At 44.7% G+C, this 57,671-nt stretch carries 55 protein-coding genes (1 of these 55 running past the window's edge); 46 read left to right on the top strand and 9 right to left on the bottom strand.

All coding sequences use genetic code 11. The features are described from left to right. Positions 1–1,863 carry the beginning of an acyl-CoA dehydratase activase-related protein gene (locus ACZM6M_RS06945; RefSeq protein WP_489490014.1) on the bottom strand. The gene continues 2,412 nt to the left of window position 1, outside the view, so 1,863 of the gene's 4,275 nt are visible here — the first part of the coding sequence; it begins with the start codon at positions 1,861–1,863; its stop codon lies off the left edge, out of view. Between the two features lie 343 nt (positions 1,864–2,206). On the opposite strand from ACZM6M_RS06945, the gene ACZM6M_RS06940 reads away from it, so the two are divergent. The 7 genes from ACZM6M_RS06940 (at position 2,207) to ACZM6M_RS06910 (ending at position 9,198) form a co-directional block, all read left to right on the top strand. Further along, positions 2,207–3,148 (top strand): magnesium transporter CorA family protein, encoded by a 942-nt coding sequence (locus tag ACZM6M_RS06940; RefSeq protein ID WP_066544511.1) that lies wholly within the window; start codon positions 2,207–2,209, stop codon positions 3,146–3,148. A 16-nt stretch (positions 3,149–3,164) separates the two neighbouring features. Beyond that, positions 3,165–4,019, top strand: coding sequence for a hypothetical protein (locus ACZM6M_RS06935; protein ID WP_337434307.1), 855 nt, complete (start codon positions 3,165–3,167; stop codon positions 4,017–4,019). Between the two features lie 106 nt (positions 4,020–4,125). Beyond that, entirely contained in the window at positions 4,126–5,562 is a 1,437-nt protein-coding gene (gene pyk, locus ACZM6M_RS06930) for a pyruvate kinase (protein ID WP_066544509.1), read from the top strand. 115 nt (positions 5,563–5,677) lie between these two features. Next, complete coding sequence (locus ACZM6M_RS06925) at positions 5,678–6,946, top strand: diaminopimelate decarboxylase (protein WP_337434306.1); 1,269 nt, start codon at positions 5,678–5,680, stop codon at positions 6,944–6,946. 12 nt (positions 6,947–6,958) lie between these two features. Continuing rightward, on the top strand, positions 6,959–7,756 hold the full coding sequence (proC, locus tag ACZM6M_RS06920) for a pyrroline-5-carboxylate reductase (protein WP_337434305.1): 798 nt from the start codon (positions 6,959–6,961) through the stop codon (positions 7,754–7,756). 13 nt (positions 7,757–7,769) lie between these two features. Further along, the gene (locus tag ACZM6M_RS06915; RefSeq protein WP_066544507.1) at positions 7,770–8,351 is read left to right on the top strand and encodes an NUDIX hydrolase; all 582 of its coding nucleotides are present in this window, start codon (positions 7,770–7,772) and stop codon (positions 8,349–8,351) included. Between the two features lie 235 nt (positions 8,352–8,586). After that, on the top strand, positions 8,587–9,198 hold the full coding sequence (locus ACZM6M_RS06910; protein WP_337434304.1) for a hypothetical protein: 612 nt from the start codon (positions 8,587–8,589) through the stop codon (positions 9,196–9,198). An 11-nt stretch (positions 9,199–9,209) separates the two neighbouring features. On the opposite strand, the gene ACZM6M_RS06905 is transcribed toward ACZM6M_RS06910, so the two are convergent. Next, positions 9,210–10,307, bottom strand: coding sequence for a ribonuclease H-like domain-containing protein (locus tag ACZM6M_RS06905; RefSeq protein WP_337933615.1), 1,098 nt, complete (start codon positions 10,305–10,307; stop codon positions 9,210–9,212). Positions 10,308–10,508: 201 nt separating this feature from the next. Here ACZM6M_RS06905 and ruvA point away from each other — a divergent pair, with 201 nt between their 5' ends. The 9 genes from ruvA (at position 10,509) to ACZM6M_RS06860 (ending at position 21,887) form a co-directional block, all read left to right on the top strand. Continuing rightward, the gene (gene ruvA / locus ACZM6M_RS06900) at positions 10,509–11,132 is read left to right on the top strand and encodes a Holliday junction branch migration protein RuvA (RefSeq protein ID WP_337434327.1); all 624 of its coding nucleotides are present in this window, start codon (positions 10,509–10,511) and stop codon (positions 11,130–11,132) included. 43 nt (positions 11,133–11,175) lie between these two features. Beyond that, complete coding sequence (ruvB, locus tag ACZM6M_RS06895) at positions 11,176–12,171, top strand: Holliday junction branch migration DNA helicase RuvB (RefSeq protein WP_337434302.1); 996 nt, start codon at positions 11,176–11,178, stop codon at positions 12,169–12,171. Between the two features lie 67 nt (positions 12,172–12,238). Then, on the top strand, positions 12,239–13,003 hold the full coding sequence (locus ACZM6M_RS06890) for a cell division protein ZapA (protein WP_489490008.1): 765 nt from the start codon (positions 12,239–12,241) through the stop codon (positions 13,001–13,003). 132 nt (positions 13,004–13,135) lie between these two features. Next, positions 13,136–15,394: a U32 family peptidase gene (locus tag ACZM6M_RS06885; RefSeq protein ID WP_337434300.1), complete on the top strand. Its 2,259-nt coding sequence runs from the start codon at positions 13,136–13,138 to the stop codon at positions 15,392–15,394. A 3-nt stretch (positions 15,395–15,397) separates the two neighbouring features. Next, on the top strand, positions 15,398–16,756 hold the full coding sequence (locus ACZM6M_RS06880; protein ID WP_337434299.1) for an FtsW/RodA/SpoVE family cell cycle protein: 1,359 nt from the start codon (positions 15,398–15,400) through the stop codon (positions 16,754–16,756). Then, positions 16,756–18,201 (top strand): peptidoglycan D,D-transpeptidase FtsI family protein, encoded by a 1,446-nt coding sequence (locus ACZM6M_RS06875; RefSeq protein ID WP_296036068.1) that lies wholly within the window; start codon positions 16,756–16,758, stop codon positions 18,199–18,201. The genes ACZM6M_RS06880 and ACZM6M_RS06875 overlap by 1 nt, the downstream gene beginning before the upstream one ends. Before the next feature lie 94 nt (positions 18,202–18,295). Next, positions 18,296–19,087, top strand: a complete 792-nt coding sequence (locus ACZM6M_RS06870; protein ID WP_337434298.1) for an FAD binding domain-containing protein — start codon at positions 18,296–18,298, stop codon at positions 19,085–19,087. Next, positions 19,087–19,554, top strand: coding sequence for a (2Fe-2S)-binding protein (locus ACZM6M_RS06865; RefSeq protein ID WP_407407664.1), 468 nt, complete (start codon positions 19,087–19,089; stop codon positions 19,552–19,554). The genes ACZM6M_RS06870 and ACZM6M_RS06865 overlap by 1 nt, the downstream gene beginning before the upstream one ends. Further along, positions 19,554–21,887, top strand: coding sequence for a xanthine dehydrogenase family protein molybdopterin-binding subunit (locus ACZM6M_RS06860; protein WP_296036059.1), 2,334 nt, complete (start codon positions 19,554–19,556; stop codon positions 21,885–21,887). Before ACZM6M_RS06865 ends, ACZM6M_RS06860 begins: the two co-directional genes overlap by 1 nt. A gap of 5 nt (positions 21,888–21,892) precedes the next feature. Here the strand turns inward: ACZM6M_RS06860 and ACZM6M_RS06855 are convergent, their stop codons facing one another. The 3 genes from ACZM6M_RS06855 to ACZM6M_RS06845 are packed head-to-tail and all read right to left on the bottom strand — an operon-like array spanning position 21,893 to position 26,019. Then, positions 21,893–23,701, bottom strand: coding sequence for an ABC transporter ATP-binding protein (locus ACZM6M_RS06855; RefSeq protein ID WP_418763242.1), 1,809 nt, complete (start codon positions 23,699–23,701; stop codon positions 21,893–21,895). Positions 23,702–23,735: 34 nt separating this feature from the next. Then, positions 23,736–25,508, bottom strand: coding sequence for an ABC transporter ATP-binding protein (locus tag ACZM6M_RS06850; protein WP_489490006.1), 1,773 nt, complete (start codon positions 25,506–25,508; stop codon positions 23,736–23,738). 16 nt (positions 25,509–25,524) lie between these two features. Next, positions 25,525–26,019 carry a MarR family winged helix-turn-helix transcriptional regulator gene (locus tag ACZM6M_RS06845; RefSeq protein ID WP_418762266.1) on the bottom strand — a complete coding sequence of 165 codons (495 nt, stop codon included), beginning with the start codon at positions 26,017–26,019 and terminating at the stop codon, positions 25,525–25,527. 181 nt (positions 26,020–26,200) lie between these two features. Between ACZM6M_RS06845 and ACZM6M_RS06840 the strand changes: the two genes are divergently transcribed. From ACZM6M_RS06840 to ACZM6M_RS06830, 3 genes are all read left to right on the top strand, one after another. After that, a complete protein-coding gene (locus ACZM6M_RS06840; RefSeq protein WP_418762265.1) occupies positions 26,201–26,458 on the top strand; it encodes a glutaredoxin in 258 nt (85 codons plus the stop codon). A gap of 106 nt (positions 26,459–26,564) precedes the next feature. Beyond that, complete coding sequence (locus ACZM6M_RS06835) at positions 26,565–27,017, top strand: NUDIX hydrolase (protein ID WP_066544480.1); 453 nt, start codon at positions 26,565–26,567, stop codon at positions 27,015–27,017. A gap of 88 nt (positions 27,018–27,105) precedes the next feature. Continuing rightward, positions 27,106–28,773, top strand: coding sequence for an AAA family ATPase (locus ACZM6M_RS06830; RefSeq protein ID WP_418763241.1), 1,668 nt, complete (start codon positions 27,106–27,108; stop codon positions 28,771–28,773). Here the strand turns inward: ACZM6M_RS06830 and ACZM6M_RS06825 are convergent. Both ACZM6M_RS06825 and ACZM6M_RS06820 read right to left on the bottom strand, forming a co-directional pair. After that, positions 28,760–29,260, bottom strand: a complete 501-nt coding sequence (locus ACZM6M_RS06825) for a superoxide dismutase family protein (protein ID WP_418762263.1) — start codon at positions 29,258–29,260, stop codon at positions 28,760–28,762. The genes ACZM6M_RS06830 and ACZM6M_RS06825 overlap by 14 nt on opposite strands. A 22-nt stretch (positions 29,261–29,282) precedes the next feature. Continuing rightward, entirely contained in the window at positions 29,283–30,206 is a 924-nt protein-coding gene (locus ACZM6M_RS06820) for a LysR family transcriptional regulator (RefSeq protein WP_317439713.1), read from the bottom strand. 146 nt (positions 30,207–30,352) lie between these two features. Between ACZM6M_RS06820 and ACZM6M_RS06815 the strand changes: the two genes are divergently transcribed. The 19 genes from ACZM6M_RS06815 (at position 30,353) to ACZM6M_RS06725 (ending at position 47,526) form a co-directional block, all read left to right on the top strand. Then, complete coding sequence (locus ACZM6M_RS06815; protein WP_337434290.1) at positions 30,353–31,747, top strand: alanine/glycine:cation symporter family protein; 1,395 nt, start codon at positions 30,353–30,355, stop codon at positions 31,745–31,747. A gap of 242 nt (positions 31,748–31,989) precedes the next feature. Next, entirely contained in the window at positions 31,990–32,505 is a 516-nt protein-coding gene (locus ACZM6M_RS06810) for a dihydrofolate reductase (protein ID WP_337434289.1), read from the top strand. Positions 32,506–32,508: 3 nt separating this feature from the next. Further along, a complete protein-coding gene (locus ACZM6M_RS06805) occupies positions 32,509–33,006 on the top strand; it encodes a dihydrofolate reductase (protein ID WP_296036040.1) in 498 nt (165 codons plus the stop codon). 116 nt (positions 33,007–33,122) lie between these two features. After that, on the top strand, positions 33,123–34,034 hold the full coding sequence (locus ACZM6M_RS06800; protein WP_418763240.1) for an aldose 1-epimerase family protein: 912 nt from the start codon (positions 33,123–33,125) through the stop codon (positions 34,032–34,034). Positions 34,035–34,121: 87 nt separating this feature from the next. Beyond that, positions 34,122–35,012, top strand: a complete 891-nt coding sequence (locus ACZM6M_RS06795; RefSeq protein WP_489490003.1) for a sulfide/dihydroorotate dehydrogenase-like FAD/NAD-binding protein — start codon at positions 34,122–34,124, stop codon at positions 35,010–35,012. After that, complete coding sequence (gene gltA, locus ACZM6M_RS06790) at positions 35,012–36,403, top strand: NADPH-dependent glutamate synthase (protein WP_337933641.1); 1,392 nt, start codon at positions 35,012–35,014, stop codon at positions 36,401–36,403. The genes ACZM6M_RS06795 and gltA overlap by 1 nt, the downstream gene beginning before the upstream one ends. A 115-nt stretch (positions 36,404–36,518) precedes the next feature. Beyond that, a complete protein-coding gene (locus ACZM6M_RS06785) occupies positions 36,519–36,722 on the top strand; it encodes a hypothetical protein (RefSeq protein ID WP_489490002.1) in 204 nt (67 codons plus the stop codon). Positions 36,723–36,964: 242 nt separating this feature from the next. Continuing rightward, on the top strand, positions 36,965–37,489 hold the full coding sequence (locus ACZM6M_RS06780) for an AfsR/SARP family transcriptional regulator (RefSeq protein ID WP_418763315.1): 525 nt from the start codon (positions 36,965–36,967) through the stop codon (positions 37,487–37,489). After that, positions 37,486–38,208: a CpsB/CapC family capsule biosynthesis tyrosine phosphatase gene (locus tag ACZM6M_RS06775; protein ID WP_418763314.1), complete on the top strand. Its 723-nt coding sequence runs from the start codon at positions 37,486–37,488 to the stop codon at positions 38,206–38,208. The genes ACZM6M_RS06780 and ACZM6M_RS06775 overlap by 4 nt, the downstream gene beginning before the upstream one ends. A gap of 36 nt (positions 38,209–38,244) precedes the next feature. Next, the gene (locus tag ACZM6M_RS06770; protein WP_178274988.1) at positions 38,245–38,991 is read left to right on the top strand and encodes a Wzz/FepE/Etk N-terminal domain-containing protein; all 747 of its coding nucleotides are present in this window, start codon (positions 38,245–38,247) and stop codon (positions 38,989–38,991) included. A 3-nt stretch (positions 38,992–38,994) separates the two neighbouring features. After that, a complete protein-coding gene (locus ACZM6M_RS06765; RefSeq protein ID WP_340274755.1) occupies positions 38,995–39,756 on the top strand; it encodes a CpsD/CapB family tyrosine-protein kinase in 762 nt (253 codons plus the stop codon). After that, positions 39,740–40,789, top strand: a complete 1,050-nt coding sequence (locus tag ACZM6M_RS06760; RefSeq protein ID WP_489490001.1) for an LCP family protein — start codon at positions 39,740–39,742, stop codon at positions 40,787–40,789. The genes ACZM6M_RS06765 and ACZM6M_RS06760 overlap by 17 nt, the downstream gene beginning before the upstream one ends. A gap of 34 nt (positions 40,790–40,823) precedes the next feature. After that, a complete protein-coding gene (locus tag ACZM6M_RS06755) occupies positions 40,824–41,504 on the top strand; it encodes a hypothetical protein (RefSeq protein WP_178274990.1) in 681 nt (226 codons plus the stop codon). Positions 41,505–41,607: 103 nt separating this feature from the next. After that, positions 41,608–41,835, top strand: a complete 228-nt coding sequence (locus tag ACZM6M_RS06750) for a hypothetical protein (protein ID WP_178274991.1) — start codon at positions 41,608–41,610, stop codon at positions 41,833–41,835. 6 nt (positions 41,836–41,841) lie between these two features. Further along, a complete protein-coding gene (locus ACZM6M_RS06745) occupies positions 41,842–43,260 on the top strand; it encodes a sugar transferase (RefSeq protein WP_489490000.1) in 1,419 nt (472 codons plus the stop codon). 19 nt (positions 43,261–43,279) lie between these two features. Then, positions 43,280–44,419 carry a glycosyltransferase family 4 protein gene (locus ACZM6M_RS06740; RefSeq protein WP_489489998.1) on the top strand — a complete coding sequence of 380 codons (1,140 nt, stop codon included), beginning with the start codon at positions 43,280–43,282 and terminating at the stop codon, positions 44,417–44,419. Further along, a complete protein-coding gene (locus ACZM6M_RS06735) occupies positions 44,416–45,507 on the top strand; it encodes a glycosyltransferase family 1 protein (protein WP_418762261.1) in 1,092 nt (363 codons plus the stop codon). Before ACZM6M_RS06740 ends, ACZM6M_RS06735 begins: the two co-directional genes overlap by 4 nt. Positions 45,508–45,510: 3 nt before the next feature. Beyond that, positions 45,511–46,524, top strand: coding sequence for a capsular polysaccharide synthesis protein (locus tag ACZM6M_RS06730; RefSeq protein WP_418762260.1), 1,014 nt, complete (start codon positions 45,511–45,513; stop codon positions 46,522–46,524). An 18-nt stretch (positions 46,525–46,542) separates the two neighbouring features. Continuing rightward, positions 46,543–47,526: a glycosyltransferase family 2 protein gene (locus tag ACZM6M_RS06725; protein WP_418762259.1), complete on the top strand. Its 984-nt coding sequence runs from the start codon at positions 46,543–46,545 to the stop codon at positions 47,524–47,526. A 177-nt stretch (positions 47,527–47,703) separates the two neighbouring features. On the opposite strand, the gene ACZM6M_RS06720 is transcribed toward ACZM6M_RS06725, so the two are convergent. Then, the gene (locus ACZM6M_RS06720) at positions 47,704–48,837 is read right to left on the bottom strand and encodes an IS110 family RNA-guided transposase (RefSeq protein WP_489489997.1); all 1,134 of its coding nucleotides are present in this window, start codon (positions 48,835–48,837) and stop codon (positions 47,704–47,706) included. Positions 48,838–49,126: 289 nt separating this feature from the next. Between ACZM6M_RS06720 and ACZM6M_RS06715 the strand changes: the two genes are divergently transcribed. The 8 genes from ACZM6M_RS06715 to ACZM6M_RS06680 all read left to right on the top strand — a co-directional run bounded on the left by ACZM6M_RS06715 (position 49,127) and on the right by ACZM6M_RS06680 (position 57,296). Further along, entirely contained in the window at positions 49,127–50,218 is a 1,092-nt protein-coding gene (locus tag ACZM6M_RS06715) for a polysaccharide pyruvyl transferase family protein (RefSeq protein ID WP_418762257.1), read from the top strand. Beyond that, positions 50,196–51,470, top strand: coding sequence for an O-antigen ligase family protein (locus tag ACZM6M_RS06710; protein ID WP_418496990.1), 1,275 nt, complete (start codon positions 50,196–50,198; stop codon positions 51,468–51,470). The genes ACZM6M_RS06715 and ACZM6M_RS06710 overlap by 23 nt, the downstream gene beginning before the upstream one ends. Beyond that, positions 51,452–52,423: a glycosyltransferase family A protein gene (locus tag ACZM6M_RS06705; RefSeq protein WP_418762256.1), complete on the top strand. Its 972-nt coding sequence runs from the start codon at positions 51,452–51,454 to the stop codon at positions 52,421–52,423. The genes ACZM6M_RS06710 and ACZM6M_RS06705 overlap by 19 nt, the downstream gene beginning before the upstream one ends. Before the next feature lie 3 nt (positions 52,424–52,426). Beyond that, complete coding sequence (locus tag ACZM6M_RS06700) at positions 52,427–53,938, top strand: lipopolysaccharide biosynthesis protein (RefSeq protein WP_418762255.1); 1,512 nt, start codon at positions 52,427–52,429, stop codon at positions 53,936–53,938. Between the two features lies 1 nt (position 53,939). Then, on the top strand, positions 53,940–55,085 hold the full coding sequence (locus tag ACZM6M_RS06695) for a Coenzyme F420 hydrogenase/dehydrogenase, beta subunit C-terminal domain (RefSeq protein ID WP_418762254.1): 1,146 nt from the start codon (positions 53,940–53,942) through the stop codon (positions 55,083–55,085). Between the two features lie 25 nt (positions 55,086–55,110). Beyond that, entirely contained in the window at positions 55,111–55,701 is a 591-nt protein-coding gene (locus tag ACZM6M_RS06690) for a serine O-acetyltransferase (RefSeq protein ID WP_489489996.1), read from the top strand. A gap of 97 nt (positions 55,702–55,798) precedes the next feature. Beyond that, complete coding sequence (locus tag ACZM6M_RS06685; protein ID WP_418762252.1) at positions 55,799–56,389, top strand: VanZ family protein; 591 nt, start codon at positions 55,799–55,801, stop codon at positions 56,387–56,389. 4 nt (positions 56,390–56,393) lie between these two features. After that, positions 56,394–57,296 carry a sugar phosphate nucleotidyltransferase gene (locus ACZM6M_RS06680; protein ID WP_418497002.1) on the top strand — a complete coding sequence of 301 codons (903 nt, stop codon included), beginning with the start codon at positions 56,394–56,396 and terminating at the stop codon, positions 57,294–57,296. Positions 57,297–57,488: 192 nt separating this feature from the next. Here the strand turns inward: ACZM6M_RS06680 and ACZM6M_RS06675 are convergent. Then, positions 57,489–57,671: transposase domain-containing protein (locus ACZM6M_RS06675; protein WP_271383362.1), on the bottom strand; the 183-nt coding region annotated here is incomplete at its 5' end.

Genomic DNA, 57,671 nt, shown 5'->3' with positions numbered 1-57,671 from the left:
AGTCAGGACACAGTGGTTATTGCATCCCTTGCACCGGGCCATGGAGGTGGTATATTTTAAGGAAATGATCTTGTCTAAAGCCATAGTAGAGGTTTCTTTTTCACCGCCCAGGTGGTAGCGCTCTCTGGCGATCAGGGCTGCTCCGAAGGCGCCCATGATGCCTGCGATATCAGGACGGACAGCCCGGCAGCCGGAGATCCGCTCAAAGCTGCGGAGCACGGCGTCATTGTAGAAGGTTCCGCCCTGCACCACTACATGGCTTCCAAGATCAGAGGCATTTGTGATTTTGATTACCTTAAATAAAGCGTTTTTAATCACAGAGTAGGCCAGTCCGGCAGAGATATCTGCTACGGTCGCTCCCTCCTTCTGGGCCTGCTTTACATTGGAATTCATAAATACGGTGCAGCGTGTGCCAAGATCGATGGGATTTTTGGCAAAAAGTGCTTCCTTTGCAAAATCCGCTACACTGTAATTTAAGCTTTTGGCAAAGGTTTCGATGAAGGAACCGCAGCCGGAGGAGCAGGCCTCGTTTAGCTGTACGCTGTCTACGGTGCCGTCCTTGATGCGGATACACTTCATATCCTGGCCTCCGATATCCAGGATGCAGTCTACCTCAGGATCAAAGAAGGCGGCCGCATAGTAATGGGAAATGGTTTCCACTTCTCCCTCGTCCAGCAAAAAAGCGGCTTTTAACAGGGCTTCTCCATATCCCGTGGAGCAGGACCATGCGATTTTTGCCTTGTCTGTCATCTGCTCGTTTATCTCTCTGGCCGCCTGGATGGCTGCTGCAAGAGGGTTTCCGTTGTTATTTTCATAAAAACGGTATAAAAGGGAGCCGTCCTCGCCTACAAGGGCCACTTTTGTAGTGGTAGAGCCGGCATCAATACCCAGATAACAAAGCCCTTCATAGGAAGAAAGATCCGAGGATCTTACATGATTGTGAGCATGGTCTGCAAGAAAAGCATCATACTCTTCCTGGTTTTTAAAAAGAGGTTCCATGCGCTTTACCTCAAAATCCATCTGCACCCCGGAGGAAAGGGTTTTGATCAGATCCGCTATGGAAAGGGGCGTCTGATCTTCTTTAGGGTTCATAGCGGCGCCCACCGCAGCAAACAGGTGGGAGTGCTCCGGGGCAATGGTCTGCTCCGGCGTCAGGTGAAGGGTACGGACAAATGCCTTTCTCAGCTCCGGAAGGAAGTGGAGGGGACCGCCTAAAAATGCCACGTTTCCCCGGATAGGCTTGCCACAGGCCAGGCCGCTGATGGTCTGGTTTACCACTGCCTGGAAAATAGAAGCCGCCAGATCCTCATGGGTAGCGCCGTCATTGATCAGGGGCTGGATATCCGATTTGGCAAATACACCGCAGCGGGCTGCAATGGGGTAGATCGCCTGATAATTTTTGGCATATTCATTTAAGCCGGAGGCGTCCGTCTGAAGCAGGGAGGCCATCTGGTCGATGAAGGAGCCGGTGCCTCCCGCACAGATGCCATTCATGCGCTGATCGATTCCGCCGGTAAAATAAATGATCTTTGCGTCCTCACCGCCCAGCTCAATGGCTACGTCAGTCTGGGGCGCATAATCCTGAAGAGAGGAGGCAACGGCTACGACCTCCTGTACAAAGGGGATATGAAGATGGGAGGAGAGTGTCAGGCCGCCGGAGCCGGTGATCACAGGAATAACAAGAATATCTCCGGTCTGTGATACCGCTTTTTTTAAAAGCTTTGCCAGAGTTTCCTGAATATTGGCATAATGGCGTTCATAGTCGGAAAAAAGGATACGGTTTTCCTGATCCAGCACAGCCACCTTTACGGTGGTGGAGCCGATATCGACACCTAAACGGTAAGTTGTACTCATCTGATTCATAGATACGGGTTTTGACCCTGCCCTCCTTTGTAGTCTGATCCAGGACTCTTCTGTATGAAAGAGGCAGCCCCAAATAACATGGGCTGCACTGGTTTGGCGTATATTTTATAATAAAATTCGTATAAAAACTGTGACAAAAGCAACAGACAAAAATGTTCACGCTAAAGTGTAGCACAAATCCAAGGCAAATACAATCAGGGAAGAACGTTAAAAAAACGTTAATAAATTGTAGGATGTTTGTAAAAATTGCGTTTTATGTAAAATGGAGTTCTAATCCATTTGACAAAATCGTAGGCAGTCACTATAATTAGGGGGTAAAATTTCAGAATGGGGGAGAGTTCGCATGATACGGATTTTTAAAACCGAAGATGGTACGATTCATGAAAAGCAAGAGATGCAGCCCGGAAGCTGGATCGCTCTTACGAACCCTACCGCTTCTGAAATCATAGATGTAGCGGATGCCTGCCGCATTGATCCGGATCATTTAAAAGCGCCTCTGGATGAAGAAGAGCGTTCACGTATTGAGGCAGAGGATGAATACACTCTGATCCTGGTGGATATACCATCTATAGAGGAGCGAAACGGGAAAGACTGGTTTGTTACGATCCCTATGGCGATCATTACTACCAGGGATGTGCTGATCACGGTCTGCCTGGAGGAAACGCCCATTTTAAGCGCTTTTATGGACGGCAGGGTGAGAGATTTCCATACATTTATGAAAACCAGATTTATCCTGCAGATTCTTTATAAAAATGCCACTCAGTATCTGCAGTATTTGAGGATCATTGACAAGAAGAGCGAAGTGATCGAAAACAAACTTCATCAGGCTCAGAAAAATGAAGAGCTGATCGAGCTTTTGGAGCTGCAGAAATCGCTGGTATACTTTACCACGTCTCTCCGTTCCAATGAAGTGGTGCTGGAGCGTCTGTTAAAGCTTGACAAGATCAAGAAATATCCGGAGGATACAGATCTTTTGGAGGACGTTATCATTGAGAACAAGCAGGCCATGGAGATGACGAGTATTTATAATGGAATTTTAAGCGGTACTATGGATACCTTTGCTTCCGTTATTTCCAACAACCTGAATATTGTTATGAAGTTTTTGGCCACAGTGACCATTGTCCTGTCCATCCCGACTATGGTGGCGAGCTTTTACGGCATGAATGTGCTGCCAAAGGGGATGCCCTTTGCAGACAGCCCCTATGGATTCTGGATCGTCCTGGGATTTGCAGTGGCCCTGTCCTTAATTGTGGCGTATATTTTTAATAAGAAGGATCTGTTTTGAAATGAGGGGATTTTAAATGAATCATTTTGTAAATAATGCAAAGCGCAGTCTGAGGCGTATGATGGGAGGCAGTATCATTGACATCGTATGCGGCCTGCAGATCCTGGGCGTTGTGACCTATCTGCTTTCTCCGGAGCTTTTTGGCTATCTGATCCTGAATCCTGCGCTGGTTGTCCGGGGACAGATCTGGAGAATTGTAACGTTTCTTGCATATCCGCCGGCAGTTACGGGCGGAGATGCGATCAGCTTTGTTATTTTCAATGCCATTGGCATTTACTGTGTCCGGCTTTTTGGATTGCTGGTAGAGCAGGTCTGGGGACGGTTTAAGTTTAACTGTTATATTATATCCGGCGTACTGCTTCATGCGGCTGTTTCCGTGCTGATCTACCTGATCACAGGTATGCCTCTGCCGCTGTTCCCAAATTATCTGGTGTACTCATTCTTCTTTGTGTTCGCACTGATGTTTCCGGATATGCAGGTGCTTTTTATGATGCTTATTCCCTTAAAGTCCAGCTGGATTGCCGTATTTGAAGGGGTAATGTATATCTATTCTTTTGTGAGAGGCAGCCTGATCGACCGGATAGAGATTCTGTTAAGCATCGCTCTTATGGGTATCTTTTTTGGATGGCTTACCTTTGGAAAAAAAGGCCCGGTTTATCAGAAAAAGCGTTCCAGAGAGTTCCAGAAAAAGACGGAGAAGATCCGGGTGGTGAAAAATACCCACCGCTGTGCAGTCTGCGGACGCACCTCAGAGGACAGCCCTGGGATGGAATTCCGCTACTGTTCCAAATGCGAAGGCAGTTATGAGTACTGCATGGATCATTTATACACGCACAAACATGTCAAAAAAGGAGAAAAACCTGAGGAATAGTCCGGGTTTTGCTTCTTTCCATAAATTCCCGGAAGCAGCTTCCCCACATATTAAAGCCTGCGCCGGATCGCTTTACACAACTTACGTTTAATAATGGAGGATTAAAATGAAAAAGACAAAGATCATCTGTACCATGGGTCCCAATACCAATGACAAGAATGTTATGCTGGGGCTGGCAAAGAATGGCATGGACGTTGCCCGCTTTAACTTTTCTCATGGTGATTATGCAGAGCATCTGGGACGTCTGGAAATCTTAAAGGAAGTGCGCAAGGAACTGGATATTCCGGTTGCAGCCCTTCTGGATACAAAGGGACCGGAGATCCGTACCGGCATTTTAAAGGACGGAAAGAAGGTCACTTTAAAAGAGGGACAGATCTATACGCTGACTACCAGAGAAATCGTTGGCGATGATACCATCGGCCATATCAATTACAGCGGCTTAAATGAGGACGTTTCTGCAGGAAACACCATTCTGATCGATGACGGCCTGATCGAGTTAAAGGTAAATGAGGTAAATGATACAGATATCGTATGTACCGTTGTAAACGGCGGCGAGCTTGGCGAGAGAAAGGGCGTAAATGTTCCTAACGTAAGCATCAAGCTTCCGGCTCTGACTGAGAAGGATAAGGAAGATATCCGTTTCGGCATCAAGCAGGGCTTTGATTTTATTGCAGCTTCCTTTGTCCGCACGGCAGACTGCATCCGGGAGATCAAGGCTATGCTGGATGAGGCAGGCTCTTCCATAAAGGTAATTGCAAAGATTGAGAATGCAGAGGGAATTGAGAATCTGGATGAGATTATCGCTGAGGCTGACGGCATCATGGTTGCCCGCGGCGACATGGGTGTTGAGATCCCGGCTCAGAAGGTTCCAAATATTCAGAAGATGATCATCCGCAAGTGTAATGTGGCCTGCAAGACTGTTATTACTGCAACCCAGATGCTGGATTCCATGATCCGTAACCCAAGACCGACCCGTGCAGAGGTAACAGACGTTGCAAACGCTGTGTATGACGGTACAGACGCCGTGATGCTTTCCGGCGAGACTGCCATGGGTAAGTATCCGGTTGAGGCGTTAAAGATGATGAGTTCCATTGTTGAGGAGACAGAAAGCTATCTGGATTACACTGCATACCGCCAGCGTAAGGTAAGCGCAGAGAACATGAAGAACGTTTCTAACGCTGTATGCTGCGCTTCTGTTTCCACTGCCCATGATATCGGCGCTGATTATATCATTGTTCCAAGTATTACAGGCTTTACCTCTATGATGCTCTCCAAGTGGAAGCCGGCTGCCCGTATCCTGGGAATGTCCCCAAGTATGTCTACTGTACGTCAGATGCAGCTTCAGTGGGGCGTAACTCCCGTATGGTCCCGCCGCGCAGATTCTACCGATGAGCTGATCGAAAATTCCATTGAGGAGCTTAAGGAAAAGAATTTCGTGGAAAGCGGAAAGCTGGCTGTACTGACTGCCGGTGTGGTAAGCTATGCGAGACGCCATGAGGAGGCTGCCCAGACCAACATCATGCGTGTGGTAGAAATTAACTAAAAATTGAACTGGACAAAGAAGTCTGCCCGGGAGTACAATGTTTGGCAAGGACATTGTGCTTTCAGACAGACTTTTTACAGTTTTGGAGCAAAGCGGACGAAGGAGGAAATTTGCTGTGGAGAAGAAACCATTTGTTACAAAAGAGCAGTTGGAGGAGATTACAAAGACGTATCCAACGCCGTTTCACCTGTATGATGAAAAAGGGATCAGGGAAAATGCCAGACAGTTAAAGGAGGCATTTTCATGGAATAAGGGATATAAGGAATACTTTGCGGTAAAGGCTACGCCTAATCCCTTTATTTTAAATATTTTAAAGGAGTATGGCTGCGGTACGGACTGCTCCTCCATGACAGAGCTTATGATGTCAAAGGCCTGCGGTTTTTCCGGAAACGACATCATGTTTTCTTCCAATGATACGCCTCTGGAGGAATTTGCCTATGCTGCAAAGCTGGGGGCGATCATCAATCTGGATGATATTACCCATATTGAGTGTGTGGAGCAGACGCTGGGGTATATTCCTGAGACCATCAGCTGCCGCTTTAATCCCGGCGGTGTTTTTAAGATCAGCAATGATATTATGGATAATCCTGGCGATTCCAAGTACGGTATGACAACGGAACAGATATTTGAGGCATTTAAGATCTTAAAGGCCAAGGGAGCAAAGAATTTCGGCATTCATGCCTTTTTGGCAAGCAACACGGTGACAAATGAGTATTACCCCATGCTGGCAAAGATCCTGTTTGAGCTAGCAGTCCGCCTCCATGAGGAAACGGGGGCTCATATTTCCTTTATCAATCTTTCCGGAGGTATCGGCATCCCTTACCGTCCGGATCAGGAGCCTAATGATATCCGCGCCATCGGCGAAGGGGTGCGGCAGGTCTATGAGGAGGTTTTGGTGCCTGCGGGTATGGGTGATGTAGCGCTGTGCACAGAGCTGGGCCGTTTTATGCTGGGCCCCTATGGCTGTCTGGTTACAAAGGCCATCCATGAGAAGCATACCCATAAAGAGTATGTGGGTGTAGACGCCTGTGCGGTAAACCTGATGCGTCCCGCCATGTACGGCGCCTACCATCATATTACGGTGATGGGAAAGGAAAATGCACCCTGTGACCATATGTATGATATAGTGGGTTCCCTGTGCGAAAATAATGATAAATTTGCCATTGACCGGATGCTGCCTGAGATTGAAAAGGGTGATCTGCTGGTGATCCATGATACTGGAGCCCACGGTTTTGCCATGGGATATAATTACAATGGAAAATTAAGATCATCAGAGCTTCTTTTAAAAGAAGACGGCTCGGCAGAAATGATCAGGAGGGCAGAGACGCCAAAGGATTACTTCGCTACCTTTGATTTTTGTAACATACTAAAGGATGCAGAATAAGGAGGTCTTAAAATGGCTGAGATCGGTTTTATCGGAATGGGAAATATGGGCCTGGCGATCCTGCACGGTCTTTTAAAGACCTGTGAGCCGGGAAGATTTATTTTTACGGCAGCTCATGCAGAAAAGATGGCTGCGGTTACAGAAGCTACCGGCGTGCCTCATGCAGAGTCCAACCGGGCCTGCGCGCAGAGCTGCAAATATCTGATCCTTGCGGTTAAGCCCCAGTATTTTGATGTAGTATTTGATGAGATCCGCGAGGTATTAGAGGAGAATCAGGTGGTGATCTCCTTGGCTCCGGGACAGACCATTTCCAGTTTAAAGGAGCGGCTGGGAGATGAGATCCGTGTGGTGCGGGCCATGCCAAATACTCCGGCTATGCTGGGAGCGGGAATGACGGGGATCGCCTTTGGCACTGATCCATTTACAGAGGAGGAAAAGGAGCAGATCTGCGCGGTCTTTAAAAGCTGTGGCGGCGTGGAGCTGATAGAGGAGAGCCAGATGGAGGCTGTGGGCTGCGTCAGCGGCTGCTCTCCGGCCTTTGTATACATGTTTATCGAGGCACTGGCAGACAGCGGCGTGAAATATGGGCTTCCCCGTAAAACAGCCTGTGAAATGGCAGCCCAGACCGTTCTTGGAAGCGCGAAAATGGTACTGGAAACGGGAAAGCATCCGGGGCAGTTAAAGGATGAGGTCTGCTCTCCGGGCGGAACCACCATTGCGGGAGTATCTGCTCTGGAAGAATTTGGATTTCGCAATGCAGTGATCAAAGCGGCAGACGCCTGCTATGAAAAAAGCCAGAAAATGAAATAGGGGAGGAAAAAACATGGCACAGAAACCAGAAAATGAAGGAATGCCGGTGATCCGTCTGGATCGGCAGCTAAAATATCAGGGAAATATTTTAAAGATTTACGAGGATACGGTTCTTGCCAACGGCCATGAGGCCCATTGGGACTATATCCACCATGACGGAGCTGCGGCAGTGCTGCCGGTAACGGATGAAGGAAAAATCCTCATGGTGCGCCAGTACAGAAACGCACTGGATCGTTTTACTCTGGAGATCCCGGCAGGAAAGCTGGATGATCCCAAAGAACCCAAAATTGAGTGTGCGTACCGGGAACTGGAGGAGGAAACGGGCTTTAAGACAGAAAAACTGGAATATCTGATCAGTGTTAATACTACGGTAGCCTTCTGCGATGAGGCCATTGATATTTTTGTTGCCCACAATCTGGTGCCAAGCCATCAGCATCTGGATGAGGATGAGGTCATAGAAGTAGAGGCCTGGGAGCTTAAGGATTTAGAGGAGCTGATCTTTACGGGAAAAATCACAGACGGAAAGACCATTGCCGCCATTATGGCTTACGGACGTAAGTACCGGAGTGTGGATAAGAAGGACGAGTTTGTATAAAACAGAAGGGTGAGCAGGATGGAAGAACGTGCGCCGGGAATTTATGAAGTGAAACTGTACAGCACGGGAGCCGGTGTGGATGAAATTCGTATTTTCCTGTCTGGAATACCTCTATGATGAGGACTTTGCCTTAAGAGAGAACCGAAACGGAATCCTGTACTGGGAGACTCCCTGATACATACGGATCCCTCCGGCCGCATACACCTGTTTTAAGGGGAAACAGGGAGAAACGGGAATGAAGATCAGAGGGAAAAAAATGGCGCTGGCAGCCAGAACGGTGACAGCTTTCAGACAGCGGCGTTTTTCCTATGAGGACTGGCTTATATTCTGCTTTGGAGCCGGGATTATAGGGGGAACAGCCGTTGTGCTTTTATTTGGAGAAGGAGCACTGGGAAGGGGCTTGCTTGCAGGAGAAGGCAGGGAGGACCTCTGGGGGAAGGGGATGATTTCCTGCCTGACAGAGACATTGAAAGATGGGGGGCTGGAACAGGCAATGAAGGAAGCCGGCGTTGTGAGTCTGCTGGCAAAGCGGCTGCTTCAGATGACTGCAGGATGGGTGGCAGGTCTAACGATCTGCAGCCCCTTCTTTTTTTGCTGCATTACCTGCTGGGGCGGAATGTGCCTTTCCGGGGCCTTGGCTTTTCTCACATTGGAAAAGGGCGTCTGGGGACTTCCAGTGTTTCTCTGGCTTTTGTTTCCACAGGGGGTGATTTATGGGATTACCTGGGCAGTCCTTGCAGGCTGGGCCGGAGGACGGGAACACCGTCTTCATCTGGCAGCTTTTTTTCTTCTACTTCTTTTTACCGCAGCCGGAGCTCTGTTAGAGGGGATTTTTCATCACCCGTAATGTTTTCAGCCCTACTGTTCCAAAAGCCAGCAAAAGAGCTGACTGAAGTAGGTATCTGCGGCCTGGGGCTGTGAAAACAGCGAGTCATCATAAAGCACATAGGTGAGAGGGGACTTGTAATCCTCCCGGAAGGAAGGTTCCTTAAAGGGGCCAAACTGAGGGAGGAACAGGCCCTCTTTTTTTGTGTAGCAGGTTCGGGCAGTGGCCTTTTTCCGGGCAGACCGATCTACATACTCCCCTACGCTTTTATGGACGGCTGTGTCTTCAAAGGGGAGATAGTAGTAATCCTTATAATCGGGATAAAAATATTTAAGGCAGCCGCGGCAGAGGCGGATGGTGCAGACGGCTTTATTTTCATATAGCTCCAGACTCACCGGACCGGAAGAATATTCCAGCGGAACGGGAACAGAAACAGAGCCGGTACCCATAAGATGCAGAAGGGGCGTGTCCGTGGGCTCTGTACAGTCACCCTCCCATAATTCAGGAGCCTGAGGGAAAAGAGGGGATGAAAAGAAATCTGCATAGCTTAAAATGGGAAGGATAGCGGGCATTCCCTTTAAATCATCCTCATTGTGAAGGATCAGCAGATCATAGAGCGATTTTTCATGGGTGTGCAGATAATCGCGGTAGACCTCAATTAACTGTCCTCCAGTGTACTTATCCTCACGGGAAATGCCTAAAAACTGCTCAATGGCCTTCTGCTTCATGCTTTCTAATCCCAGAAGCTTCCGGTAAGGACGGATTTTTTTGTAGATATCCATACTTTCCATGCCCTCAAAGCTGTGGGAAAGCCCCAGCCTGCGGCAGCATTTTTCCAGATAGGGAATGTCAAACCGGTCGCCGTTAAAGTGGATCAGGGTTTTAAAACGTTTTATAAAGACAAAGAATGCATCTAAAAGTTCTGATTCCGCCTGTCTGGTATCTGCAAACCACTGGATCAGCTTCCAGCCAAAGCCGTCATGGTACACGCAGCCGATCAGGTAGAGCTGGGAAGTGTCTCCGGAAAATCCGGTTGTTTCAATATCGAAGAAAAGCAGCTGTTCTTTTGGCCCGATCCGGTCCAGGGGATAGGTCTCCGGAAAATCAATGGGATGCTTAATGGTGATCATGGTGTTCCTTTCTGATATAGTTACTGAGGACAGTTTAGCGGAAAATAGGGAAATATGCAAGCATCTGTCAAAGGTGTATTTTAAAAACAGAAAATACGTTCGATACACCACTTGCATTGCGTGTGGCGGTATGTTATGATGAAGGTCAGAAATAAAAGCTGCCGGGAGCGGCAGAACGCACAGAGAAAAGGAACTGGATCGATGATATCATATATAAAAGGAACCCTGGAAGCAGTGGAAGAGGACATGATCATAGTGGAGACAGGAGGCATTGGCTATGGGATCCGTGTGCCTTTGTCCCTCTTAGAAGAGCTTCCGTCTCTGGGCTCTCCGGTGACTATTCATACGTATTTTCAGGTCCGTGAGGATTCCATGACACTTTATGGCTTTCTTAACCGGCAGGACAGAGAGATGTTTAAGCAGCTTATCAGCGTAAACGGCATCGGCCCCAGAGGCGCTCTGGGGATTTTGTCTGTTATGCGGCCCGACGACCTGCGGACGGCTATTGTAAGCGGCGACGCCAAGGCCATTTCCAGGGCACCCGGTATCGGCCCCAAAACGGCCCAGAGGCTGATTTTGGATTTAAAGGATAAGGTGGATCTGGAAGAGGTGATTTCCGGCTTTGGGGGCGGAAACGGCAGTGCAGTCCGGACCGAGGAACTTTCCGGGCTGGCATCAGCTGCAAAAGAAGCTGTGGAGGCCCTTACGGCCCTTGGCTATACGGGGGCAGAGGCTTCCAGGGCGGTAAAGCGCGTGGAAATGACAGAGGGAATGAATTCAGAGGATGTGCTTAAGGCTTCTTTAAAATTTCTGACCTTTCTGTAAGGGAAGAACTTAAAGGAAATAATTGGAAAATGATGAGGGACTTATGGAACGCAGGATCATAACAACAGAGGCAACAGAGGAGGATGTGCGTATTGAGACTACGCTGCGTCCTCAGTGCCTTGAGGACTATATTGGGCAGGAGAAGATCAAATCCACTCTGAAAATCTATATTGAGGCAGCCAAATCCAGAGGGGAAGCGCTGGATCATGTGCTGTTTTACGGCCCCCCTGGCCTTGGAAAGACCACCCTTTCCGGGATTATTGCAAATGAGATGGGAACGAAGATGAAGGTAACCAGCGGCCCGGCCATTGAAAAGCCTGGGGAGATGGCTGCGATCTTAAATAACCTTCAGGAGGGGGATGTGCTCTTTGTGGATGAGATCCACCGTTTAAACCGTCAGGTGGAGGAGGTACTTTATCCAGCCATGGAGGACTTTGCCATAGATATTATGCTGGGAAAGGATTCTTCGGCCCGCTCCATCCGTCTGGAGCTGCCCCATTTTACTCTGGTGGGCGCTACTACCAGAGCCGGCCTTCTTACGGCTCCTTTAAGAGACCGGTTCGGAGTGGTTCAGCGTCTGGAATTTTATACGCCCCAGGAGCTTAAGACCATTATCATACATTCCGCAGGGGTGCTGGGAGTGGAGATCGATCCGGAAGGGGCATTAGAGCTTGCCAGACGGTCCAGAGGTACGCCCAGACTGGCAAACCGCCTTTTAAAAAGGGTAAGAGACTTCGCTCAGGTAAAATATGACGGAGCGATCACGAAAGAAGTGACGGATTTTGCTCTGGATATCATGGATGTGGACAAGCTGGGACTGGATCAGAATGACAGAAATATCCTGCTTATGATCATTGAGAAGTTTTCCGGCGGCCCTGTAGGGCTTGATACGCTGGCTGCGGCTCTGGGGGAAGACGCCGGAACCTTAGAGGATGTGTATGAACCCTATCTTCTGATGAACGGCCTGATCAACCGCACGCCCAGAGGAAGGATGGCCACAGAGAGCGCTTATCGTCATTTGGGCTTGGAAATGGGATGAAAATGTGGTAAGCTTCTGTTAGAGGGAAAGAACGTTTCCCCGGATCAGACAGGAGAATGAGTGAAGTATGGAAACAAAGAATTATACACAGGTTTTAATCGACGGAAAAATATATACTCTGGGCGGAAGCGAGGACGAGGCTTATCTTCAGCGGACGGCCAGCTATGTAAATGAAAAGAATATGCAGCTGCGCGGGATTCCGGGTTTCTCCAAGCAGAGTGCGGATTATCAGCAGGTTATGATCCAGTTAAATATTGCAGACGATTATTTTAAGGCGCTGGATCATTCGGAACAGATGGAAGAGGAACGCAACCGGATGGAAAAGGAGAGCTACAGCTTAAAGCATGAGCTGGTAAGCACTCAGATGAAGCTGGAAGCTGTGCTTAAGGATCTGGAGGAGCGCCAGGTGCAGCTGGAGGAGACGGCTTCACATTTAGCGAAGCTGGAACGGGAAAACAGAAATCTTACCCGCCAGAATGAAAGGCTGTCTCAGGAGCGGGCTGAGGCAGTGACAGAGGCGGAGCAGATGAAAGCCCTTATGCTTCATCAGGAGAACGAACTCCGGGCAGTGGGAGAAGCGGCTGCTTCTGAGGAAGAGCCTGAGGTTGAGGAAGAGCCTGAGGTTGGGGAAGAGCCTGTTTTGGAGGAAGAACCTGAGGTTGGAAAAGAGACAGGAGAAGAGGAAGCGGCAGAGGTTTCGAATGAAGAAGCGGAGGTTTCTGAACCGGCGGCTGCTCCTGAAGAAGAGGTTCGGCCTGTTTCCGATGAAGAACTGGCAAGAAGAGCGCTTCAGGCAGCCAGAAAGGCAGGCTTTCACAGAGGCCGCAGATAGAAGGATACAAAAAAGACAGCATCGGGGGATGTCTCATGGATTCGTATGGGGCATCCTTTCGTTATCCCTGAAGAGAACGGGGGAGAAATGTGGTTTTGGATCCGTTAAAAGACCAGGAAAGGCGGAAATAACATGAAAGAGAAAAAAAGAGCAGAGCTGCTTGCTCCGGCAGGCTCCTTTGCAAGCTTAAAGGCAGCAGTGGCGGCGGGCGCTGACGCTGTATATATGGGAGGAGCGCGGTTTGGAGCCAGAGCCTATGCTCAAAATGCGGATCAGGATGAGATGATCGCAGCCATAGAATACGCTCATCTCCATGGCTGCCGCCTTTATATGACCGTAAATACGCTCTTTAAGGAGAATGAGCTGGGAGAATTATATGAGTATCTGCTTCCCTATTATAAAGCCGGACTGGACGGTGTGATCGTTCAGGACCTGGGAGCCCTGTCCTTTATTCGGGAGCATTTTCCGGGAATAGAACTTCACGCCAGCACCCAGATGACCATTACCAGTGTTTACGGGGCAAAGGAGCTGAAGCGTCTGGGCTGCTGCCGGGTAGTGCCGGCCAGAGAGGTATCCTTAGAGGAGATCCGCCGGATCTATGATGAGACGGGAATGGATATTGAAACCTTTGTCCACGGGGCGCTGTGCTACTGCTATTCCGGACAGTGCCTTATGAGCAGCCTGATCGGGGGCAGAAGCGGAAACAGGGGCCGGTGTGCCCAGCCCTGCCGTCTTCCCTACCGGGTATATGGGCAGGAAAACGGAACAGCTGTCAATAAAGAGGATCAGAAGTGTGTCCTCAGCATGAAGGATCTGTGCACGCTGGATATTTTGCCCCAGATTCTGGAAGCAGGTGTATTTTCACTGAAGATTGAAGGAAGGATGAAGAGCCCCAGATATACGGCCGGGGTAGTGCGGATTTACCGGAAGTATCTGGACCGGTATCTGGAATACGGTTCAGAAGGGTATTATGTGGAGCCGGAGGATAAGAAAGAGCTTCTGGATCTGTTTGACCGGGGAGGCTTTACCTCCGGCTACTACACCAGACATAATGGCCGCGACATGATCGCTTTAAAGGAAAAGCCGGAATTTCGGGAAACGAACAAAGAACTCTTTGACTTTCTGGACCGGGAATATGTGGAAACAGAGAAGAAAGAGCCTGTGGAGGGGTATGCATATCTGGCGGAGGGACTTCCGTCCGTGCTTACGCTGACCTGCGGGGATATTTCTGTGACGGTTTCCGGACAGGAGCCTCAGGCTGCGAAAAACCAGCCAATGACCAGAGAAAAGGTGATCCGCCAGCTGGGGAAAACAGGGGCTACGGCTTTTGAATTTACAGAGCTTGAGGCAGAGGTATGCGGAGCGCTGTTTCTTCCCATTCAGGCATTAAATGAACTGCGCAGAGAGGGCTTTGAGGCGCTTACAGAGGCGATCCACAATCAGTGGAGAAGAAAGGCGCCGGAGGCGGGAGAAGTTCAGAACGGTGCAGATTCCGGTGAGAAAAGCAGCCGGGCGGCTGGATGCGCCGGGCCTGTCCCGGATGAGAGTGCAGGTAAAAGACCGATGTATCTTACGGTATCCGCAGAAACCGGGGATCAGCTGTCTGCAGCGCTTGCCGTGCCGGAGGTCAGGAGGATCTGTCTGGATGCTTCATCCTTTCAGCCGGAGCGCTGGGCAGAATTTGTACAGCTGATCCATCAGGCCGGAAAGGAGTGTTATCTTACCCTCCCGCACATTTTCAGAACCCATGCCATAGGATTTTTCCGAACATACCGTTCCTGTCTGGAGCAGGCAGGTTTTGACGGCCTTTTAATCCGTGCCTTTGAAGAAATACAGTGGATGAGAGAGGAGCAGATTTCCCTTTCTGCTTCCTTTGACGCCTCCGTCTATGCATGGAACCATGGGGCAGTACACACACTGAAGGAGGAGCAGGCTGCTTTTATCACTGCGCCATGGGAACTGAACAGCAGAGAGCTGGAGCCTGTTTTTGAGGCCTGCCGCAGAGAGGGGCTTCCGGCAGAGCTGATTGTTTATGGCCGGGCGCCCATGATGGTATCGGCCCAGTGCATTACAAAGACCGTAAAAGGCTGCAGTAAATGTCCCTCTCTTTTGTGGATGAAGGACAGAACCGGAGCACGGCTGCCGGTTCAGAATCACTGTGCGTTCTGTTATAATACGATTTTAAATCCTCTTCCCGTGTCCCTTCACGGCTGCGCAGATTCTGTAAAGCGTCTGGCTCCTGAGGGACTGCGCCTGTGCTTTACAATAGAAACAGGGGAGGAGACAAAGGCAGTATTAAATGCCTTTGCAGCAGAGTTTATCAGAGGAGAAAATGCAGAGCCTCCATTTACAGAATTTACCAGAGGCCATTTCAGGCGGGGAGTAGAATAGGGTATGGTTAATCTGATCCTGGAACTGTCCAAATATGTGATGATTTTTCTCATGGCTGTCTACACCTGGGCGAATTTCCGCTATTTTTCCTTCCCGGACCGGGAACGGAAGCTAAGGCTCTGCGCCAGACAGAACCATGTAATGTTTTTTATGCATTTTCTGGCCTATATGACATTGTTTTTAAAGGCAGAGGATGAAAAGACGTCGGGGCTTTTAGCCGCCTTTTATGCAGCCCAGGCTGTGTTTTTCCTGGTTTATATTTTCCTTACGCGGCGTTTTTACCGGAATGTTTCACGGATTCTGGTAAATAACACCTGTATGCTTCTGGCCGTAGGCCTGATTATGCTGAGCCGTTTGTCCATGTTTCGTGCAGATCCCTTAGATAAGGCTCTAAAGCAGTTTGTAATTATCTGCGGGGCAGCCGTTGTTTCCTGGCTGATCCCGTGGATCATGGAGCGGTTCTGGCAGATTTATAAATTCCAGTGGATTTACGCCGCGGTGGGGATCCTGGCTCTTCTTGCGGTCTGGATCGGAGGGGATGAGAGCTTTGGAGCGCAGCTTTCCTTTACCATTGGAGGAATTTCCATCCAGCCCTCGGAATTTGTAAAGCTGACCTTTGTGCTCTTTACGGCTTCCATGTTTTACCAGTCCACGGAATTGAAACAAGTCTGTATTACAACTGCCGCCGCAGCGGCCCATGTGCTGATCCTGGTTCTGTCAAAGGATCTGGGAGGAGCATTGATCCTGTTTGTAAGCTATGTGCTTATGCTTTTTATCGCCACGGGAAAGAAGCTGTATCTGTTTGGCGGGATTGGACTTGGCTGCGGAGCGGCCGCTGCTGCCTTTGGCCTGTTTGACCATGTAAAGCGCAGAGTGGCTGCCTGGAAAAATCCCTGGGCGGATATTGACAATACGGGTTATCAGATCACCCAGTCGCTGTTTGCCATCGGTACAGGAGGGTGGTTTGGCATGGGGCTGTGCCAGGGAATGCCGGGAAAAATCCCAGTAGTGGAAAAGGATTTTATCTTTGCGGCCATAGGAGAGGAGTTTGGAGGCATCTTTGCCGTCTGCCTGCTTTTAATCTGTCTGGGCTGTTTTATCCAGTTTATGATGATCGCTTCCCGGATGCAGGCCATGTTTTACAAGCTGATTGCCTTTGGGCTGGGAATCCAGTATGTGACGCAGGTATTTTTAACTGTAGGCGGCGTGACGAAGTTTATCCCGTCTACCGGCGTGACTCTTCCCTTTGTAAGCTATGGCGGCAGTTCCATTGTGAGCACCTTTATGCTCTTTGCCATGATCCAGGGACTGTATATTATTAAACGAAATGACGAAGAAGAGATGGGGGTGGCTGAGGACTGATGGCAAAAAAAGGAAAAAAACAGACAGGGGAATCTCCTGCAAACCGCAGTATCCTCAGGATTACCTATGGAATTGCCCTGCTGTTTCTGGCACTTATTTTATATGTAGGGTATTTTATACAGATACAGGGACCGGAGGTGATCAATAATTCCTACAATGCCCGTCTGGACCGTTTTTCCGACCGGGTTCACAGGGGGAAGATCCTGGCGTCTGACGGTACGGTTCTGGCTCACAATGAGGAGGATGAGGATGGAAATGAGCTGCGGGTTTACGACCATGGGGATGTATTTGCACATGTAGTAGGGTATTCCACCAAGGGAAAGACAGGAATTGAGTCTCTGGCAAATTTTTATCTCCTTACATCCCATGTAAATCTCATCGAGCAGGCGGTAAATGAATTAAGCGGAAGGAAAAATCTGGGAGATGATGTGGTAACCACTCTGGACATCAATCTTCAGCAGACCGCCTATTCCGCTTTGGGAGACCGAAGAGGAGCGGTGATCGCCATGGAGCCGGACACGGGAAAGATTTTAGCGATGGTGTCAAAGCCGGACTATGATCCCAATACGCTGCTTACGGACTGGGCTGCTCTCACAGACAGCGCCAATACCCAAAGCCAGCTTTTAAACCGCGCGGCCCAGGGGCTGTATGCTCCCGGTTCTACCTTTAAGATCCTGACTGCCCTGGAATATATCAGGGAGCATCCGGACAATTACAAAGACTTTCATTTTGACTGCAATGGCGTATATCACAATGGAGAGTATTCCATCAAATGCTTTCACAGCGAGGCTCATGGCAGCCAGGATTTTGTAAAGGCCTTTGCCAATTCCTGCAACGGAGCATTTTCAAGCATGGGGCTGGAGCTGGATTTAAACCGGTTTGCAGCTACGGCAGAGGAACTTTTATATAACCGGCCGCTGCCATTTTCCGGCTTTCCTTATAAAGAGAGCAGCTTCAATATGAAAGCCGGAGCCGATATCTGGGAGATTTTGCAGACCTCCATCGGACAGGGAACTACCCTGATCACGCCCCTGCACAGTGTCCTGATCACCTCGGCTGTGGCTAATGGGGGAACGCTGATGAAGCCTTATCTGTTAGACCGGGTAGTAAGTGCAGGCGGGGAAGAGGTTAAGAAGTTTCTTCCGGAGGCCTATGGTTCCATGATGACGGCAGATGAGGCGGGAAAGCTCACAGAGCTTATGAAGGCTGTGACGGATGTGGGCACAGGCTCTGCGGTCCGTACAGAGGATTACACCGCTGCAGTTAAAACAGGAACTGCGGAATTTGAAACCGGAAAGGAAACGCATGCCTGGTTTACGGGCTTTGCCCCGGCAGAAGCTCCAAAGATTGCAGTTACAGTGCTGGTGGAGGAGTCGGGAAGCGGAGGAAAGATAGCAGGGCCTGTTGCCAGGGCCATGTTTGACGCATATCTTTTGAAAAAATAGCGAACTATGTAGAAAACAGCGGTATTTCGTGCTATAATGCCTCTGTTTGTCTGATACAAAAGGAAACGTTGCAAATGACGAAAGGAGCGATCAGGTGTTTCGAGCAGATGATTATGTTAAGGTAACCAGCCTGGCTGAGGCATACGAGCTGTGCCAGAAACGCAGCAGCCTGGTAGTAGGAGGCATGGTGTGGCTGAAGATGACAAACGTGACAAAGCGTATGGTCATCGACTTATCCGGTCTTGGGCTGGATCAGATTGAAGAAAATGAAGAGGAATTTTCCATAGGAGCTATGTGCAGCCTGAGACAGTTGGAAATTCATGAAGGACTGAATACATATTTCGGAGGCATTTTTAAGGAGTGCACCAGACATATCGTAGGAGTTCAGATGCGCAACTGCGCAACTGTAGGCGGAAGCGTATATGCCCGTTTCGGATTTTCCGATATCCTTACCTGCCTGCTGGCTCTTGACGCTTATGTAGAGCTGTACCACGGCGGCATGGTGCCGATCAAAGAGTTCGCAGCCCGTCCGGTTCACAGGGATGACAGAGATATCCTTGTCCGTGTGGTGATCAAAAAGGACGGAAGAAAGGCTGCCTATATCAGCCAGAGAAATTCCAGTACGGATTTCCCGCTGCTTGCAGTCTGCGCTGCAAATCTGGGCAACCAGTGGTTCGTATCCATCGGAGCCAGACCGGCAAAGGCAGCGTTAGTAGAATTTACAGAAGATAATTTTGACACCATAAAGGAAATGGCAAAGCAGGCAGCAGACGCAGTTTCCTATGGAGATAATACAAGAGGCAGCGGACAGTACCGCCATAGCCTGGCAGTTGTGTATGTAAGACGCCTCATGGAGCGCTTAAAGGGAAGGAGTGTGAGCCGGTAATGGAGATTCGCTTTCGTTTAAATGGAAAACAGGTTCAGGCAGAGGTGCGTCCGGATACGGTGCTTCTTGATCTGGTGCGTGAACTGGGCTGCTACAGCGTAAAAAGAGGCTGTGAAACAGCAAACTGTGGCCTGTGTACTGTCTGGCTGGACGGAAAGCCCGTATTGTCATGTTCCACTCTGGCTCTCAGAGCGGATGGACGTCATGTAACTACTCTGGAGGGACTTCAGAAGGAGGCAGAGGAATTTGGCATGTTTTTAGCCGCTGAGGGCGGAGAGCAGTGCGGCTTCTGCAGCCCGGGCTTTATTATGAACGTACTGGCCATGGAGCGGGAGTTAAAGGATCCTACAGAGGACGAGATCAAGGAGTATTTAGCCGGAAATCTCTGCCGCTGCAGCGGATATATGTCCCAGCTTCGTGCAGTTAAAAAGTATCTGGATGCAAAGCAGAAAGGAGGCAGGGACTGATGGCATATTCACAGAAGCGGCCCGCTGAGGCCAAAAAGCTGCGTGTAGTAGGCGCACCCCTGATCAAGAGAGATGCGAAAGCTCTTGTGACGGGAAAGCCGGTGTATACGGATGATCTTGCCATGAAGGACTGCCTGATCGTAAAGGTTCTGCGCAGCCCCTATGCCCATGCGCTGATCCGTGAGATCGACTGCGCCGTAGCCTCCAAGGTACAGGGAATCGAATGTATCCTTACCTGGAAGGATGTGCCGAAGAAGCGCTTTACCATGGCAGGACAGACCTATCCGGAGCCCAGCCCCTATGACCGTCTGATCCTTGATCAGAGAGTGCGCTTCGTGGGCGACGCGGTAGCCATTGTAGCAGGTGAGGACGAGGCCTGTGTAGACCGGGCCATGCGGTTGATCAAGGTAAAATATGAGGTATTAGAGCCTGTTCTTGATATGCATGATGCAAAGGACGGAGACATTTTAGTTCATCCTGAGGAGGACTGGAAGGCCCTCTGTCCCGTTGGCGCTGACAATATGCGCAATCTCTGTGCCTGTGGTAAGGATGAGGCCGGAGACCTGGAAGCCGCATTTGCAGGCAGCAGCCATGTAATTGAACGTGTTTACCATACAAAGGCAAATCAGCAGGCCATGATGGAGACCTTCCGGGCCTTCACCTATATGGATATCTACGGAAGACTGGTTGTAACCGCATCTACCCAGGTTACCTTCCATGTGCGCCGGATCCTGGCTCATGCGCTGGATGTGCCAAAGTCAAAGATCCGTGTGATCAAGCCCAGGATCGGCGGCGGCTTCGGAGCCAAGCAGACTGTAATCGCAGAGGTTTACCCTGCCATCGTTACCATGAAGACAGGAAAGCCCGCAAAGATCGTTTACAGCCGCTACGAGTCCCAGATTGCTTCCTCTCCCCGCCATGAGATGGAAGTAAAGGTAAAATTAGGCTGCGACGACGAAGGCATTTTACAGGCAATCGACGTTTACACCCTGTCCAACACAGGCGCTTACGGCGAGCACGGGCCGACGACCGTAGGACTTTCCGGACACAAATCTATTCCTCTGTACGGAACTCCAAAGGCCTTCCGCTTTGCCTATGATGTAGTCTACACCAACCGTATGTCTGCAGGCGCATACCGCGGCTATGGTGCGACCCAGGGTATTTTTGCCGTAGAGTCTGCCATTGACGAGCTGGCTGCAGAGCTTCATATGGATCCGGTTAAGCTGCGTGAAAAAAATATGATCCGTGAAGGACAGGTAATGCCTGCATATTACGGAGAAACGGCAGAAAGCTGCACGCTGGACCGCTGTGTGGATCGTGTAAAGGAAATGATCGGCTGGGATGAGAAGTATCCCAGAAAGGATATGGGAAATGGAAAGGTCCGCGGCGTAGGAATTGCCATGGCTATGCAGGGTTCATCTATTTCAAAGGTAGATGTGGCTTCTGTAACCATCAAGGTAAATGATGACGGTTTTTATTCCATGACCATCGGTGCATCCGATATGGGAACGGGCTGCGATACCACCCTGGCGCAGGTAGCGGCAGAGTGTCTGAACTGTGAGATGGATGATATCGTTGTCTACGGCGTAGATACGGATATTTCTCCCTATGACTCCGGTTCCTATGCTTCCAGTACGGCCTACCTGACCGGAAACGCAGTGGTTAAGACCTGCGAGACCTTAAAGAAAAAGATTATAAAGAAGGCCGCAGAATACTTAAGCTGCGGCGAGGATGAACTGGAATTTACCGGAAAATCCGTAAAGCGTCTCACTCCGGTGCCCGAAGGCTCAGGATTTGAAAATGAGATTTCTCTTCTGGATATCGGAAACAGAGCTATGTGCTTTAATAACGAGGCACTTCAGGCAACCGAATCCTGTACATCTCCCGTATCTCCGCCTCCGTTCATGGCAGGTGCGGCAGAAGTAGAGGTAGATATGGAAACCGGACAGATCGATCTGATCCAGTTTGTATCAGCCGTTGACTGCGGTACGCCGTTAAATGAAAATCTGGCAAGAGTACAGACAGAGGGCGGACTGGTACAGGGCATCGGAATGGCTCTTTACGAGGATGTAACCTATCTGAAAAACGGCCATGTCTGCGAGAATTCCCTGATGCAGTACAAGCTTCCCACCCGTCTGGACATTGGCAGGGTGCAGGTAGAGCTGGAATGCAGCTATGAGCCGACAGGCCCCTTTGGCGCCAAGTCCATTGGTGAGATCGTAATCAATACTCCGTCCCCGGCCATTGCCAATGCAGTATACAATGCAGTCGGCGTCCGGATCAGAGAGCTTCCGATTACGGCTGAAAAGATATTTAATGGTTTAAATCAGTAATTAAATTAAGCAAACTGACTGTTATACAGTTCCGCATAAGCGCCTCCTGATTCCAGGAGGCGTTTGTGATTCCCCTGCTCGATAATCGTACCATTCTGCATTACCAGGATCAGATCCGCATCCACAATGGTAGACAGACGGTGGGCGATCACAAAAGAAGTACGGCCCCTCATCAGTGTGTTCATGGCAAGGCTGATCTCCATTTCCGTCCGGGTATCCACAGAAGAGGTAGCCTCATCCAGGATCAGGATGGCAGGATCGCAGAGCATGACCCTGGCGATGGTAAGGAGCTGGCGCTGTCCTGCGGAAATAGTTTCCGCATCGCTTCCAAGAACCGTATCGTATCCCTTAGGCAGCGTACGGATAAAAAAGTCGGCTCTGGCTGCCTTTGCAGCAGCAATAATCTCTTCTCTGGAAGCATCCGGCTTTCCATAGGCAATATTTTCCGCAATGGTCCCCTCAAAAAGCCAGGTGTCCTGCAGTACCATGCCGAAGGCCTGGCGAAGGCCGGCCCGGCTTAAGGAGCGGGTGTCTACGCCGTCCAGTAAAATGGTTCCGCCGCCGATTTCATAGAAACGCATCAGCAGATTGATCAGCGTGGTTTTTCCCGCACCCGTAGCGCCTACGATAGCGATTTTCTGCCCTTCTTTTACGGAAAAGCTGATATCAGACATGAGGGTGCGCTCCGGAGTGTAGCCGAAACGGATATGAGAGAAGTCCACATGACCCTTTGGGGCGGGAAGACAGGCCGGATGCTCAGGATCCGGTAGGATTTCTTCTTCGTCCAGCAGCTCATAGACCCGTTCCACCGATGCAAGGGCAGACTGGAGGGAATTGATCATATAGGACAGTTCGGTAATGGGTTCTCCGGCTTGATTGGCATACTGGAAGAACGCCTGGAACCGTCCCGGGGTCAGGTGGCCCTTTAAGAGCATAACACCTCCCAAAACAGCCACAGCAACCTGTCCGAACCGGTTGATAACGCGGATTCCGGGGTTAATGGCATTGATGATCCAATCTGTTTTTTCGGAAGCGTCTGCCAGCTCCACAGCGGCCTGGCGGATCTGGGCCAGACTTTCCTCTTCCCGGTTAAAGGCTTTGATCAGCATACGGCCGCTGTATGCTTCTTCGATAAGGCTGTTGAGTTTTCCCGTGCAGTCCTGGCGTCTGGCCGCATAGCGCAGGGTCTTTTGTGAAGCGGCTTTGGCTGCCAGCAGGGAAATTGCGGTGAAGAACAAAAAGACCGCAGTGAGGAATCCGTCAAAGTAAGCCATGATAGAAAGAGAACCCAGGATGGTTCCAACAGCCATAAACAGGCGCAGAAGTCCCGTTTGAAGAGCCTCGGACATTTTTTCGAGGTCATTGGTGGCCCGGCTCATGATGGCTCCCGGCTGCTGGCGGTCAAAGTAGGACAAGGGAAGACGGTTTAACTTCTCGCTGATCTCCCCCCGCAGCTGCAGATTCAATTTTTCTGCAAAGTTTGCCATAAGAAAGCTTTGGAGGGAATAGAAGATACCGCAGGCTAAAAACATGAGAAGAAGGGAGAAAAGCTGCCTTCCGCCAAACTCCCAGGTGATCTGAAAATGCTGTCCGGTCTGCATTGCCTCCTTCATCTGGTTCCAGATCAGGTCTACCACATCTGCACTGTATAAGGGCGCCATGACCGTAAAATAGGTATAAAAGGCAATACAGATAAATACAACGGTCAGTCTCCATTTCTGCTTCCCCATAGAGCGGATAAAGCGCAGAATGGTCTTTTTCATATGCTTTGCTTCAAATACTTCTGTATCAAAATAATTCTGGTCATTTTCCATAAAATCAATGAACCTCCCTTAAAATATGACAAAATCAGGCGTCACGAAGCTGGGAACGCACAATATCCTTATATACCGGACAGTGCTCCAAAAGCCAGGAATGAGTGCCCAGTCCTGCGATTTTCCCGTCATCCAGCACCAGGATCTGGTCCGCGTGAAGAATGGTGCTTACACGCTGGGCGATGATGATGACAGCCGCATCTTTCGTGGCATCCTTTAAAGCATGGCGGAGAGCTGCGTCTGTCTTTGCGTCCAGAGCGGAAAAACTGTCGTCAAAGATATAAACAGCGGCTTTTTTTGCCAGTGCCCTGGCGATGGAAAGGCGCTGCTTCTGTCCGCCTGAAAAATTCGTGCCCCCCTGAGCTGTATGGGAAGCCAGGCCATCCGGCAGGTCATATACAAAGCCCGCCTGAGCTGTATCCAGAGCTGTCCGCAGCTCCGCCTCCGAGGCGTTGGGATTTCCATACCGCAGGTTTTCTTCAATGGTGCCGGAAAAGAGCCAGGCTTTCTGGGGTACATAAGATACTGCGTCACGAAGCTTTTTCTGGGGAAGTTCCCGGATATCGGTTCCATCCAGACAAATCCGTCCGGAGGTAACATCGTGAAAGCGCAGAATCAACTTTGCAATGGTGGATTTTCCGCTTCCCGTACCGCCGATAATGGCAGTTGTAGTGCCTTTCTCACATTGAAAGGCCAGATGACTTAAGGTATCCTCATCCGCATCCGGGAAGCGGAAGGTAACGTCGTCAAAGGACAGGAGAGTGTGGGAGGAGGCAGCGCCCCCCAAATCAAGTGCCTCAGATGTATGGGGATCAGGTTTCACGATTTCAGTTTTAGCCGGAACCGGAAGCTTATCCTGTATCTCCGGTTCCAGTGACAGCACCTCAGCCATTCGCTCAATACACACCAGGGCTCTGGGTACCATAATGATAACCATCTGTGCCATCATGATATAGAACAGGATCCAGATCGCATATTCGGTCACAGCTGTAATGCCGCCGATTTCCATGGCCCCGGCTCCGGTCAGATTGCCGCCTATATACAGGATTGCAACGACCGTCAGGTTGATCGCTACATTGGCAATGCTGTCCAGTGCCGCAAAGAGCCGGTTGGCCCGGATGGCAGAATCGGCATAATCAGAAAAGGTCCGGTTTAACCGTCCCGCTTCATGGTGTTCCTTTCCAAAGGCACGGATCACGCGCACACCGGTGATAGTTTCTCTGAGAACCGTATTCACCCGGTCTAAAAACCGCTGAAGCCGTTCAAAAATAGGGGATGCCCTGCGGATAATAAAGAAGCCTGCTGCCAGCAGAAAAATTACTATGGCTGTAACCAGATATCCCATAGAAGGATGGATTCGAAATGCAAAAACGATGCCCAGGATACACATGATCGGAACGGGAAGAACCATCTGGATACACATGACAAAGGCAGTCTGGATAGAGTTAATGTCATTTAAAGTTCTGGTTACCATAGAAGCTGTTCCGAACCGTTCAAAATCCGCTGCGGAAAAACTCAGGCTTTTTTCGTAGACAGCCACACGCATGTCCCGGCCAAGTCTGGCAGACAGGCGCGCACAGAGAAAGCTTCCCCACAAAGCGCCGAAACCGGCCATCAGGGAGATAGCCAGCATGATAAGACCCTCGTGAAGGATCGGCATAAGCCCTGCGCCTGCTGCGGCAAGATTTAACATTTTGGCGGTTACCGTAGGTACCAGAAGGGCTCCGGCCACATCTAAAAGCACAGTAAAGAATATCAGGACACAGGTCATTCGGTAAGGTTTCAGAAATCGTATAAAATATCGCATGATGTCAAATTCTCCTTTATTCCCCGGAGGGGTGTTCCTTTTTCGGAAGGATCAAAGCCAGCTCCTCCTCAAACAAGTCTAACTGGCGGACAGACAGCTTCAGGCACAGCTCTACCTCTTCTGCGGTCATCTGTGCCAGAGAATGCTGCTCTGCCTCAATCAGGGGGATTACAATCTGCCGGCAGAGCTGAGTCCCTTTTTCTGTCAGATATACTGCCTTGGTATTGCCGGCTCCGGCTAACTGCTTCAGGCTTACATATCCATTTTTTACCAGACCACTGATGGCAGAGTTCACTGTCTGGCGGGGCAGGCTGCAAAGCTCAGCCAGCTCGTGCTGAGTAAATGGTGTGGTATGTTCATCTGCTTCTGTTTCACAGAGGCAGTAAAGAATGGAAAATGCAGTATCAGAAAGATGACAGGCCGCTGCATAGGTGTGGTATAGATTGCACTGACGGCGGTATAACTGGTTAAATTTAAGATTTAATTCTTTTGCGGTATGGCTGTTGCACATGGCTGATGCTCCTTTATAAATTGATAATCCGATTTCGGTTTTTGTATAGGAGAGTATAAATCCGAAAGCGGATTTTGTCAAGAGGGAACTAGCCAGGGATGTATTGCTCCTTTAGATACTATTGACAGATAATAGGACAGCTGTTACATTATGAAAAAATGAGATAAAAAGGAGCACAAAAATGAAAGTAATCATGTACGGAACCCATCTCTGCAAAGATACATTATATGCAATTTACAAGCTGGAGGATAAGGGAGCAGACCTGGAATTTAGAAATATCTCAGCCAGCCTGACGGAAATGAAGGCATTTTTAAAGATCAGGGATGAGGAGGCTCTGTTTGACGGGCCAAAGAAAGAGGGAAAAATCGGAGTGCCCTATTTTGAACTTGAAAATGGAATGAAGACGCTGAACCTGCAGGAGGTATTGGAACAGATATAACAGGGAAAGTGAAAATTCTTGCATATCCCTTCCAAACGTTGTATACTAAAACCAGTCACGGCTGCGCAGGGCAGCCAGGTTCACACCAAAACCAGGAGGGATTGCAATGATTGAAGCAACGAGCTGCGGCGGTGTGGTTATATTTCGAGGAAAGATCCTGGTGCTGTACAAGAATTACAAAAACAAGTACGAGGGCTGGGTTCTTCCCAAAGGAACCGTAGAAGCTGGAGAGGAATATAAGGAAACGGCGCTGCGAGAGGTCAAGGAAGAAACCGGGGTCAGCGCATCCATCATCAAATATATCGGCAAAAGCCAGTATACCTTCAATACCCCACAGGATGTGGTGGAAAAGGATGTACACTGGTATCTGATGATGGCCGACAGCTATTACAGCAAACCACAGCGGGAAGAGTACTTTCTGGATTCCGGATATTACAAATTTTACGAAGCCTACCATCTGCTGAAATTCTCCAATGAAAAGCAGATCTTGGAAAAGGCCTATAATGAATATCTGGATTTAAAGAAGAGTAATCTTTGGGGAAGCAAGAAGTATTTTTAGAGAATAAGGACCTGTTGGGAAATGCATAGGTAAAGGCATTTGTCGGCAGGTTTTTATTTATAGGGAGATAGAAAGGGGGATCGAAAGTATGGCCTGGCCTAAAATTTCAGTAGGAAGCTCCGACTTTGCAGAATACCGCAAAGGGGATTACTATTATGTTGATAAGACAGGATTGATCGAGGAATTATTAAAAACACCGGGAATCAAGGTTACATTGATTACACGGCCCCGGCGGTTTGGAAAAACCATGAATATGAGTATGCTGGCAGAATTTTTTGATATCAGAAAGGACAGCCGCCCCATATTCAGTGGGCTGAAAATAGCAGATAATAAGGAACTTTGCGAGGCGTGGATGAACCAATGGCCGGTCATCCATGTGACGTTCAGATCTGTATTCGGAAGCTGTTTTAAGGATGCCTATTCCATGATAGAGGCTGTGATCGCAGAGCTTTATAAGCAGCATATCTACTTACTGGAAAACCCTGAAATGATGGTATATGATCGAGAAATATTTGATCGTATTGCAGGAAAAAAGGCTTCTGGGGAAGAAATTAAAAACAGTCTTCTATTTCTTACAAGGCTGTTGGGACAATATTATGGAAAAACGGTGATTCTGCTGATAGATGAGTATGATGTGCCTCTTGCTAAGGCCAGTGATAAGGGATATTATGAGGAAATGCTGTATGTGATCCGCGGTATTCTTCAGGCTCTGAAGGATAATTCCTTCCTGCATCTGGCGGTTGTGACAGGCTGTCTTCGGATTGCCAAGGAAAGCATTTTTACGGGAACAAATAACTTTATTACAGATACAATATCGGATAATCGTCTGGATGAATTTTTTGGCTTTACGCAGGAAGAAGTAGACAGGATTCTTGCAGATACTCAAAATACTTCTCATAGTCAGGAAATCAAAAACTGGTATGATGGATATCGTTTTGGAAGCATAGATGTGTACTCGCCCTGGGATGTGATGAACCATATAAATGCATTATGCCTGGATCCTCAGGCTCTGCCCAGGAGCTATTGGCGCAATACAAGCGACAATGCTATTATCCGTTCTTTTATTGATCAGGCAGAAAATGATACTATAAAACAATTTGAGATCTTGCTTTCAGGAGACAAAATTTCTCAGAAAATAGAGGAAGATCTTACTTATGATTATCTTCATGCATCTGCAGAAAATCTTTGGAGTATTCTGTATTTAACGGGATATCTTACAGGAACTGAAAAAGAGGAGGGACGCCAGGAATGGAATTTATGGATTCCCAATCTGGAGATTCGTGAAATTTTTGAAGATACTGTGATAAAATGGTTCCATGACAGTGCCCGTTTATGGGAAAGAAAGGCTCTTTTTCATGCAATATGGGAGCGTGATGAAGAGAAGCTGACAGAGGAGATGACAAAGCTTCTTAGAAAAACAATCAGCTACCATGACTACAAAGAAGATTTTTACCATGCTTTTCTGGCGGGGATTTTTGCCGGTGCCGGATATATCGTAAAATCAAACAGAGAGCATGGAGACGGCCGCAGTGATGTTGTAGTTCAGGACTACGATGGAAACAGGATTGCAGTATTTGAGGTAAAATATTCCCGCCGCCTGGAGGATCTGCCCTATGACTGTGAAAGAGCCATAAAGCAGATTGATGTCAGACGGTATGGAGAAGAATTTGCTGAGGATTACAGTACCGTGATCTGTTATGGGATCGCATTTTATCGGAAGCGGTGTATGGTGAAGGTAAAGCCTACCTCTCTCTGATCACCCCGCACCCAATCACAACCCCAGGATTCCCGGACGGCTGGCTGGTAAAGTCATCCAGTCCGCTGTGGAGGACCACAGACCGCCCCATGATTTCCTTTACCGTAAAACGCTTGTCATAGAAAGCAAGCCATCCATACCCGCTGTTTCCCATAACAGGCAGAAGATCGCCGGAATGCCAGGGGTGTGATGTGCCTGTGGGATTATAGTGGCCGCCTGTTCGTGTGAATCCCGCGGAGCAGTCTCCATTTTCATGGATATGCAGGGCGTAGAAGTCGGTGGAGCCGGAAATTCCCTTATTGGGGAGCCGGAAAAATTCCCCTTCGATCAAAACACCGCCGTAAGGCGTATCATAAAAACGCACCATACCGCTTAAGCCGGGAGCATAGGGCGTGTTTCCGCGGATCCAGGCCAGAGCCGCAGGTGTCTGAAACTGCAGGATCTGGGCGAAGCGGTCGCCGGGGGTGGAGGATTCAGATTGATTCATAAAAATCTCCTGAAAGTGCCATTTACAACAGCATATGATCGGAAGCATCCGTATGTGCCGGGGAAAGGCCGGAAAAATATTCGATCACCGTCTGCATGGCCGGAGATACCCATTTGTCTTTGTGGTAGAGAAGCTGCCTCCAAAGCTCCGGCTTAAATTCCGGCACAGAAAGCCGTACCAGCCGCCCGCTTTTTAGGGCGGCTTCTGTTACATAATCAGGCAAAAATGACACTCCGGCGCCCTGAGTCACAAGGGTACATAAAAGATCTGCACTGCCAAATTCCAGAACCGGGCGTACCTCCAGGGAGAACCGGGCCAGATGCTCGTCCATCAGACGGCGGTAGCTCATCCCCTTTTCTGTCAGGAGAAATGGAAAGGTGATCAGTTCCCGGACCGGTACAGTCAGAGAGGAAAAGGGAAGAAAGCCGGGAGCTGCCACGAAATGGGCCTGGATCCGTTCTTCCGCACCGATGATATAGTCGCTGTTGTAAACATGATGATCCAGCGTATAGACCAGGTCTGTTTCATTTTGATTCAGCATCCGGAACAGCTCCTCCGTGCTTGCAGTTGCCATTTTCAGAGTAATTCCCGGATAGGCAGCACGGAAATTTTCATAGTGCTCCCGCAGGATCCAGCAGGCAAGGGAATCTGCCAGAGCCATGCGCACATGGCCGCTTACAGAGGGCTGCGGCCTTAATTCTTTTTCCATGTCCACTGTCAGCTGTTCCAGACGATGGGCATAATTGAGCACCTTCCGGCCGGCCTCTGTTAGTGCGACCGTATGATTGATTCGCTCCAAAAGCCGCACATTCAGCATTTCTTCCAGCTGGCGGATCTGGAATGACACGGTAGACTGGGAGTAGCCCAGCTTTTTGGCAGCTTTTGTAAAGCTGCACAGTTCCGCTACCTGAATAAAGGTTTCCATATTTTTCGTATCTATGTTCATTTCTTTCGCTCCTGTACTTTATCCTGCTAACAATCGAAAATGTAGATAGTTGAGATTTAAACTATCAATTTTACAAATGATAATAACTATTATATACTGGAACACAGAAAAAATCTATGTTCTATATAGAAGGAGTGTCTAAAACTATGGTTACGTTAATTCAAACGGTGTATCAGTTTCTGTGGGGAGATCTGATCACCCTGCCTCTGCCTGGGGGCGCAGGCATAAGCTTTTCTCTTTTGGTGCTTTTGCTGATCCCTACAGGTATTTATTTTACTCTGCGGACCCGTTTCCTTTCCCTGCGTTTATTTAAGGATATGCTGAGGGTTACTCTGGAGCGGAAGGATGGAGAAACAACCGCGCTTTCTGCCTGTCAGACGCTGGTAGTTTCCACTGCCACCCGTGTAGGAATGGGAAATCTGGTAGGCGTTGTGGCTGCGATTTCCGCAGGCGGAGCCGGAGCCGTATTCTGGATGTGGGTCACAGCCCTTCTGGGTTCCACTACCGCCTTTATTGAGGCTACGCTGGCTCAGCTTTATAAGGAAGAGGATCCTCTTTACGGCGGTTACCGGGGAGGTCCTGCCTACTATATGCATAAATTTTTCCAGAAAAATAAGAAGCAGACCCGCTGGTTCCCTCTTTCTGTGCTTTTTGCAATATCAGGCCTGATCTGCTGGTGCGGCATCAGCCAGGTAATCAGCAATTCAGTGGCCTCCTCCTTTGAAAATGCATTTAACATTCCGCCTCTTTACAGCACCATTGTACTGGTGATCCTGGGCGCTGTGATCGTTCTTCGTAAAAATGCCACGGTAAAAGCCCTGGATGCCATTGTGCCTGTAATGGCCGGTCTGTATCTGCTGATCACAGTGGGAGTGATTCTGTTAAATATCGGCCAGATTCCGGCTGTGCTTGAGCGCATCTTTTCAGAGGCCTTTGGACTGCGCCAGGCAGTGGCCGGCGGAATCGGCGCAGTGATCATGAATGGTGTAAAGCGCGGCCTCTTTTCCAATGAGGCCGGTTCCGGCTCTGCTCCCTGCGCCGCAGCTACCGCAAAGACCGATCATCCTGCCAAGGTGGGACTGGTTCAGGCTTTGGGCGTATTTATTGATACCATTGTAATCTGCAGCTGTACCGCATTCTTAATGCTCTTAGCTCCGGATGAGATTACCGGCTCTCTGGCAGGAATGGATCTTTTACAGGCTGCTATGGGATATCATCTTGGCAAGTTCGGTGTGATCTTTATCGCAGTGATCCTGTGGCTGTTCAGTTTTTCCACCTTCCTTGGAATCCTGTACTATGCCCGCAGCAATGTTTCCTATCTGTTCGGAGACAGCTGGGCCGCCCAGACCGCCTATAAGGTTCTGGCGCTGGTGATGCTCTTTATCGGCGGACTGGCTGCTTACACCATCGTATGGGATTTGGGCGACGTAGGCGTTGGCCTGATGACGATTTTCAATCTGATCGCTCTGTATCCTATGGCAGGAGAAGCGCTGGCTTCTCTGAAGGATTATGAGGAAAAGAGGGCAAAGGGAGTGCTTTGAAATAGCATCGAGGTCTGGAGTCTGGTGTCCAGAGCTCCGGTTTCCGGCCATAAGAAAAACTAAGGGGTTGAAATTTTCTAATGGCCTTCAAAGTCGCTCTGGACACCAGACTCCAGAAGCCAGGCATATCGAAAAATACATAATAAAATCTCTCAGGATGATGATTCTGGGAGATTTTTGTTATGTATTTTTTAGGCAAATGTGATAGAATGGATACATTACGGCAGATTGGAGATATGTGCATGAATTTGATAGCAGCAGCAGATGAAAACTGGGCCATTGGAAAGGATGGGGGGCTTTTGGCTCATCTTCCGGGGGATATGAAATTTTTCAGGGAAACCACGAAGGAAAAGGTGGTAGTCATGGGGCGTAAGACCCTGGAGAGCTTTCCGGGCAAAAAGCCCTTAAAAAACAGGGTTAATATTGTGCTCACCCGAAATACGGACTATGCTCCTGAGGGCGTAACTCTGTGCGGCAGTGTGGAGGAAGCGCTGGAGCTTTTAAAGCAGTATGACAGTGAGGATGTTTTTATCATTGGAGGCGGAACGGTCTACAGAGCATTTCTTCCTTATTGTAAAAAAGCCTATATTACCCACATTTTCCATACCTTTCCTGCGGATACGGTATTTCCGGATCTGGATCGGGAGCCGAGATGGAAGCAGACAAAAGTGCTGGGAACGGGAGAGGACAATGGGATCCGCTACGAATTCCGCCTGTATGAGCAGCAGCCGGTATCGGACGGGAAAGGGGGGATTTAGCAGATGAACCTTATTGTATCAGCGGATAAACACTGGTCGATCGGGAAAAATGGCCGCCCACTGGTAAATATTCCGGCGGAGCGCCAGCTTTTATTAAAGGAAACCGCCGGGAAGGTGGTTGTGATGGGAAGGAAAACTCTGGAAACACTGCCCGGAGGCCAGCCTCTGGGAGGGCGTACCAATGTGGTTCTTTCCGCAGATCCGTCCTTCAAGGCCAGAGGCGCTGTGGTCTGCCGCAGTATGGAAGAGACCCTTGCATATTTAGAGGAGTTTGATCCAAAGGATATTTATATCCTGGGCGGAGAAAGCATTTACCGGCAGTTCCTGCCTTACTGCGATACCATTCATCTCACTGCCATTGATTATGTTTATGACGCAGATCTGCGTTTCCCTGTGGATTTGGATCAGGCTCCGGACTGGAAACTGGCAGAGGAGGGGGAAGAACAGACTTATTTTGACCTCTGCTATACCTTTTGCCGCTATGTGAGAACCGGGATGTGACAAAATCCTTAAAAACAGTTGTAACATTCATTGGAAAATGATAATATGAAGTCTGTGCAGCAATACATTTTCACAACAGATTCAATGATGCAGACATCAGAAAGGGGGGATGACTTATGAAGAATGATGGAACCGTATTTACACTTGAAAATGAGGAACTGCTGATCACCGTGGATCGTCACGGGGCAGAGCTTACAAGGATTTATGACAAAAAGGCCGGCAGAGAGCTTCTCTGGGGAGCAGATCCGGCAGTCTGGAATCGCCATGCGCCTGTACTTTTCCCGTTTGTAGGAAAGAGCTTTGATGGAAAATATACCCATGAGGGGAAAGAGCATGGTATTACGCCCCACGGATTTGCCAGAGATATGGAATTTGAACCCCTGCTCTGCGATATGGATGAATGCTGGTTCCGGTTAAAGGATACGCCGGATACCTATGGGGTTTACCCCTTCCATTTTGAGCTGGAGATAGGGCATCGGCTTACGGGGCGGACCATTGAAGTGATGTGGAGAGTAAAAAATCCCGATTCCGGGGAGCTCCTTTTTATGATCGGCGGCCATCCGGCCTTTCAGGTACCTGAGGGAAAGACCATTTACGATTATACGCTGGTATTTAATAAAGAAGGAAAAGAAGCGGGAAATCATCAGGAGGAGCTTCACTATCTGGCACCCAATGACCAGGGATATCAGGTGGAGGAAAAGACCGGCAGCTTAAAGCTTAAGGACGGTCAGGTTCCGGTGACAAAGGGATTCTTTGACCAGGTCCTTACCTATATGTTTGACGGGGCGCAGATTTCAAGCGTGGGCCTTCTGGTTGACGAAACGCCCTATGTGACCATAGAATGCGGCGATTTTCCATACCTGGGCGTATGGACCATCGAGGCAACCCATCCATTTGTATGCCTGGAGCCATGGTACGGCCTGTGCGCTCCCGACGGATACAAGGGAGAATTAAAAGACCGGCCGGGCATCCAGAAGCTGGAAGCCTGGGGAACCTGGGAGAAGAGCTACAGCATCCGGATCGAATAGAACCGAGGAGCTGAGTCTTATAAATACACATGCCATTAGAAGCGCATCTGCGGTTTTGGGGTATGAGTGAAAAAGAGGAGGAAAATCATGTACAAGATCGTTAAGGCAGAATGTCTGGCGGACAAGATCTATCTCATGGACGTAGAGGCGCCCAGAGTAGCCAGAGCCTGCCAGCCGGGAGAATTTGTTATCGTAAAGATTGACGAGGTGGGAGAGCGTATTCCTCTGACCATCTGCAACTTTGACAGAGAAAAGGGACTGGTGACCATCGTATTCCAGACCGTAGGCGCATCTACCCAGCGCATGGCGGAATTAAAAGCCGGAGATTATTTCCAGGATTTCGTAGGCCCCTTAGGACAGCCATCTGAGTTTGTAAAGGAAGACATCGAAGAAGTAAAGAAGAGAAAGTATCTCTTTGTGGCAGGAGGCGTAGGCTCTGCTCCCGTATACCCTCAGGTAAAATGGATGCATGAGCACGGCATTGAGGCGGATGTGATCGAGGGCTCCAAGACAAAGGATCTGCTGATCCTGGAGGATGAATTAAAGGCAGTAGCCGGAAATCTCTATGTGACCACAGACGACGGCTCCTATGAGCGCAAGGGCATGGTAACAGACGTGATCAAGGATCTGGTGGAGAATCAGGGCAAGAAGTATGACGTCTGCGTAGCCATCGGCCCCATGATCATGATGAAATTCGTATGCAAGCTTACAAAGGAGCTGGGAATTCCGACCATTGTAAGTTTAAATCCAATCATGGTAGACGGAACCGGCATGTGCGGCGCCTGCCGTGTAACCGTTGGCGGAGAGGTGAAATTTGCCTGTGTAGACGGACCGGAGTTTGACGGCCATCTGGTAGATTTCGACCAGGCCATGAAGCGCCAGCAGATGTACAAGACAGAGGAAGGCAGAGCCATCCTTAAGGCTCAGGAAGGAGCCACCCATCACGGCGGCTGCGGAAACTGCGGAGGTGACGAATAATGGACGTTTTAAAGAGAGTACCCATCAGAGAACAGGAGCCAAAAGTAAGAGCAGCTAACTTTGAAGAGGTCTGCCTTGGCTATACACAGGAAGAAGCACAGGAGGAGGCGTCCCGCTGCTTAAACTGCAAGAACGCACAGTGCGTAAAGGGCTGTCCCGTATCCATCAATATCCCAAAATTTATTTCAGAGGTAAAAGAGGGCAAATTTGCGGATGCAGCCGCTACCATTGCTGAGTCCAGCGCCCTTCCCGCTGTCTGCGGCCGTGTATGTCCTCAGGAGAGCCAGTGCGAGGGAAAATGTATCCGCGGCATCAAGGGCGAGCCGGTTTCTATCGGAAAGCTGGAGCGTTTTGTAGCGGACTGGTCCAGAGAAAACGGCGTCGTTCCCGCAAAGCCTGAAAAGACCAACGGTATCAAGGTAGCTGTCATCGGTTCCGGCCCTTCCGGTCTGACATGTGCGGGCGATCTGGCAAAGATGGGTTATGAGGTAACGATTTTTGAGGCACTTCATGAGCCGGGCGGCGTATTAACCTACGGTATCCCGGAATTCCGTCTGCCAAAGACCAGAGTCGTTCGTCCTGAGATTGAAAATGTAAAGAAGCTGGGCGTTAAGATCGAGACAGACGTGATCATCGGAAAGTCCGTAACCATTGACGAGCTGATGGACGAAGAGGGCTTTAAGGCCGTATTTATCGGCTCCGGCGCAGGACTTCCCAAGTTCATGGGAATCCCCGGTGAAAATGCCAACGGCGTATTCTCCGCAAATGAATACCTGACCAGAAGCAACCTGATGAAGGCATTCAGAGACGATTATGACACACCGATCTTCCTGGGCAAAAAGGTAGCCGTAGTAGGCGGCGGAAACGTAGCCATGGACGCTGCCAGAACCGCACTTCGTCTGGGCGCAGAGGTACATGTTGTATACAGAAGAAGCGAGGCAGAGCTTCCGGCCCGTGTGGAGGAGGTTCACCACGCAAAGGAAGAGGGCGTACAGTTTGATCTTCTTACCAATCCGGTAGAGATCCTGACCGACGAAAATGACTGGGTAACCGGCATGGTAGTCCGTAAGATGGAGCTTGGCGAGCCGGATGCATCCGGACGCCGCAGACCGGTAGAGGTAGAAGGCTCCGACTACACCATCGAGGTAGATACGGTGATCATGTCTCTGGGAACTTCACCAAACCCGCTGATTTCTTCTACAACCGAAGGACTGCAGACCAATAAGTGGAAATGCATCATTGCAGATGAAAGCAATGGAAAGACCACCAAGGAAGGCGTATACGCCGGCGGCGATGCCGTAACAGGCGCAGCTACCGTGATCCTGGCTATGGAGGCAGGTAAGGCAGGCGCGAAGGGTATTGATGAATATCTGAAGGGGAAAGAGGCCTGAAGAATATAAATAAAGCATTAAAGGATGTCAGATCAGGGAAGCATATTGACTGGCATCCTTTTTGTATTCTCAATAAAAACTCATTATAAAACACAAGAATGGGCTGGGAGATATCGTGAGGAAAGGCCGCGGATTTTATGCGCTGAACCGCCGGCGGATCCGGTGCGACTGCTGGGAGATGCTGGAGGAGAATGAAGACCGTTACTTTATGGGCGAATATATGCCGGAGTACAGCTGGGCAGAGGTTACATTGTCATATCTGCTCCAGAAGTTTGAGGAAATTAAAACCCGGAAAATAAGGGAAGCACAGAACGAATAATAAAGTAATGGGGGAAAAAGGACTGCAGGGCAGAATACCTGCAGTCCTTTTTTTGGAAATTATGTAAAAAAAACGGTACTAAAATAAAAACACTTTGAAAATGTTACGAAAATACAGGAAACATGCATAACAATGCAAAACTGTAACGGTACTGATAAGGTTCATGGTGTATCTTATTAAAGGATAGTTAATAAAAATTAAGTTTTTATTAAGAATACGATTAAAAGCGGGAGAGATATTTAATGAGTCAGAGGGAAGGGCAAAACATATTTATAAAAACCTTTGGCGGGTTCGATGTATTTGTAGACGGGAAACAAGTCCATTTTTCCAGTGAAAAGGCAAAGGAAATGCTGGCGGTTCTGGTGGATAAGAGAGGGAGCAGCGTATCCTTATCACAGATGGCCTGGCTGCTGTATGAACAGTCACCGGAACAGACCGCCAAAAATAATCTTCGGGTGATTTATTACCGGCTGAAGAAAATACTGGAGAATAACGGGATTGGCGGCATGCTGATCAAAAAGAGAGGAAGTTTTGCGGTGGACGCCAGCAGCTTTATCTGTGATGTATACGAATTTGTGGAAGGGAATCCCGACTATGTCCCCTTGTTTCTGGGAAACTATATGTCCGGTTACGAGTGGGGGCAGGAGGCAGTGCCTTATTTAAACAACCTTTACTGCCAGTACTGTGAAACGCCTATGAACGGACTTTCCGATCAGGTTCATGAGACGATTCTCAGTCAGGGGAAAAAAGGCGGAAAGAGAAAATGACGGATCAGCTGGAAATGATCGATATCCACGCTCATATTCTGCCGGGAATTGACGACGGAGCCAGAAACTGGGAGGAAACCGGCCGTCTGCTGGAGGCAGCCTGGGCGCAGGGAGTCCGCCATATTATCGCAACCCCCCATTTTTCCAGAAAGACGGATATGGAGCAGTTAAGACAATTAAAAGCAGGCGTCCGGGAGCTGGCTCACAGAAAAGGGCTGGAACTTGAAATAAGCCTGGGACAGGAACTGCGGTATTTTGAAGAACTGCCGCTGTATCTGGAACAGGGCAGAGCGCTCACACTGGCAGAAAGCCGGTATGCTCTGGTGGAATTCAAACCGGGAGATGGATTTCAGACCATAAGACGGGCAGTCCGGGAACTGGTCCAGTCCGGATTTATTCCCGTATTGGCTCACGCAGAGCGGTATCTTTGCCTTCGTGAAACAGGCAGGACCGAGGAGCTGGTTCAGAGCGGAGCCTGTCTGCAGGTTAATGCAGAAAGCCTGACAGGCGGTCTGTTTGACCGGACGGCAGCCTGGTGCCTGAAAGAAATCCAGAAGGGGAGGATCCACTTTGCCGCCAGCGATATGCACCGGCCGGATACAAGGCCGCCCAGGCTGGAAGAGGCATTTAAAAAACTGTCAAAAAAGCGCATCTGTCCGGATGCGGCCGCCATATTTGGGAAAAATCAGAGATATATTCTGGAAAACAAGGTACTGTAGCAAAACTATTATGAAAAGAAAAGGAAATGTTATACCATGGAAAAGAAGTTTGATGACAATGACGAGATACAGATCGATCTGCTGGAACTGGCCTATGCTTTAAAAAAGAAGCTGTGGCTGATCATCCTGGGGCTGATCGTAGGAGCTTTCGGAGCGGGGCTGTACAGCAAGATCCTGCTGACGCCCATTTATAAATCCACCGCAATGGTCTATGTACTTTCAAAGGAAACAACTCTTACCTCACTGGCAGACCTGCAGATCGGCAGCCAGCTTACCAAGGACTACAGCGTGCTGGTAACCAGCCGTCCGGTATTGGAGCAGGTGATTGAAAAACAGCAGTTAGACATGAGGGTGGATGAACTAGAGCGTATGATCAGCATTGGAAATCCGACAGATACCCGTGTGCTCACTATTACCATATCGGATACAGATCCGATCCGCGCCCAGGCGCTGGCAGAAGAGGTGGCAAAGACTTCTTCCGATTACATAGGCGATATTATGGAAATGGTTCCGCCCAAGATCATCGAGGAAGGCGTACCGGCAGAAAAACCAAGTTCTCCAAATGTGAAAAAGAATGCGGCTATGGGCGGTCTGGCAGCAGCCGTACTGATCAGCGGAATTATCTGTCTGGGAGTGATCATGGACGACACTATAAAGACAGAAGAAGACGTGGAGAAATATCTGGGACTTACTGTACTGGCTTCTATTCCGGATGTGGATGAAACCGGTAAATCAGAAAACGAAAAGGGAAGAAAAAAGAAGAAAACGAAGGGAGCGGTGTAAAAAATGGAGATGAGACTGGAATTAAAAAATACGGAACGAAATGATTATTACTATGAAGAAGCCATTAAGACACTGCGTACCAATATCCAGTTCTGCGGCAGCAGCTTAAAAACCATTCTCTTTACAAGTACCGTATCGGGAGAAGGAAAAAGCGCTACTACAGTAGCCGTAGCTTCTTCTCTGGGAAGTATCGGGAAAAGGGTTCTTCTGGTAGACGCGGATATCCGCAAATCCGTACTGGTGAAGCGTCATGAGATCAGCGGCCGTCCCAACGGCCTGTCCCAGTATCTCAGCGGCCAGAAAAAGCTTGGAGAAGTTATTTACCACACAAATATGGAAAATGTGGACATGATCCTGGCAGGCCCCTATTCTCCCAATCCGGCAGAGCTGTTAGAGGATGAACTGTTCAAAGTCCTGCTGGAAAATGCAAGGGAATTGTATGATTACATCATAATCGATACCCCTCCCATGTTAAACCTTATTGACGGCGCGATCATCGCAAATCAGTGTGACGGAGCTGTGATCGTAGTGGAAAGCGGGGGCATCAGCTACCGTATGGCCCAGAAGGTAAAAGCCCAGCTGGAAAAGAGCGGATGCCGGATCCTGGGGGCAGTCTTAAACCGGGTGGGAGGAGAGTACGGCTCAGGCTACTATAAGAAGTATTACGGCAAATATTATAAGAAATATTACGGAAAATACGGTAAGTACGAGCGTTACGGATACGATTCCCCAAAAGAAAGAGAAAACATTGAAGAAAGCAGATAAGAAAAAGAGAGAATGGCTGGTTACAGCAGTGGTTATTCTGGCAATCCTGTTTGCAGCTGTTTCCTGGAATCTGTATCAGGAAAAAAAGCTGGCTGCCGCCGAGGCACAGCTCTGGAGAGAGCAGGCCGGTACATCACAGAAAGAGGGGAAAGCCGGATACGGACAGGTACAAAACACCATCGAATACAAAGGAAAAACCTATCGCCGGAATACCTATGTAAAAGCCATTCTGTGCATGGGGATCGACCGGAGGGAACCTCTGACAGAGACGAAAACAGCGGGAGCGGGGGGACAGTCCGACGGCATCTTTCTGGTCGCCCAGGACACGGCCAGAGACCGGGTGCAGGTTCTGGCCATACCAAGAGACACCATGACCCCCATTCCCCTTACAGATCTGAGCGGAAATATCCTGGGCTATGATACGCAGCATCTCACACTGGCCTACGCCTATGGGGACGGAAGAGAAAAAAGCTGCCAGTTTATGTGCCAAGCGGTGACAGAGCTTCTGGACGGCCTTCAGATCGACGGATACATGGCTGTAAGCATGGGAGCGCTGAAACCTCTTAATGACGCGGTAGACGGCGTAACCGTAACCATTGACGATCCGGAGCTGGAAAAAAGAGATCCGGCCTTTAAACCCGGAACCTCCGTAACCCTGATGGGCGATCAGGCCGAAGCTTTCCTGCGCTACAGGGATACAAGAAAAAGCCAGAGCGCCGTAGCCCGTCTGGAGCGCCAGAAGGGATATATCGCCGGTTATGCGGAGGCCGTGAAGAAAAAGGCCTCACGGGAAGAGGGAGTTGCATTAAAGCTTCTGGAAACGGCAGCTCCCTATATGGTAACAAATCTTTCCAAGGATCAGTATCTGGATATGGTGATGGCATTTATTGGAAGCAGCCAGCAGCTGGGGGGAGATGATATCCGCACACTTCCGGGAGAAGGAGCAGAGACAAGGATCTATGACGAATACCATCCGGATCCGGAAGGAGTAACACAAATGGTTCTAGACCTGTTTTACAGGGTTGAAGAATAGAACAAATTTATCAGGAAAGGAAAGGTGAACGATCATGAAGAAAAAGGCAGTAGTTATTGCAATGGCAGCAGCTCTTGCGGTTTCACAGTATGCAGCCGTATTTGCGGCAAACAGTCCGGGAACCGGAGTTGTGATCCCCAATGAGGACAGCGACGGCGATTATGACATCGGAGAGCGCGTGGATCAGGTAACAGGCGGATCTTCCTCAGCGTCAGGCACAGGAAATTCCTCAGCCGCCACGCCGGGAGGACAGACCGCAGCCCAGATTACGGTTCCCACTGAAAGCGGAACAGCCAGCCAGAGCGGCGGCCAGGCCGTAGTAGGAGATACAGGCATCGAGTTTGTACAGGGAAGCGAAAGCGCGGTAAGCGGACTTCCGGAAACCGTTGTATCCACCATTAATGCCATTAATACCGGAACCGGTCTGGCAGAGGCCGGAACCGGTCTGGACTTAAGCGGCTACAATGCCCTGGTAGGAACCACCGCAGTTATGACCTATCAGGCCGGAACCAGAGTGGAAAAAACAGGAGCCACCAATATGCCTGTGTATGTCCCAAATCTGGTAGAGGGCCTGGGAACCGTACAGGTGCTCTTCTACAACAACATGACTTCCAAGTGGGAGCTGATCACGCCTACATCTGTGGATGTGGCAAAGAAGATGATCCATGTGACCATCCCGAACTCGGGAACATTTTCGGTTATCTATAAGCGCTGACAGAGCGTGTAAGGATAATATGCGCCGGTTTCCATGATCGTGAGGCCGGCGCAGTCACAAAACGCTGTTTTGAAAACACACAAAGGAAAAGGGGGACATATTAATGAAATCTGCAAGTATGAGAAAAATGATGGAATGTTTGATGGTTGTACTGATGGTATGGTCTGTATTTCAGATCAGAAACTGTATTACATTACAGGACGTCCAGTATGCTCAGGACAGGATCCACTGGGACATACTGGCATATGAACTGCTCTTTCTGGCGTCCTGTTTTGGTTTTGTGACAGCTATGGGGACAGGAATTTTAAAAAAGAACCACAGTGAGGAGTAATTGATTATGCTGATCCGGAACAAATCATTTTATATGTTTGCAGACGCCATTGCTGTGGTTGTATCATTTATACTTGCCCTGCTGGGCAGATTTGCTTCTCTGGATGCAGGGGACTTCCAGCTGGGAAACTGGTACGGCTGTATTTTGATGCTTTTTATTTACATTGTGGTTATTTTATTCTATCAGCCGGACCAGCCTATAATGAAGCGAAACCGATGGAATGAACTGAGAGTAGTCATCACGGATAACTTTTATATGGTTATGGTGCTGACACTTATTCTTTTTGCATTTAAACTTGGAGACAATTCGTCCCGCAAGTTTTACATATTATTTTTTCTTTTCAATATATTGACCATGTATCTGGGACGGATCACGATTAAGACGGCGCTGTTTCGGTATTATGGAAAACAGGAAAACAGAAAGCGTCTGTTGATCTGCGCATCAGATACAAATGTATTGAAGGTAATGAATCAGGTAGTTAACGCAAGACTATACGACTATGATGTGTCTGCCATTGCGGTTATGCACATTCACGGAAAGATAGAGTTGAACCAGGTAGGGATAAATGAAAACGGAAGCTATCTCTGGTCTGATTCAGACGGATTGACGGAATATCTGAAAAAACAGGTGGTAGACGAGGCTCTTTTAAGCCTTCCCACCATGCGACGTGAAAAACTGAATGACTTAATCCGCCGGTTGGAGGCATTGGGAATTGTTGTCCACGTTACGGTTAATACGTTTGGAATGGCAGAAAAAGAGAAAGCGATCGAAAATTTCGGGTCTTACCGTGTGCTTACATACAGTCCAAGAATTTTTGAACCCGCAGAATTGTTTTTAAAGCGCCTGATGGATATAGCAGGCGGTCTGGTGGGAATCATTTTCACCTGTATTTTATCCATTTTCGTTGTACCTGCCATATATCTGGAATCTCCCGGTCCCGTTATTTTTAAACAGACCAGGATCGGAAGGAATGGAAGACGTTTTTCCATTTACAAATTCCGTTCCATGTATATGGATGCGGAAGAACGTAAAAAAGAGCTTATGGCACAGAATCAGATGGACGGCCTTATGTTTAAAATGAAGGACGACCCCAGAATTACAAAAGTAGGAAAATTTATAAGAAAAACCAGTATCGACGAATTTCCACAGTTCTTTAACGTATTGAAGGGGGATATGAGTCTGGTGGGAACAAGACCGCCGACGCTGGATGAATTTATGCAGTATGAAGAACATCACAAGAGACGTTTAAGCTTAAAGCCAGGAATCACGGGAATGTGGCAGGTCAGCGGACGGAGTGAGATCCAGAATTTTGAGGATGTAGTGAAGTTGGATCTGGAATATATTGACAACTGGTCCATCTGGCTGGATATTAAAATCCTGCTTCAGACGGTTCTGGTTGTGTTAATGCATAGAGGGGCTGAGTAAAGAGAGTATGGAACGCTTTATGAAAAGTAATTTAGATATAGCAATGTTTGGGCATAAGCGAATTCCTTCGAGAGAAGGAGGTATTGAAATTGTTGTAGAAGAATTGTGTACCAGGATGGTTAATAAAGGAAACCGGGTTACCTGTTATAACAGAGCCGGACACCATGTAAGCGGCGCTGAGTATGATACAAAAGCAGCAAAAGAGTATAAAGGGATTCGGCTGAAAAAGGTTCCGACAATTGAAAAAAAGGGACTCGCAGCAGTATCCTCCTCCTTTTTTGCAGCGATTTTTGCTGCTTTAGGGCATTATAATGTGGTACATATTCATGCAGAGGGACCAGCCTTTTTTTGCTGGATCCCTAAATTGTTTCGGAAAAAAGTGATAGTGACAGTTCATGGACTTGACTGGTCACGTGAAAAGTGGAAAAGTGGATTTGGCTCTAAATTTATTCGTCAAGGAGAACGAAATGCGGTAAAGTATGCAGATGAAATCATCGTATTAAGTGAAGGTGTACAGAAGTATTTTATGGATACTTACGGAAGAAAAACTAGGTTTATTCCCAATGGTGTCAATTGTCCTGAAATTAAGTCTGCAGAACTGATTCATGAAAAATACGGATTAACAAAGGATTCCTATATTTTATTCTTAGGAAGACTGGTACCGGAAAAGGGAATCCGATATTTAATCGAGGCCTTTAAACAGGTAAAGACAGATAAAAAGCTTGTGATAGCAGGCGGAAGCTCTGATACAGATGAATTTGCAAAAGAGCTGAAAGAAATGGCAAAAGGAGATGACCGGATTCTGTTTACCGGATTTGTTCAGGGACAGGCTTTGGAAGAACTGTACAACAATGCGTATGTGTATACACTTCCCAGCGATATGGAGGGTATGCCTTTGAGTCTTCTGGAAGCTATGAGCTATGGAAACTGCTGTCTGGTATCGGATATTGCGGAATGTGCAGAAGTGGTAGAAGATAAGGCTTTGATTTTTGAAAAGTCAAATGTAGATGATTTGAGAGAAAAACTGCAAAAAGCCTGTGATGAAGTAGATATGGTAGAAGGAATGAAACGACAGGCATCGGACTTTATCTGCAGTAAGTATAATTGGGACGAGGTTGTAGAGAGAACATTAGATTTATATAGGGGACATAAATCATGATTCGAGTATTACAGTGTGTAAATGATATGCATCGTGCAGGATTAGAGACGATGTTGATGAATTATTATAGAAATATTGATCGCTCAAAAATTCAATTTGATTTTCTGACACATCGGCCACATAAGAGTGATTATGATGATGAGATACTTAGTTTAGGTGGTAAGGTGTATTATGCACCAAGACTTTATCCGCAAAATTATCCTAAGTATTTTAAATGGATGGAGCAGTTTTTTAAGGAACATCCAGAATATAAAATTGTACACAGCCATATTGATGCTATGAGTTATTTGCCATTGAAAGCAGCAAAAAAAGCAGGTATACCTGTGAGAATAGCCCATAGTCATAATACTTCTATCGATAAAGATTTTAAGTATATACTGAAACAGTATTTTCGCTCTAGAATTAATTCAGTTACGACAGATTTTTGTGCCTGTGGAGAAGAAGCAGGAAAATTTTTATTCGGGGATGTAAGATATACGATTATTCCAAATGCGATTAATATTTCAAAATTTTTATTTGACCCTGAAATAAGAAGAAAAAAACGCGAAGAATTGAATATTAAAAATGAATTTGTAATTGGTCATGTGGGAAGATTATCGTACCAAAAAAATCATAAATTTTTAGTTCAAATTTTTAAAGAATTTGTTTCACAGAATCCTGATTCCGTGCTTTTGTTAGTAGGTGTAGGGGAAAAGGAAAATGAAATAAAAAAACAAGTTGAGAAATTTGGATTAAACCCCAAAGTGAAATTTTTGGGCAATCGGACAGATGTCAATGAATTATATCAGGCAATGGATATTTTTGTAATGCCTTCGTTTTTTGAAGGAGTTCCGGTTGTTGGTATAGAAGCTCAGTTTGCAGGATTACCTTGTGTTTTTTCAAACAAAGTACCTAAGGAAGTTAAATTTAACCCAAAAACGGATTTTATGGGATTAGACGAATCGTTAAAATCATGGGTTAAGATTATAGAAAAATATAAGGATGACAATAGAGAAGAGCTGTTAGGAGAATTAGAAAATAGTTCTTATAATATAAAAAAGGCACATACATTGTTGGAAAATTATTATTTAAGTTTAGAGAGCGAATAGATTATGGCAGGACATAAGAGCATAAAACGAATTGTACATCGTTGCATGGAAGAGTTAGATGCAACTCGAAGAATTGCACAGGTAACTTCTTTAAAGGAAGGATTAGAAACATTTCGTGCAAAAGTAGATATCCAAATTATGAATCGTAATGGATATTATGAAAATGAATCAAGAAAGAAACATCTACTTAGAAAACATGATATTATGATTCGTTATTATGAAAAGACATTTGGAGATTTTTTGAAAACATATGATTATAATCATACCAATCAAGAATTTCAAAAAACAAAGTATTCAGATCGTATTTGGATTTGTTGGTGGCAGGGATTGGAACAGGCACCGGAACTAGTAAAAGTATGTGTAAATTCTATTCAGAAAAATGCAGGAAATCACAGAGTCATTGTTTTAACAGATGATAATTATAAGGATTATGTAGATATTCCAGAGTGGGTAGAGGAAAAAAAGAATAAAGGGATTATAACGAGAACAAATTATTCAGATTTGTTAAGGTTGTCTTTATTAGCAAAGCATGGAGGAATGTGGATTGATTCTACATTTTTCTGTACACAGCCAGTATTAGATGATTATTTTCAGTGGCCTTTATGGTCGATAAAGAGACCAGATTATTTTCATGCATCTGTAGCATCAGGGTATTTTGCAGGATATTCTTTGTGTTGCAATGAAGAAAATCGTTTTATATTTATGACAATTCGCGATTTTTTCCTTCACTATTGGAAAAATAATGATACAATGGTTGATTATTTGATGGTAGATTACATGATTGTATTGGCACAGAAGTATGATGCTAGAATAAAAAAAGAATTTCAAAAAATACAGTCTAATAATCCCGAATGTGATGAATTATATAAAGTTATGAGTGAACCATTTAATCAGAAAAAGTGGGATATTATGAAATCTGAAACAGCATTATTCAAGTTAAGTTGGAAATATCAATATCCTATTGAAAAAAATGGGGAAAAAACATTTTATGGGATGTTAGTGCAAGATAAATTGTAATTTTGATGGGGGAATTATATGAATCCGAAGATAAGCGTAATTGTACCAATATACAATGCGGAACTTTATCTTGAAGAATGTATTCATTCAGTATTGAATCAAACATTAAGAGATATTGAATTATTATTAATTGATGATGGTTCTACAGATGGATCATTTAGAATCTGTGAAGAATATAGTAAAAAGGATAACAGAGTTCAGGTGTTCCGTAATAAGAATGTTGGTCAGGGATTAGAGAGAAATTTTGGAGTCAGAAAAGCCGCAGGAGAATATATTGCTTTTTTAGATTCAGATGATCAATATAAAGAAGATGCACTAGAACGATTATATCAGAAAGCTATGGAAACTAATGCAGATATGGTTTCCGGTGGGTATGCAGATGTATGTAACCATGAAATTATAAAGGAACATCTATTAGGAAATAGAATTTTAGATAGTACTGAAAAAATAAAAAAAGTAATGTCTGATTTAATTTCATATGAGAAAAAAGAAGGATATGATGGATGTATAGCTGTTTGGGATAGTATTTTTAAAAAGCAGTTGCTTATAGATAATAATATTCAATTTTTGTCTGAAAGGGATATATATTCAGAGGATTTACTATATAAACTAATGGTTATGTCATGCTCTCGAAAAATAACTTTTTGCAATGATATTACATATTTATATCGAGTAAATGATACATCATTTACAAATAGAATTAGTGAATCGGTATTAAATAGAATTACTAATTTGTATGATGAAATTATTTTAAGATTTGAAGAGTTTTTACAGGAATTTAATTTAAAAGAAAGATTAGTTAATCGGACCTTTTTTACACTACGATTTAATATTAAAAAAGTTTCAAAATCAAGAGATGTTAAAAAGTTTTATAAAATGATTTTTGAAAATAAAAAATTAATGGGAATTGTTGTGACATATAAACCAAATAATTTGAAAAATTTTGTTATATACTATTTAATTAAATGGAAAATGCTGGGGATGTTTTATATGTTCTTTTAAAGAAATTAAATTTTAGGAGAGACCAGCTATGAAAAGTCAAGTATAAATTAGCCAGAAATTCAGTTTTTTTTGTTTCGGGTAAAAAGGGTAACTTTAACAAAGCTCCCTAAAAGCCCTTGTTCAAAATCTATCGATTATGGTATGTAGGTCTCTTATTCGAGGTTAAATTCTATTTCGTCAGTGAGCATCTTCCAGATGACTCTGACAAGCTTGCCAGCACAGTGTCCAAGGGCATTGTAGTGTGGTTCGGCCTTCAGCTCTCTTGGCATCATAATAAGCCTTGAAAGTAGAGTTGTTTTTAACAACATTGTGAGCTGCATTTATAAGGGCATAGCGTAATACCCTTGAACCTCGCTTGGACATTCTGGTTCTCTGTGCCTGGAAATTACCAGACTGATGAACCGATGGATCCAGTCCGGTGAACGCAAGCAGTTTCTTTAGTTCTGAGAAATGGTGTATATCACCAATCTCACCAAGGATCATCCCGCCATTGATGAAACCAATTCCGGGAATGGTCATAATCACAGAGTGCAGGCAGGTGACAAGATTTGCCATTTCAAGCTCTGTGTGAAACAATTGGCTATCCAGTAACTCAATCTGTTCAATGGTGTGAGTTATCTGAATAGATAAAGAACTGTCATTGACACCGACAGACTTCTGTGCGAGAATTCTTAATTCTCTGGCTTTCTCCTTACCGAAATGGCCGTGGGAAGCAACTTCGAGAAGGTGAGCAAGATGGGTCATATGCATAGAAGCAATGGCAGTTGGTGTCGGAGCCTCTTTAAGGAGGGTATAGACAGAATTCTGATGCAGGCCAGATTTGAAGAAATACTGTAGTTCAGGGAAAACCTGATCCACATAAGAAGTCAGCTGTATTTTTAAACGGGTACGCTGCTTCACCAGTTTCTGACGGAATCTGTCGAACTCTTTGAGTTCAATATAATCCAGGGTCATGAATCGTAAGGAGTCCTGCATCATAAGGGGTTTAGCAATAACAAACGTGTCGACTTTATCAGTCTTAGTCTTACGTACATTATTTTTACGCATAGAAGAAGTCTGAATCGGGTTTAGAACACACACTTTAAAGTCCTTGCTGATAAGAAAACGAACAAGGTTGTCACCGTAGTGTGCCGTTGACTCAAGACCTATGATGATGCTGTTCTGGTCAAGTGGTGCCAGTTTAGAAAGCAACAGATAGAAGCCATCATAGTCATTTGTGAATTTGAACGGCTCAATGAGTATCTCGCCGTCGGAAGAAATCGCAGCGGCGAAATGGTTAAGTTTGGCAATATTAATGTCGACGTAAATCATGAGGTTGTACCTCCCTTTCATAAAGTCTGATACTGTGGTATCCACCAACAATTATCATCGTAGACTTGATTGAAATAAGCACTCTGAGCAAACGCTCTGGCAACATCTAGCTAATAAACAATTCAGATAAAAGAGGTGGCAATACACTCCTGTTGAGTAGTCAAAACTACAGAAAAAATTAAAAGTCACAGTATCTGAATGTATTAAACCACGAAACAAAAAAAGAAAGGAAGTATGTTGTTTTTGCTTCTAATAACATCATACAAGTAGAATAATGAAAATTGGTATTATGACATTTCATAGAGCTATTAATTATGGAGCCGTTTTACAGACATATGCTTTACAAAAATATTTGAATGATAGCGGATATGATGCAGAAGTTATTGATTATCGCTGTGATCACATGGAGAATTTTTATAAGATTTTAAGTGTAAAAAATAAATCCATTAAGCAGGTTATTAGGGGCCTTTTAAATTTTATACATGTATATAAAAAGAAAAGTAGATTTTATGGATTTTTAGATCAGAATGTAAAAATAAGTTCAAAGATTTATGATAAATCAAATATTGGTGAATCAAATAATGAATATGATAAGTTTATTACAGGGAGTGACCAGGTATTTAATTATGCATGTTCACAATTTGATAAAAATTATTTTTTAGAGTTTGTTAAAAATTATGATAAGAAATATTCTTATGCTGCTTCATTTGGTATGAAAGAAGTTCCGTGTGAATATGCAGAGGAATATAAAAAGTTACTTTCAACATTTCATGAGTTGTCAATTCGTGAAACAGATGGACAACAAATAGTAAAAACATTGGTTGGAAAAGAAACAGAATTATCAATGGATCCGGTTTTTTTATTAGGCAGGGAAGATTGGGAGCGATTAGCTAAGAAACCGAAAATAGAACATTATATATTGATATATAAATTGAATACATCAAATTTATTGTTTGATTTTGCAAGAAAATTAGCTAAGATGACAAATACAAAAATTGTTGCATTGAACTTTGATATTGTTGATCAGATGAAAACACCAGATATAAAAGGATTATTTTCAACATCAATCGAAGAATTTTTAGGATATTTTAAGTATGCAGATTACGTTGTAACAAATTCATTTCATGGAACTGCATTTTCTATTATTTTCCATAAAAATCTTTATGTAGAGGCTTTACAAAAAGATTTTAAGCCTAATGATAGAGTAGAATCATTATTAAATTTAACAGATTTGAATGTATGTAAAATAAAAACTTTAGAGGATTGCGTATTAGATATTAATAGAGACTTCAGTATGGCAGATGAACAAATCAATAAAAAATGTGCGGAAGCAAAACAATATCTTGAAAGGATTATGAATGAAAATTATAGAATGTTCTGACTGGAAAGATAAAAGAATACTAGAAATAATAATTGCAGCTGTGATTAATTTAATAATATTTTCTGCAAATAATAAATTGATGATGTATACAAAACATTTATCATTATTGGTAATTATCCTTTGCTTAGGAATGTTTATTTTAAACAGGAACTATATATTGAAAATAAATAAATATAAACTCATGTATTCTTTATTTGTGATAATGATAATGGTTAGTTGTTTTTGGGTTAGCAATATAAATGTTATTTGGGATTATAGTTTATATTTAATTTCAGGAGTATGTGTTATTTTTTCTGATTTTTCAAAGACATTCTACTATTATTTTATGAAAAATTTTAAGACCTTATTTTGGGTATTTATATTTTCAATGTTTTTAGAGGCATTGTTACCGAATGTGTTTTTTTTAATATTTGGATTTGCTTCATTTGGAGATGCAGAAATGCGAGCTCTTACATCTGGTGGGGCAATTGCAGGTTTAGCTTTTGAAAAGGCATATGCAGCATTTATTTGTAATTTAGGGCTTGGTGTTATTTTTGCAGAATTTGTTGCTCAAAGATCATATAAATATGTTATTCAAAGCATACTTGTAATGATAGCATTAATGATGACAGGTAAGCGCACATTGTTTATTATCCCAATTGTTGCTTTATTAATTTATGTAATGTTATTTAGTAAAAATAATAAGTTTATAAAATTAGCTGGAGTTGGATTAGGAATATCAGCATTTATTATAATAGCATATACGATAATTCCAGAAGCATCTTTAATTATTGATAGAATTATTAATAGCGGAGGAGATGTTTTATCTGGAAGAGAAAATTTTTGGAATTATGCTATGGATATGTTTCATCAAAATCCATTTTTTGGAAGAGGGTTTATGTCATTTAATGATTTCGTGTTTAATCAAGGATTTCGTTATTATGGAGAAAGATGGAATTATCAAGCACATAATGTATATATTCAGCTCTTGGGAGAAACTGGTATTATAGGATGTGGAGTGATCATTACACTGATTGTTATTTTGATAATTAAAGCCATATCTTTAGCAAAAACCACATCTAATTTTTGGGATGTACTTTTAGTTTATTGGATAATGTTATTTGGAATTTATAGTCTTACAGGAAATACACTTTATTATCCGTGCCAATTGATTATTTTGGTAGTGTCCATCTTACTTATTTCTAATGTGAAAAAAATAAGAGAAGTATCTTATCAGATTGGAAAAACAATTAAATGGAAGAGTTTAGCTTGAATGGAGGGGGAAAAATGGAGCCATTAGTGAGTATTATTACTCCGTCATATAACTCGGGAAAATATTTAGATGCATATTTTACTTCAATTTTAAATCAAGATTATAAAAATTATGAAATTATTTTTATTAATGATGGATCGACAGATGATACAGAAAGTATTGTAAATAAATATAAGGAATTGTTTGAAAAAAAGAATGTTCGTTTTGTTTATTTAAAACAAAATAATGGTGGACAAGCAAAAGCTATGAATTTAGGTTTCCCATATATTCAGGGAAAATATTTTATTTGGCCAGATTCCGATGACGAACTTTATTCCAATAATATTAGCGAAAAAGTAAAATATATGGAGCAGCATCCAGATATTGCATTGGCAATGTCTGGAGCTGATTATGTAGATGAGAGTGGTAATATAATAGATTATTTACAAAGACAGCAGCTGGATAATGATAATTTTTTTGAAGATTTATTATTAAGTAAAAACGTAGTATTTTGCCCGGGTATTTATATTATGAGAACAGAAAAATTTTTTAAATATGTACCAAATGGGCAAATTAATGAAAGCCGGATAGGTCAAAATTATCAAATTTTATTACCAATAGTATATCATGATAAGTATGGTTATATTGATAAAACATTGTACAAGTACATTTTACATAAAAATAGTCATTCCAATAAGGATAATAATCAATATGAAAAGATGATCCAACGCTTTAAAAAGCAGGAAGAAACATTATATATTCTTATAAAAAGTATTTGTGATGAAAATGATGAGAAAGTTTATAAAAATAAATTATATATCCATTTTCATCGTTTTTATCTGCGTTTGGCTAATAAATATGGTATGAAGCAGGATTTAAAAAAATATTATGAACAGTTGAAGCAAGTTAATGGAAATGGTATGAAGGAAAGAATATATTATGTATTGGGAATTATTGGTATAAAAAAGAGGTAAATAATGGGTCGATCGAAAAAATTTATGTATAATTCCATTACAACGGCATTATTGCAAGTTGTAACAATGGTAGCAGGTTTTGTTACACCAAGATTTATGCTAACGGCATATGGCTCTGAAATTAATGGTTTAGTATCATCCATTTTACAATTTATTAGTTATTTTAATTTGGTAGAAGCAGGATTATCAAGTGCAGCGGTATATTCCTTGTATAAGCCGATTGCAGATAAAGACCATGATAAAATTAATAGAATTGTAACAGCAGCAAAGCATTTTTATATAAAATCAGGATTTATTTTTGTCGGTTTAGTTGCATTATTGGCTTTATGCTATCCGTTTATTGCCAGTTCAACAGTATTAGATCAAACAAGTATTTTTGTGCTTGTTCTTGTATTAGGTGTCAATGGTTCTTTAGAGTTTTTTACCTTAGCAAAGTACAGAGCATTACTTACAGCAGATCAAAAAACATATGTGATTTCTCTGGCATCTATAGTATATACTATTTTAAATACAATTATTGTTGTGGTTTTATCTACAATGCGTATTAATATTGTATTATTGAGAATTATTGCGTTATTTTCAATATTCGTGAGAACAATGATACTGTATGTATATGTAAGAGTAAATTATCATTTTATTCGCTATGATGTAGAGCCTGATTATGCTGCTATGGATAAAAGATGGAGTGCATTGTATTTACAAATTGTACAAACAGTGCAAAATGCATCTCCAGCTGTTTTAATTACTATTTTTTCTTCCTTGAAAATGGTAAGTGTTTATTCTGTCTATAATATGGTTATGTCCGGTATTAATGGAGTTATGTCGGTTTTTTCTACAGGTGTATCTGCAGGATTTGGAGAACTGCTTGTAAAAGGCGATAAAGTGGTATTTAAAAAAGCATATAGGGATTTTGAATATATTTATTATTTCATGGTAAGTGTGATATATTCTATTACATTAGTCACAATTTTACCTTTTATAGAGGTTTATACTAAGGGTGTTAATGATATTCAATATACAAGTTTTATATTTGCAATTTTATTTGTGTCTAATGGAATTTTATATAATTTGAAAACACCTCAAGGTATGTTGGTAATAGCAGCTGGATTATACAGGGAAACAAGAATTCAGAGTACAATTCAAGCAGCTATTTTAGTTGTAGGAGGTATCATTTTTGGTGCAAAAAATGGATTGACAGGAATTATGTTTGCGTCATGCCTGTCAAATTTATATCGCTGCATTGATTTATATTTTTTTATACCCAAGATGGTAACTCAAATGGAAAGAAAAGCTACATTGAAAAATATTATTATTACAATTTCAATGATTATTGTATCTTATTTTACGGCACCACAAATAATAAAATTTTATCCGGTAAGCCTTATTACATGGGTTGTCTATGCGGCTTGTGTTAGTATATATTGTTTGGCATTAATTAGTGTTTTTCATATAATATTTGAACGAGAAAATTTCAAAAAAATATTAGTGAGAATACGAAATATGAAAGGAAAATAAAATGATAGAGTTATATACAAGAAAAGAAGAATGTTGTGGATGCTCTGCATGTGCTAATGTATGTCATAAACATGCAATTCATATGGAACAAGATGAAAAAGGATATTTATATCCGGTTATTGAAAAAGAATTGTGTGTGGAATGTGGACTATGTGAAAAAGTATGCCCATTAAAAGAAAATAAAAGAGAAAATGGTTTTGAAAAAAAAGCATATGGTGTAAAAAATATAAATCAAGAAGAACGAATGAAGAGTAGTTCAGGCAGCGTATTTATTGAAGTTGCAAAATATGTTTTAAATGAGAATGGCGTGGTATATGGTGTCGAATTAACTCAAGATTTTCAAGTAAGACATGAAAGAGCAGAGTCTCTTACAGATGCAAGAAAATTTCAGGGCTCTAAGTATGTTCAAAGTGATAAAAATGATGTTTTTCGGCGGATTCAAAATGATTTGAAAATAGGAAAAACAGTTTTATTTACAGGAACTCCGTGTGAGGTGGCAGGATTAAAGCAGTTTTTGAGAAGAGAATATGATAATTTATATACTTTGGATCTAATTTGTCATGGAGTTCCAAGCATGAAATTATTTCAGGCATGTTTGAAAGAAAAGGAAAAGATTTCAAAAGTAGAGGAAATAAGATTTCGTGATAAAGAGTATGGATGGAGAAATCAAGAACTTTATATTAAATTAAAAAATGGAACTATTTATCACGCACCAATATGGGGAGATAATTTTTATCGACTATTTACTAGCAATTATATATTAAGAGATTCTTGTTATACATGCAAATTTGCAAATATGGAAAGACAAGGAGATATTACAATTGGAGATTTTTGGAATATAAAAAATGTAAATACTGAATTTGAGGATAAATTAGGAGTATCTTCCATTATCATTAATACAAAAAAAGGAAAATATTTATTCGAGAGTTTAAAGAATACCTTTGAAGTAATAGAATGCTCCTTGAATGATATTAATCAGCCCAATTTAAATCATCCTTCATCACGTCCGGAACGATATGAGGAATTTCAAAAAGATTGTTTAGAAAAGGGATTTGATTATTGTCTGAAAAAGTATGGAACGATGAAATTATCTGAAAAAATTAGAAGAAAACTATCGCCCATAAAGCAAAAATTAAAACAATATTAAAAAAAATAGTGGGGACAAGAAGTATATGAATCATAGATATATTAAAGTATATGTAAATATGTGGCGAATACTTCCATTCTATATAATTTGTAAACATTGCAAGCATAAGGATAAAGTTGATTTAGATATTGCAATGTGGAAAAGGAAAAACAAAGAATTAAATGAGTATTCGGAATTATTTCAATTTGGATATTTTGCGATGAATATGATTGAATTTAGAAATGTTATGTTAAATAGATTGCATCGCAATAAGATTGGTTATGTAATTTCAAGAATGCTATTCAAACCACTGGAAAGTTTGTATATTAATATGCCGCCCGAAAAAATTGGAGGGGGATTATATTTTTTACATGGATTTTCAACAATTGTAGCAGCAAAAGAAATTGGAAACAATTGCTCTATTAATCAGCAAGTTACTATCGGTTATAATGGTAAAGATGCACCAGTGATTGGAAACGATGTAACCATTACAGTAGGTTCAATAGTAATTGGAAATGTAGTTATAAATGATGGAGCAGTTATAGGTGCTGGATCTGTTGTAAAACATGATGTTGAAGCTGGAGATATTGTTGCTGGAGTACCAGCAACCTCAATCAAGAAAAAAGTTTATAGATAATATAATTAAACTATAAAGGCTTTCATAGGATATATTTGTAATTTATTGGATAAAAATGTTTCAGCAAATTGTGGAAAAAATTATTAGAAATGTAGTTATGGCTTTATATCAGCCATTTTGGGGAGCCATTTTAATGGCTTTTATGTCTATGTTTTTGTACCTTTATAGTAAAGAACATGGATGGAAAGGAATAAATCTTTTTATTCAGCCTATTAATTCCTGGGTCAATGAATTTTTAAATTCATCAGATTTTCGCAGGGTATTTCTATTAGCATTTCATGCAACTATGATTTTATTTAGAACTTTAATCAATCGTCAGATTTGGTTTGATCCTTTAGGAAAAATCATGGAGGGCTGGGGATTATATGATGGAGACGGAAAACTAACCACCGAAGCAATAGAGAATTTTATGCTGTTTGTGCCGTTTACCATATTGCTCTTATGGGCATTGGGAAAACATATAATTGATGAAAGATTTACGTTAAGGAGCGTTCTGTGGAGAACGGTGAAAGTGGTTGGTTCCATATCATTGACTATAGAATTTTTACAGGTACTGTTTCATGTTGGTACGTTTCAGATATCCGATCTTACTTACAATACTTTAGGCGGATGTCTGGGCGGAATGATTTATTGGCTTTGTATAAAAATTAAGGGTAAAGGAAAAAGCCAATGTGGAAGGAAGGGATAAGATTATGAAAACAACATTATTAATTATGGCAGCAGGAATTGGTTCTCGTTTTGGAGGCGGAATCAAGCAGTTAGAACCAGTGGACAGCAACGGCCACATTATTATGGATTATTCTATTCATGATGCAATGGAAGCAGGTTTCAATCATGTAGTATTTATTATCCGTAAAGATATTGAAAAGGAATTCAAGGAAGTCATTGGAGATCGAATAGAAACCGTATGCAAAAACTATGGTGTGACTGTAGACTATGCATTTCAGGATATTCATGATATTCCGGGAGAACTTCCGGAAGGACGGACAAAACCGTGGGGAACCGGTCAGGCAGTTCTGGCAGCAAAGAAGGTTTTAAAAACTCCCTTTGTTGTTATTAATGCGGATGATTATTACGGAAAAGAAGGTTTTGAGGCTGTTCATGAATATCTGGTAAACGGCGGCCAGTCCTGTATGGCAGGCTTTGTTCTGAAAAACACCTTATCAGACAATGGCGGTGTAACCCGCGGTATTTGCAAAATGGATGGAGAAAATAATCTGACGGAAGTAGTAGAGACAAAGAATATTGTGAAAACAGTTTCTGGCGCGGAAGCGAATGGAATTAGAATTGATATAGATTCTTTGGTCTCTATGAATATGTGGGGAGTGACACCTGATTTTTTAGAAACATTAGAGATGGGATTTCAGGAATTCTTTGAGAAGGAAGTTCCAGAAAATCCGTTGAAATGTGAATATTTGATTCCATCCTTTATTGGAGAATTATTAGAACAGGGAAAAATTGCTGTAAAGGTACTTCGTACCAATGATACCTGGTATGGCATGACTTACAAGGAAGATGTAGTAGCTGTAAAAGAAAGCTTTAAAGAAATGTTAAATAAGGGGCTTTATCAGGCTGATTTGTTTTCTGATTTATAACTATAAATGAGCAAATATCAAATTTTGCAAGTTATCTAACAGAGTCTATGAGATGATGGATAAGGGAAAGAAGATTTTCCCGTATGAAGGTATTGGAAAAGCATTAGATATACTGTAAGCGCAAAATATTGCTACGCTGCCCATGAATCACGCTTGCACCAAAATGATAGATGCAAGCGTTTTGCTCTATGTTTAGTTTTGACAGTTCGCTTTCGCAGTCTCGCTCCATGGGGCAAGCTGTTCCAGCTGTTCATCTGACATTTTAGCGTCTGGTCGCTGTGATAAGAGGTATGTCAGATATTTGTAGGTATTCAGGTCATTCGCTTTTGCCATCTCAACCATTGTATACACAATAGCGCTAGAGGCAGCTCCCTT

The sequence above is a fragment of the Enterocloster sp. genome (assembly GCF_057861365.1).
This window is presented reverse-complemented; position numbering and strand designations above follow the sequence as displayed.

Coding starts and splice junctions, on each gene's coding strand:
- ACZM6M_RS06850 (WP_489490006.1), bottom strand. CDS start 25,508: ATGCGATATTTTATACGATTTCTGAAACCTTACCGAATGACCTGTGTC.
- ACZM6M_RS06725 (WP_418762259.1), top strand. CDS start 46,543: ATGAATCCGAAGATAAGCGTAATTGTACCAATATACAATGCGGAACTT.
- ACZM6M_RS06780 (WP_418763315.1), top strand. CDS start 36,965: ATGAGTCAGAGGGAAGGGCAAAACATATTTATAAAAACCTTTGGCGGG.
- ACZM6M_RS06880 (WP_337434299.1), top strand. CDS start 15,398: ATGGTTAATCTGATCCTGGAACTGTCCAAATATGTGATGATTTTTCTC.
- ruvA (WP_337434327.1), top strand. CDS start 10,509: ATGATATCATATATAAAAGGAACCCTGGAAGCAGTGGAAGAGGACATG.
- ACZM6M_RS06800 (WP_418763240.1), top strand. CDS start 33,123: ATGAAGAATGATGGAACCGTATTTACACTTGAAAATGAGGAACTGCTG.
- ACZM6M_RS06710 (WP_418496990.1), top strand. CDS start 50,196: ATGAAAATTATAGAATGTTCTGACTGGAAAGATAAAAGAATACTAGAA.
- ACZM6M_RS06775 (WP_418763314.1), top strand. CDS start 37,486: ATGACGGATCAGCTGGAAATGATCGATATCCACGCTCATATTCTGCCG.
- ACZM6M_RS06705 (WP_418762256.1), top strand. CDS start 51,452: ATGGAAGAGTTTAGCTTGAATGGAGGGGGAAAAATGGAGCCATTAGTG.
- ACZM6M_RS06700 (WP_418762255.1), top strand. CDS start 52,427: ATGGGTCGATCGAAAAAATTTATGTATAATTCCATTACAACGGCATTA.
- ACZM6M_RS06940 (WP_066544511.1), top strand. CDS start 2,207: ATGATACGGATTTTTAAAACCGAAGATGGTACGATTCATGAAAAGCAA.
- ACZM6M_RS06680 (WP_418497002.1), top strand. CDS start 56,394: ATGAAAACAACATTATTAATTATGGCAGCAGGAATTGGTTCTCGTTTT.
- ACZM6M_RS06750 (WP_178274991.1), top strand. CDS start 41,608: ATGAAATCTGCAAGTATGAGAAAAATGATGGAATGTTTGATGGTTGTA.
- ACZM6M_RS06720 (WP_489489997.1), bottom strand. CDS start 48,837: ATGATTTACGTCGACATTAATATTGCCAAACTTAACCATTTCGCCGCT.
- ACZM6M_RS06745 (WP_489490000.1), top strand. CDS start 41,842: ATGCTGATCCGGAACAAATCATTTTATATGTTTGCAGACGCCATTGCT.
- ACZM6M_RS06685 (WP_418762252.1), top strand. CDS start 55,799: ATGGCTTTATATCAGCCATTTTGGGGAGCCATTTTAATGGCTTTTATG.
- ACZM6M_RS06730 (WP_418762260.1), top strand. CDS start 45,511: ATGGCAGGACATAAGAGCATAAAACGAATTGTACATCGTTGCATGGAA.
- ACZM6M_RS06690 (WP_489489996.1), top strand. CDS start 55,111: ATGAATCATAGATATATTAAAGTATATGTAAATATGTGGCGAATACTT.
- ACZM6M_RS06715 (WP_418762257.1), top strand. CDS start 49,127: ATGACATTTCATAGAGCTATTAATTATGGAGCCGTTTTACAGACATAT.
- ACZM6M_RS06820 (WP_317439713.1), bottom strand. CDS start 30,206: ATGAACATAGATACGAAAAATATGGAAACCTTTATTCAGGTAGCGGAA.
- ACZM6M_RS06805 (WP_296036040.1), top strand. CDS start 32,509: ATGAACCTTATTGTATCAGCGGATAAACACTGGTCGATCGGGAAAAAT.
- ACZM6M_RS06910 (WP_337434304.1), top strand. CDS start 8,587: ATGAAGATCAGAGGGAAAAAAATGGCGCTGGCAGCCAGAACGGTGACA.
- ACZM6M_RS06815 (WP_337434290.1), top strand. CDS start 30,353: ATGGTTACGTTAATTCAAACGGTGTATCAGTTTCTGTGGGGAGATCTG.
- ACZM6M_RS06885 (WP_337434300.1), top strand. CDS start 13,136: ATGAAAGAGAAAAAAAGAGCAGAGCTGCTTGCTCCGGCAGGCTCCTTT.
- ACZM6M_RS06755 (WP_178274990.1), top strand. CDS start 40,824: ATGAAGAAAAAGGCAGTAGTTATTGCAATGGCAGCAGCTCTTGCGGTT.
- ACZM6M_RS06845 (WP_418762266.1), bottom strand. CDS start 26,019: ATGTGCAACAGCCATACCGCAAAAGAATTAAATCTTAAATTTAACCAG.
- ACZM6M_RS06810 (WP_337434289.1), top strand. CDS start 31,990: ATGAATTTGATAGCAGCAGCAGATGAAAACTGGGCCATTGGAAAGGAT.
- ACZM6M_RS06770 (WP_178274988.1), top strand. CDS start 38,245: ATGGAAAAGAAGTTTGATGACAATGACGAGATACAGATCGATCTGCTG.
- ACZM6M_RS06830 (WP_418763241.1), top strand. CDS start 27,106: ATGGCCTGGCCTAAAATTTCAGTAGGAAGCTCCGACTTTGCAGAATAC.
- ACZM6M_RS06905 (WP_337933615.1), bottom strand. CDS start 10,307: ATGATCACCATTAAGCATCCCATTGATTTTCCGGAGACCTATCCCCTG.
- ACZM6M_RS06890 (WP_489490008.1), top strand. CDS start 12,239: ATGGAAACAAAGAATTATACACAGGTTTTAATCGACGGAAAAATATAT.
- ACZM6M_RS06875 (WP_296036068.1), top strand. CDS start 16,756: ATGGCAAAAAAAGGAAAAAAACAGACAGGGGAATCTCCTGCAAACCGC.
- ACZM6M_RS06735 (WP_418762261.1), top strand. CDS start 44,416: ATGATTCGAGTATTACAGTGTGTAAATGATATGCATCGTGCAGGATTA.
- ACZM6M_RS06935 (WP_337434307.1), top strand. CDS start 3,165: ATGAATCATTTTGTAAATAATGCAAAGCGCAGTCTGAGGCGTATGATG.
- gltA (WP_337933641.1), top strand. CDS start 35,012: ATGGACGTTTTAAAGAGAGTACCCATCAGAGAACAGGAGCCAAAAGTA.
- ACZM6M_RS06855 (WP_418763242.1), bottom strand. CDS start 23,701: ATGGAAAATGACCAGAATTATTTTGATACAGAAGTATTTGAAGCAAAG.
- ruvB (WP_337434302.1), top strand. CDS start 11,176: ATGGAACGCAGGATCATAACAACAGAGGCAACAGAGGAGGATGTGCGT.
- ACZM6M_RS06915 (WP_066544507.1), top strand. CDS start 7,770: ATGGCACAGAAACCAGAAAATGAAGGAATGCCGGTGATCCGTCTGGAT.
- ACZM6M_RS06765 (WP_340274755.1), top strand. CDS start 38,995: ATGGAGATGAGACTGGAATTAAAAAATACGGAACGAAATGATTATTAC.
- ACZM6M_RS06695 (WP_418762254.1), top strand. CDS start 53,940: ATGATAGAGTTATATACAAGAAAAGAAGAATGTTGTGGATGCTCTGCA.
- proC (WP_337434305.1), top strand. CDS start 6,959: ATGGCTGAGATCGGTTTTATCGGAATGGGAAATATGGGCCTGGCGATC.
- ACZM6M_RS06825 (WP_418762263.1), bottom strand. CDS start 29,260: ATGAATCAATCTGAATCCTCCACCCCCGGCGACCGCTTCGCCCAGATC.
- ACZM6M_RS06840 (WP_418762265.1), top strand. CDS start 26,201: ATGAAAGTAATCATGTACGGAACCCATCTCTGCAAAGATACATTATAT.
- ACZM6M_RS06740 (WP_489489998.1), top strand. CDS start 43,280: ATGAAAAGTAATTTAGATATAGCAATGTTTGGGCATAAGCGAATTCCT.
- ACZM6M_RS06835 (WP_066544480.1), top strand. CDS start 26,565: ATGATTGAAGCAACGAGCTGCGGCGGTGTGGTTATATTTCGAGGAAAG.
- ACZM6M_RS06860 (WP_296036059.1), top strand. CDS start 19,554: ATGGCATATTCACAGAAGCGGCCCGCTGAGGCCAAAAAGCTGCGTGTA.
- pyk (WP_066544509.1), top strand. CDS start 4,126: ATGAAAAAGACAAAGATCATCTGTACCATGGGTCCCAATACCAATGAC.
- ACZM6M_RS06865 (WP_407407664.1), top strand. CDS start 19,087: ATGGAGATTCGCTTTCGTTTAAATGGAAAACAGGTTCAGGCAGAGGTG.
- ACZM6M_RS06795 (WP_489490003.1), top strand. CDS start 34,122: ATGTACAAGATCGTTAAGGCAGAATGTCTGGCGGACAAGATCTATCTC.